This window comes from Bacillus sp. JJ1122 (genome assembly GCF_036964885.1).
Classification (GTDB): Bacteria; Bacillota; Bacilli; order Bacillales; family Cytobacillaceae; genus Mesobacillus.
This window is the reverse complement of sequence record NZ_JBALQL010000035.1, coordinates 1-57,193: the sequence shown is the minus strand read 5'-3', so window position 1 is coordinate 57,193 and position 57,193 is coordinate 1. Positions and strand designations below refer to the sequence as shown.

Annotated in this window: 60 protein-coding genes (1 of these 60 cut by a window edge); 21 read left to right on the top strand and 39 right to left on the bottom strand. The window is 41.3% G+C overall.

The genetic code is table 11. The features are described 5' to 3' along the window. On the bottom strand, positions 1 to 485 hold the 5' portion of the coding sequence (locus V7201_RS18980) for a competence protein ComK (protein ID WP_335378327.1). Its footprint begins 97 nt before the window's first position; only the first 485 of its 582 coding nucleotides appear in the window; the start codon lies at positions 483 to 485; its stop codon lies off the left edge, out of view. A 190-nt stretch (positions 486 to 675) separates the two neighbouring features. Here V7201_RS18980 and V7201_RS18975 point away from each other — a divergent pair, with 190 nt between their 5' ends. Next, positions 676 to 912, top strand: a complete 237-nt coding sequence (locus V7201_RS18975) for an IDEAL domain-containing protein (RefSeq protein WP_335378326.1) — start codon at positions 676 to 678, stop codon at positions 910 to 912. 175 nt (positions 913 to 1,087) lie between these two features. Here the strand turns inward: V7201_RS18975 and V7201_RS18970 are convergent, their stop codons facing one another. The 10 genes from V7201_RS18970 to V7201_RS18925 form a co-directional block, all read right to left on the bottom strand. After that, entirely contained in the window at positions 1,088 to 2,365 is a 1,278-nt protein-coding gene (locus V7201_RS18970) for a M48 family metallopeptidase (RefSeq protein WP_335378325.1), read from the bottom strand. Between the two features lie 178 nt (positions 2,366 to 2,543). Continuing rightward, on the bottom strand, positions 2,544 to 3,542 hold the full coding sequence (locus V7201_RS18965; RefSeq protein WP_335378324.1) for an ABC transporter substrate-binding protein: 999 nt from the start codon (positions 3,540 to 3,542) through the stop codon (positions 2,544 to 2,546). An 18-nt stretch (positions 3,543 to 3,560) separates the two neighbouring features. Continuing rightward, positions 3,561 to 4,316, bottom strand: a complete 756-nt coding sequence (locus V7201_RS18960) for an ABC transporter permease (protein WP_335378323.1) — start codon at positions 4,314 to 4,316, stop codon at positions 3,561 to 3,563. Further along, complete coding sequence (locus V7201_RS18955) at positions 4,300 to 5,088, bottom strand: ABC transporter ATP-binding protein (RefSeq protein ID WP_335378322.1); 789 nt, start codon at positions 5,086 to 5,088, stop codon at positions 4,300 to 4,302. The genes V7201_RS18960 and V7201_RS18955 overlap by 17 nt, the downstream gene beginning before the upstream one ends. Before the next feature lie 242 nt (positions 5,089 to 5,330). Beyond that, on the bottom strand, positions 5,331 to 5,636 hold the full coding sequence (locus V7201_RS18950) for an AzlD domain-containing protein (protein ID WP_335378321.1): 306 nt from the start codon (positions 5,634 to 5,636) through the stop codon (positions 5,331 to 5,333). Further along, the gene (locus V7201_RS18945) at positions 5,629 to 6,357 is read right to left on the bottom strand and encodes an AzlC family ABC transporter permease (protein ID WP_335378320.1); all 729 of its coding nucleotides are present in this window, start codon (positions 6,355 to 6,357) and stop codon (positions 5,629 to 5,631) included. The genes V7201_RS18950 and V7201_RS18945 overlap by 8 nt, the downstream gene beginning before the upstream one ends. Before the next feature lie 142 nt (positions 6,358 to 6,499). Beyond that, a complete protein-coding gene (locus tag V7201_RS18940) occupies positions 6,500 to 7,276 on the bottom strand; it encodes an enoyl-CoA hydratase-related protein (protein ID WP_335378319.1) in 777 nt (258 codons plus the stop codon). Between the two features lie 94 nt (positions 7,277 to 7,370). Continuing rightward, complete coding sequence (locus V7201_RS18935) at positions 7,371 to 8,927, bottom strand: fatty acid--CoA ligase family protein (protein ID WP_335378318.1); 1,557 nt, start codon at positions 8,925 to 8,927, stop codon at positions 7,371 to 7,373. A gap of 171 nt (positions 8,928 to 9,098) precedes the next feature. Further along, positions 9,099 to 10,088: a lipoate--protein ligase gene (locus tag V7201_RS18930; protein ID WP_335378317.1), complete on the bottom strand. Its 990-nt coding sequence runs from the start codon at positions 10,086 to 10,088 to the stop codon at positions 9,099 to 9,101. A gap of 14 nt (positions 10,089 to 10,102) precedes the next feature. Next, positions 10,103 to 10,837: an MBL fold metallo-hydrolase gene (locus tag V7201_RS18925; RefSeq protein ID WP_335378316.1), complete on the bottom strand. Its 735-nt coding sequence runs from the start codon at positions 10,835 to 10,837 to the stop codon at positions 10,103 to 10,105. Between the two features lie 173 nt (positions 10,838 to 11,010). Between V7201_RS18925 and yhfH the strand changes: the two genes are divergently transcribed. Next, positions 11,011 to 11,145 carry a protein YhfH gene (gene yhfH / locus V7201_RS18920; protein ID WP_335378315.1) on the top strand — a complete coding sequence of 45 codons (135 nt, stop codon included), beginning with the start codon at positions 11,011 to 11,013 and terminating at the stop codon, positions 11,143 to 11,145. Positions 11,146 to 11,260: 115 nt separating this feature from the next. Here the strand turns inward: yhfH and V7201_RS18915 are convergent, their stop codons facing one another. The 5 genes from V7201_RS18915 to hemE all read right to left on the bottom strand — a co-directional run bounded on the left by V7201_RS18915 (position 11,261) and on the right by hemE (position 17,823). Continuing rightward, a complete protein-coding gene (locus V7201_RS18915) occupies positions 11,261 to 13,462 on the bottom strand; it encodes a YhgE/Pip domain-containing protein (protein WP_335378314.1) in 2,202 nt (733 codons plus the stop codon). 73 nt (positions 13,463 to 13,535) lie between these two features. Continuing rightward, positions 13,536 to 14,108, bottom strand: coding sequence for a TetR/AcrR family transcriptional regulator (locus V7201_RS18910; protein ID WP_335378313.1), 573 nt, complete (start codon positions 14,106 to 14,108; stop codon positions 13,536 to 13,538). Positions 14,109 to 14,291: 183 nt separating this feature from the next. Continuing rightward, on the bottom strand, positions 14,292 to 15,713 hold the full coding sequence (gene hemY, locus V7201_RS18905; protein ID WP_335378393.1) for a protoporphyrinogen oxidase: 1,422 nt from the start codon (positions 15,711 to 15,713) through the stop codon (positions 14,292 to 14,294). A gap of 34 nt (positions 15,714 to 15,747) precedes the next feature. Continuing rightward, positions 15,748 to 16,686, bottom strand: coding sequence for a ferrochelatase (gene hemH, locus V7201_RS18900; protein WP_335378312.1), 939 nt, complete (start codon positions 16,684 to 16,686; stop codon positions 15,748 to 15,750). A gap of 90 nt (positions 16,687 to 16,776) precedes the next feature. Next, on the bottom strand, positions 16,777 to 17,823 hold the full coding sequence (hemE, locus tag V7201_RS18895) for a uroporphyrinogen decarboxylase (protein ID WP_335378311.1): 1,047 nt from the start codon (positions 17,821 to 17,823) through the stop codon (positions 16,777 to 16,779). A 390-nt stretch (positions 17,824 to 18,213) separates the two neighbouring features. Between hemE and V7201_RS18890 the strand changes: the two genes are divergently transcribed. Continuing rightward, positions 18,214 to 18,720, top strand: coding sequence for an antibiotic biosynthesis monooxygenase family protein (locus V7201_RS18890; protein WP_335378310.1), 507 nt, complete (start codon positions 18,214 to 18,216; stop codon positions 18,718 to 18,720). A gap of 31 nt (positions 18,721 to 18,751) precedes the next feature. Here the strand turns inward: V7201_RS18890 and V7201_RS18885 are convergent, their stop codons facing one another. From V7201_RS18885 to liaF, 3 genes are read right to left on the bottom strand one after another with little or no spacing between them, the layout of a single operon-like run. Then, the gene (locus V7201_RS18885) at positions 18,752 to 19,393 is read right to left on the bottom strand and encodes a response regulator transcription factor (protein WP_335378309.1); all 642 of its coding nucleotides are present in this window, start codon (positions 19,391 to 19,393) and stop codon (positions 18,752 to 18,754) included. After that, entirely contained in the window at positions 19,393 to 20,436 is a 1,044-nt protein-coding gene (locus V7201_RS18880; protein WP_335378308.1) for a sensor histidine kinase, read from the bottom strand. The genes V7201_RS18885 and V7201_RS18880 overlap by 1 nt, the downstream gene beginning before the upstream one ends. 10 nt (positions 20,437 to 20,446) lie before the next feature. Further along, on the bottom strand, positions 20,447 to 21,244 hold the full coding sequence (gene liaF, locus V7201_RS18875; protein WP_335378307.1) for a cell wall-active antibiotics response protein LiaF: 798 nt from the start codon (positions 21,242 to 21,244) through the stop codon (positions 20,447 to 20,449). 307 nt (positions 21,245 to 21,551) lie between these two features. Here liaF and V7201_RS18870 point away from each other — a divergent pair, with 307 nt between their 5' ends. Together V7201_RS18870 and V7201_RS18865 are read left to right on the top strand one after the other, a co-directional pair. Continuing rightward, positions 21,552 to 22,943 carry a hypothetical protein gene (locus V7201_RS18870; protein ID WP_335378306.1) on the top strand — a complete coding sequence of 464 codons (1,392 nt, stop codon included), beginning with the start codon at positions 21,552 to 21,554 and terminating at the stop codon, positions 22,941 to 22,943. 146 nt (positions 22,944 to 23,089) lie between these two features. Further along, positions 23,090 to 24,307: a M20 family metallopeptidase gene (locus V7201_RS18865; protein WP_438825081.1), complete on the top strand. Its 1,218-nt coding sequence runs from the start codon at positions 23,090 to 23,092 to the stop codon at positions 24,305 to 24,307. An 18-nt stretch (positions 24,308 to 24,325) separates the two neighbouring features. Here V7201_RS18865 and V7201_RS18860 read toward each other — a convergent pair whose 3' ends face one another. From V7201_RS18860 to V7201_RS18850, 3 genes are all read right to left on the bottom strand, one after another. Beyond that, complete coding sequence (locus tag V7201_RS18860) at positions 24,326 to 25,048, bottom strand: EcsC family protein (protein WP_335378305.1); 723 nt, start codon at positions 25,046 to 25,048, stop codon at positions 24,326 to 24,328. Between the two features lie 165 nt (positions 25,049 to 25,213). Then, a complete protein-coding gene (locus V7201_RS18855; RefSeq protein ID WP_335378304.1) occupies positions 25,214 to 26,428 on the bottom strand; it encodes an ABC transporter permease in 1,215 nt (404 codons plus the stop codon). Further along, a complete protein-coding gene (locus tag V7201_RS18850; RefSeq protein ID WP_335378303.1) occupies positions 26,421 to 27,161 on the bottom strand; it encodes an ABC transporter ATP-binding protein in 741 nt (246 codons plus the stop codon). Before V7201_RS18850 ends, V7201_RS18855 begins: the two co-directional genes overlap by 8 nt. An 881-nt stretch (positions 27,162 to 28,042) precedes the next feature. Here V7201_RS18850 and V7201_RS18845 point away from each other — a divergent pair. From V7201_RS18845 to V7201_RS18835, 3 genes are all read left to right on the top strand, one after another. Beyond that, entirely contained in the window at positions 28,043 to 28,462 is a 420-nt protein-coding gene (locus tag V7201_RS18845; protein ID WP_335378391.1) for an HIT family protein, read from the top strand. A gap of 402 nt (positions 28,463 to 28,864) precedes the next feature. After that, positions 28,865 to 29,947, top strand: a complete 1,083-nt coding sequence (gene serC / locus V7201_RS18840) for a 3-phosphoserine/phosphohydroxythreonine transaminase (RefSeq protein ID WP_335378302.1) — start codon at positions 28,865 to 28,867, stop codon at positions 29,945 to 29,947. Between the two features lie 195 nt (positions 29,948 to 30,142). Next, positions 30,143 to 30,661: a tryptophan transporter gene (locus V7201_RS18835; protein WP_335378301.1), complete on the top strand. Its 519-nt coding sequence runs from the start codon at positions 30,143 to 30,145 to the stop codon at positions 30,659 to 30,661. A gap of 150 nt (positions 30,662 to 30,811) precedes the next feature. Here the strand turns inward: V7201_RS18835 and V7201_RS18830 are convergent, their stop codons facing one another. After that, positions 30,812 to 31,003, bottom strand: a complete 192-nt coding sequence (locus V7201_RS18830) for a hypothetical protein (protein WP_335378300.1) — start codon at positions 31,001 to 31,003, stop codon at positions 30,812 to 30,814. Positions 31,004 to 31,187: 184 nt separating this feature from the next. On the opposite strand from V7201_RS18830, the gene V7201_RS18825 reads away from it, so the two are divergent. After that, positions 31,188 to 31,553, top strand: a complete 366-nt coding sequence (locus V7201_RS18825; RefSeq protein ID WP_335378299.1) for a YtxH domain-containing protein — start codon at positions 31,188 to 31,190, stop codon at positions 31,551 to 31,553. 243 nt (positions 31,554 to 31,796) lie between these two features. Then, a complete protein-coding gene (locus tag V7201_RS18820; RefSeq protein WP_335378298.1) occupies positions 31,797 to 32,372 on the top strand; it encodes an HTH-type transcriptional regulator Hpr in 576 nt (191 codons plus the stop codon). On the opposite strand, the gene V7201_RS18815 is transcribed toward V7201_RS18820, so the two are convergent. Further along, complete coding sequence (locus V7201_RS18815) at positions 32,369 to 32,710, bottom strand: DUF1878 family protein (protein WP_335378297.1); 342 nt, start codon at positions 32,708 to 32,710, stop codon at positions 32,369 to 32,371. The genes V7201_RS18820 and V7201_RS18815 overlap by 4 nt on opposite strands. A gap of 185 nt (positions 32,711 to 32,895) precedes the next feature. Here V7201_RS18815 and V7201_RS18810 point away from each other — a divergent pair, with 185 nt between their 5' ends. Further along, a complete protein-coding gene (locus V7201_RS18810) occupies positions 32,896 to 33,084 on the top strand; it encodes a hypothetical protein (protein ID WP_335378296.1) in 189 nt (62 codons plus the stop codon). 102 nt (positions 33,085 to 33,186) lie between these two features. On the opposite strand, the gene V7201_RS18805 is transcribed toward V7201_RS18810, so the two are convergent. From V7201_RS18805 to V7201_RS18795, 3 genes are all read right to left on the bottom strand, one after another. Continuing rightward, a complete protein-coding gene (locus V7201_RS18805; RefSeq protein WP_335378295.1) occupies positions 33,187 to 33,279 on the bottom strand; it encodes a YjcZ family sporulation protein in 93 nt (30 codons plus the stop codon). Positions 33,280 to 33,369: 90 nt separating this feature from the next. Beyond that, the gene (locus tag V7201_RS18800) at positions 33,370 to 33,456 is read right to left on the bottom strand and encodes a YjcZ family sporulation protein (RefSeq protein WP_335378390.1); all 87 of its coding nucleotides are present in this window, start codon (positions 33,454 to 33,456) and stop codon (positions 33,370 to 33,372) included. A 92-nt stretch (positions 33,457 to 33,548) separates the two neighbouring features. After that, positions 33,549 to 33,629, bottom strand: a complete 81-nt coding sequence (locus V7201_RS18795) for a YjcZ family sporulation protein (protein WP_207499173.1) — start codon at positions 33,627 to 33,629, stop codon at positions 33,549 to 33,551. A 196-nt stretch (positions 33,630 to 33,825) separates the two neighbouring features. On the opposite strand from V7201_RS18795, the gene V7201_RS18790 reads away from it, so the two are divergent. Continuing rightward, entirely contained in the window at positions 33,826 to 34,701 is an 876-nt protein-coding gene (locus tag V7201_RS18790; RefSeq protein WP_335378294.1) for a peptidylprolyl isomerase, read from the top strand. A 70-nt stretch (positions 34,702 to 34,771) separates the two neighbouring features. Here V7201_RS18790 and V7201_RS18785 read toward each other — a convergent pair whose 3' ends face one another. The 7 genes from V7201_RS18785 to V7201_RS18755 all read right to left on the bottom strand — a co-directional run bounded on the left by V7201_RS18785 (position 34,772) and on the right by V7201_RS18755 (position 43,689). Beyond that, complete coding sequence (locus V7201_RS18785; RefSeq protein ID WP_335378293.1) at positions 34,772 to 34,954, bottom strand: sporulation YhaL family protein; 183 nt, start codon at positions 34,952 to 34,954, stop codon at positions 34,772 to 34,774. A 318-nt stretch (positions 34,955 to 35,272) separates the two neighbouring features. After that, on the bottom strand, positions 35,273 to 36,217 hold the full coding sequence (gene yhaM, locus V7201_RS18780) for a 3'-5' exoribonuclease YhaM (protein WP_335378292.1): 945 nt from the start codon (positions 36,215 to 36,217) through the stop codon (positions 35,273 to 35,275). A 76-nt stretch (positions 36,218 to 36,293) separates the two neighbouring features. Further along, the gene (locus V7201_RS18775; RefSeq protein WP_335378291.1) at positions 36,294 to 39,293 is read right to left on the bottom strand and encodes an ATP-binding protein; all 3,000 of its coding nucleotides are present in this window, start codon (positions 39,291 to 39,293) and stop codon (positions 36,294 to 36,296) included. 17 nt (positions 39,294 to 39,310) lie between these two features. Next, entirely contained in the window at positions 39,311 to 40,534 is a 1,224-nt protein-coding gene (locus tag V7201_RS18770) for a metallophosphoesterase family protein (RefSeq protein ID WP_335378290.1), read from the bottom strand. Between the two features lie 206 nt (positions 40,535 to 40,740). After that, the gene (locus tag V7201_RS18765) at positions 40,741 to 41,436 is read right to left on the bottom strand and encodes a Type 1 glutamine amidotransferase-like domain-containing protein (RefSeq protein WP_335378289.1); all 696 of its coding nucleotides are present in this window, start codon (positions 41,434 to 41,436) and stop codon (positions 40,741 to 40,743) included. Between the two features lie 107 nt (positions 41,437 to 41,543). Then, the gene (locus tag V7201_RS18760) at positions 41,544 to 42,797 is read right to left on the bottom strand and encodes an ABC transporter permease (RefSeq protein WP_335378288.1); all 1,254 of its coding nucleotides are present in this window, start codon (positions 42,795 to 42,797) and stop codon (positions 41,544 to 41,546) included. After that, on the bottom strand, positions 42,790 to 43,689 hold the full coding sequence (locus V7201_RS18755; RefSeq protein WP_335378287.1) for an ABC transporter ATP-binding protein: 900 nt from the start codon (positions 43,687 to 43,689) through the stop codon (positions 42,790 to 42,792). Before V7201_RS18755 ends, V7201_RS18760 begins: the two co-directional genes overlap by 8 nt. A 148-nt stretch (positions 43,690 to 43,837) precedes the next feature. Here V7201_RS18755 and V7201_RS18750 point away from each other — a divergent pair, with 148 nt between their 5' ends. Next, positions 43,838 to 44,023 (top strand): YhzD family protein, encoded by a 186-nt coding sequence (locus tag V7201_RS18750; protein WP_207499016.1) that lies wholly within the window; start codon positions 43,838 to 43,840, stop codon positions 44,021 to 44,023. Between the two features lie 95 nt (positions 44,024 to 44,118). Here the strand turns inward: V7201_RS18750 and V7201_RS18745 are convergent, their stop codons facing one another. The 4 genes from V7201_RS18745 to V7201_RS18730 form a co-directional block, all read right to left on the bottom strand. Beyond that, positions 44,119 to 44,910 (bottom strand): enoyl-CoA hydratase, encoded by a 792-nt coding sequence (locus tag V7201_RS18745; protein ID WP_335378286.1) that lies wholly within the window; start codon positions 44,908 to 44,910, stop codon positions 44,119 to 44,121. 340 nt (positions 44,911 to 45,250) lie between these two features. Next, a complete protein-coding gene (locus tag V7201_RS18740) occupies positions 45,251 to 46,759 on the bottom strand; it encodes a coproporphyrinogen III oxidase (protein ID WP_335378285.1) in 1,509 nt (502 codons plus the stop codon). 185 nt (positions 46,760 to 46,944) lie between these two features. Further along, positions 46,945 to 47,817 carry a Cof-type HAD-IIB family hydrolase gene (locus V7201_RS18735; protein WP_335378284.1) on the bottom strand — a complete coding sequence of 291 codons (873 nt, stop codon included), beginning with the start codon at positions 47,815 to 47,817 and terminating at the stop codon, positions 46,945 to 46,947. Positions 47,818 to 48,236: 419 nt separating this feature from the next. Then, on the bottom strand, positions 48,237 to 48,593 hold the full coding sequence (locus V7201_RS18730) for a YlbF family regulator (protein WP_335378283.1): 357 nt from the start codon (positions 48,591 to 48,593) through the stop codon (positions 48,237 to 48,239). 257 nt (positions 48,594 to 48,850) lie between these two features. Between V7201_RS18730 and V7201_RS18725 the strand changes: the two genes are divergently transcribed. The 6 genes from V7201_RS18725 (at position 48,851) to V7201_RS18700 (ending at position 54,238) form a co-directional block, all read left to right on the top strand. After that, the gene (locus V7201_RS18725) at positions 48,851 to 49,954 is read left to right on the top strand and encodes a YheC/YheD family endospore coat-associated protein (protein ID WP_335378282.1); all 1,104 of its coding nucleotides are present in this window, start codon (positions 48,851 to 48,853) and stop codon (positions 49,952 to 49,954) included. A 20-nt stretch (positions 49,955 to 49,974) separates the two neighbouring features. After that, entirely contained in the window at positions 49,975 to 51,060 is a 1,086-nt protein-coding gene (locus V7201_RS18720; protein ID WP_335378281.1) for a YheC/YheD family endospore coat-associated protein, read from the top strand. Beyond that, entirely contained in the window at positions 51,057 to 52,424 is a 1,368-nt protein-coding gene (locus tag V7201_RS18715) for a YheC/YheD family endospore coat-associated protein (RefSeq protein WP_335378280.1), read from the top strand. The genes V7201_RS18720 and V7201_RS18715 overlap by 4 nt, the downstream gene beginning before the upstream one ends. Beyond that, positions 52,421 to 53,620 carry a YheC/YheD family protein gene (locus V7201_RS18710; RefSeq protein ID WP_335378279.1) on the top strand — a complete coding sequence of 400 codons (1,200 nt, stop codon included), beginning with the start codon at positions 52,421 to 52,423 and terminating at the stop codon, positions 53,618 to 53,620. Before V7201_RS18715 ends, V7201_RS18710 begins: the two co-directional genes overlap by 4 nt. Positions 53,621 to 53,768: 148 nt before the next feature. Beyond that, positions 53,769 to 53,981 (top strand): YheE family protein, encoded by a 213-nt coding sequence (locus V7201_RS18705; RefSeq protein WP_335378278.1) that lies wholly within the window; start codon positions 53,769 to 53,771, stop codon positions 53,979 to 53,981. Between the two features lie 71 nt (positions 53,982 to 54,052). Further along, positions 54,053 to 54,238 (top strand): hypothetical protein, encoded by a 186-nt coding sequence (locus tag V7201_RS18700; RefSeq protein ID WP_335378277.1) that lies wholly within the window; start codon positions 54,053 to 54,055, stop codon positions 54,236 to 54,238. A gap of 143 nt (positions 54,239 to 54,381) precedes the next feature. Here the strand turns inward: V7201_RS18700 and V7201_RS18695 are convergent, their stop codons facing one another. Next, entirely contained in the window at positions 54,382 to 54,642 is a 261-nt protein-coding gene (locus V7201_RS18695) for a metal-sensitive transcriptional regulator (protein WP_335378276.1), read from the bottom strand. 168 nt (positions 54,643 to 54,810) lie between these two features. Between V7201_RS18695 and V7201_RS18690 the strand changes: the two genes are divergently transcribed. Together V7201_RS18690 and V7201_RS18685 are read left to right on the top strand one after the other, a co-directional pair. Beyond that, a complete protein-coding gene (locus tag V7201_RS18690) occupies positions 54,811 to 55,710 on the top strand; it encodes a PucR family transcriptional regulator (RefSeq protein WP_335378275.1) in 900 nt (299 codons plus the stop codon). A 218-nt stretch (positions 55,711 to 55,928) separates the two neighbouring features. Next, positions 55,929 to 57,029 carry an ABC transporter ATP-binding protein gene (locus V7201_RS18685; RefSeq protein ID WP_335378274.1) on the top strand — a complete coding sequence of 367 codons (1,101 nt, stop codon included), beginning with the start codon at positions 55,929 to 55,931 and terminating at the stop codon, positions 57,027 to 57,029. Positions 57,030 to 57,193: the final 164 nt, after the last annotated feature.

Sequence of the window (57,193 nt, the reverse complement as noted above, 5' to 3'; positions counted from 1 at the left end):
TCAGTTTCTTTCATCCGCTGCATAAATTTTGTGCGGAGCAAGGATGTCCGCAGAAGCTGGTTTTCAAATGAATGGTGAGATACTGGCAAGGTAATGGATTTTTTATTTCTGAAGATAACCTGTGTGCTATGGGAATCCACCTTTTTATGGAATAAAACATGCTCATGTGACACCCATATACAGTCAGGATTTGCAGGTGAATTTGTGGGCATAAAATAAATGGAGCTAATGGGGTCAATAATGATGGGAATTTTATGGGTAATCCCTGTCAGCTGCCGGGTTCCTTCTTTTCTCCCTTCATAGCTGGAACCAAAATATTTACAGCTTTTTTTCACGATTTCAATCGGCCTGAATGGAGATAAATACTCCTCTTCCAATTCTATTACCTTGCTGTATGTCTTGCTTCCGTATTCTTCAGGGAGAATGATCATTGTAAAAGGATTTATTTCGTACTCTTCTACTAAATTCTTTTGGTTGATTGTCATTCCTTCATCTCCTAAAATACCATATACCCTATTGTAACATAACGGCTAAAATTTTCTTCCCTCTCAGGAAAAATTCCTATTTTAGCCACATTTAATGACACGTGAAAAATTTTCTAAAAATTATAAAAATTTAGTTGATTATCTTTTCTTTCCTCCATATAATATAAAAAAGGTCTAAGAGGTGAGGTCAGTGAAAGAAAAATCGTATTCTGAAATCATGAAGGCCAGTGTCATGAAACGCATAAAAGCCAAGGAATCTTTTGTTCTGGACCTGTATGTTGACATGCTAATTTCTGAAATCCAATTAAACACGAAAAAAGAAAAATTGCTGTCTAAAATCGATAAAGCAATAGATGAACGTGACCAAATTTTATTTCTAACCTTGACAGAAGAGTTGAAGGATCTTAACAAACAATTTGGAACGTAAATGAGTGAAATCCCCCATAAAGGGGGTTTTTATTATTTTACAATAAGGCTGTGTTAAACTTTGCTGTTGATTTTCCGTTCCATCAATAGGTGCTATAAACAACTCTGTCCTTTAACACAGACTTAAATAAAAAACAGCCCCTGAAAATTTCTTTCAGGGGCATATTGTTTCATCTTCACTCTTGTTCATTCCGCTTTTGCACTTCATAATCCTCAAGACGGGATATTCTTTCAAGCATAGTCGGGTGTCCGTACCTAAAAATCTTCACCATAAATGGAGGATTAACCTGGCTAAGCCCTGCTTTTGTAAGCTCTTGGAAGGATGAAATCGCTGCGTCTGTATTATCAGTCATTTCAATCGCATATTTATCAGCGCGAGTTTCCTGATAGCGTGAAACAAGGTTTGAAACCGGGCTTGCTGCAAACATCATCATCGACAGGAACATAAGGAAGAGTGGCAGCGATCTGAGATCACCAGGATGGGTAATTTTAAATTCTCGCCCCCAGCGCTCGATTGCCCATTTCATCAATCGTGAAACAGCATACAGGCCGAAGAGAGATAAGAGCAGATATCCGCCAATACCGATATATATATGTTTTTCTACATAGTGGGCCATTTCATGGGCCATGATGAACAGAATTTGGTCATCGTTCAGCCGATTCAGGGTCGTATCCCACAGGACGATGCGGGAATTAGAACCGATACCAGTAACATATGCATTAAGAGCATTCGTTTTTTCAGCCATATTCACTTCAAACACATGCTGCGCCGGGATGTTCGCCTGCTCTGCAAGATCAAGGATTTTCGTTTCGAGCTCCTTGTTTTTTAGCGGGTAGAAGTCGTTATAAAGCGGATCAATCACGACCGGCTGGAGGAACATAATGAAAAGTGTGAACGGCACTGACAGCAGCCATGCGAACAGCCACCAGAACCTTTTGCTTTTATTCATCAGCCAGTACAGGACCACAACGATCACGAACATCATTGCATAATTGATCCAGAAATCGATCAATTCATCCTTCATCCACGAAGCAAAAGTCTGGGTTGAAATATTATAGGTCTTTGAAAGTGTAAAGCTAATATAGCTAAGCGGGAATGTTGCCACGAACGCAAAGAACGAAAGCCAGATCAAGTAGATGGCCGTTTGGCCGTATTTATTCTTGGATGTTTGTTCTCCCCATTTTTTAAAGGCCTTGGAGAGACCTAATAGCAAAATCAAAAAGTAAAACAGCCATTCAAATGGTGTAGAAAGAAAGAATAATAAGTTCCTGATTTTTGAATATTCCTCGCTGAGCATCAACTCCCTGCCATTCAGAAAAGTCGCCGGATCTGCCCTGGAGCCTTCAAATTCAAATGGAAGATTTGTATCTGCAAAATAAAAAAGGTACCAATATACCGCAAATCCGTAGAGCACATAGGCGATTACTCCATAAAAGCCCATTTTTCTCGCCATAGCTATTCCCCCTTTACGTACAACCCTTCAATAACTATTTTAGTCTGCTGCTTAAAAAATAGAACAAGTTATTGTCATGTTAAAGCACATACAGAAAAAGGGTACCAAGATGATTTCTTGGTACCCTGCATAACTTGTTTATTTTTATTGATGGCTCTAACAAGGGTGTTAACAGAGCCTAATTAATAAAAGTTTTATCGATCAATGCCTTAAAGTCTGGTTTATCCTTTAAGAATTTTAAGGCATATGAGGAATCTGAGAATTCCTGGATTGTTTTCTCATCTACTTCATAAGTGAAGCCAATTCGCTCCCAGGCTAGCTTTACTACGTCCTTTTCAAGCTCCTGCTTTGTTGTTTCTTTGATGTCTTTAATTGTGATTTGCTGTGCTTCCTCGGGATTTTCATTAATGAATTGGACGGCTTGCTTATGAGCATCAATAATTTTTTGAACCATTTCAGGATTCTCTTTAATCATTTTACCTGAAGTGACCATGACAGAAGCTGGCAATGTTTCGCCATAGGCTACCTCATCCCAGCCTATAACAACTTCTGCTCCGGTTTGTTTTTCAATAACAGCTGCCCATGGTTCAGGAGCTACAGCAATGTCGATTTTTCCTGATTTCAGCATCGCAGCATATTGTGCCGGCTGTCCTGTAAGATGCTTCATCGTTCCGCCGATGCGTTCTGATGTAATGCCTGCTTCCTCAAGATATGTTTCATATTGGACATCATGTGTGCAGCCAACGCCTGGAGTAATGAAGGTTTTGCCCGCAAAGTCTTCAACAGAGTCGATGCTGACTCCTTTTCTTGCTAAAACGACCGTGCCGCCAGTCGACGCCCCGGCGATGATTTTCACATCAGCGCCTGTTGTATAATTGTTCATCGCAGGAGCAGGACCTACAAGTCCCGCATCAATTTCGCCGGTTTTAAGCGCCGTCATGAACGAGCCGCCTTCAGCGAAGGTTTTATATTCGATTGTTGTGCCGTCGCCAAGCTGCTGCTGGTAAAACCCTTTATCCTTTGCAACCATCGCAGGCACATGATTGATGTTCGGAAAGTAGCCAATGACGATTTTTTCTTTGCCAGCCGATGTTTTCGATGCCCCGCCTGAACCGCATCCTGAAAGCAGCACCGCAAAAGTGAACAAGAAGGTTACTGCTAAAATAGCTTTTTTCATAAGATTTCCCCCTTAGTTTTATGATTCTAGTCCCCAGCGTTGAAGCACCGATTTTTCGATACGCTGGAAAATAATCTGGTCAACAATTGTTCCAATAACCCCAATGATAATCATGACACCAATTACCAGAGCCATGTTTCCGAAATCCGAAGCATAGCGCAGCGTGTAGCCAAGCCCCGGTCCCGTGCTCAACAGTTCACCTGCCATCAGCGCACGCCAGGCAAAAGCCCATGCAAGCCTTGCACCTGTCACGGCATACGGAATCGATGCTGGAAATATAACTCTTCGAAATAAATCCCAGCCGGTGGACCCCATTGTCCTGGCTGCCTTTATATAAAGTGGTGAAACATTCTTGATGCCCATCCTGAGATTGAGAGTCATCACAAATGTTCCTCCAAGTACAACAACGAATATGACGGCTTTTTCATTCATGCCAAACCACATGATGGCCAGTGGCAGCCAGACGATACTTGGTACGCTTTGAAGTGCAAGCACGACTGTACCTATCGTCTCATCGGCTGATTTCGACCTCGCTAGCAGGACTCCCAGTGCCGATCCAATCACAAGAGATATCCCTAGCCCAATTGCCAGACGTTTAAAGCTGGCAACCAAATCGTATACCAATGTTTTATCCTGGAACCCAGTCACTAACGCGTCAAGCACTTTTTCAGGAGACGGCAAGATAATTGGCAGCCACCACTCCATTTTCGAACCGGTATACCAAAATGAAATGATTACTGCAAAAAATATGATTCTTTTAATGGTTGGATTCATGTGCAAGTTCCTCTCTGACCACTTTGTCGATTTCCTTCTTCAGGAATCCCATGATGTATTCTTCCAGCTCCACCATTGCTTTTTTGTGCTGATGACGAGGCCTTGGGATGTCCACCTTAATATCCTGAAGGATGATACCAGGCTTCGTCCCCATCACAATGATCCGGTCTGATAGTTTAATGGATTCAGAGATGCTATGGGTTACAAATAAAATCGTCTTTTTCGTTTCTGTCCAGATTGTCTCCAACTGGTCATGGAGCCGAGTGCGCGTCTGTTCATCAAGCGCGCCAAACGGTTCATCCATCAAAAGAATATCCGGATTCATCGCAAGTGCTCTGGCGATTGCGACACGCTGCTGCATTCCGCCAGACAGCTCGTGTGGATAATGCCCTGTATAGTTTCCTAGCTGGACCATTTGCAGATATTTTTTTGCTTGTGCTTCTGCCTGTTTTTTTGGAAGTTCTCTTTTAAATGGAAAAATGACATTCTCAAGCACATTCAGCCATGGAAACAAAGCCGCCTGCTGAAAAACCATTCCCCGGTCCTTCCCTGGCTTTTCTACCTGCTTTCCATCGATAAGAATTTCTCCGCTGGTTGCTGGGGTCAGCCCGGCAACAATCGAAAGAAGTGTAGATTTCCCGCAGCCAGAAGGACCAAGAATAGAAACAAATTCACCTTTATTTACTCCAAGATCAATACCTTTCAAAATATCAATCTGGTGATTATCTTTATCTGCGTATTGTTTATGAACATTATTAATAGAAATGAACAATTAAATCACCCCATTCAAATAAAACAAATAAGTCTAGTCGGAATTAATAAAGTTAATTATAATGTATTCTCTGACCTTGTCAACATTTCGTTTTTTCCGCGTGTTTTTTTCAGGTTTAACCTTAATCGGTAATTTCTTCCCAGATTTTCATGTTCACAAAATTTTATTCCACTAGGTGTTAAAATCAACATTCAACTTTAACAGAGCTAAAAACAAAAAAATAGACCTGCAACAAAGCAGATCTAGAAAAAATAAGAATATAGAGTCAAAACGGAAATAGAGCCTATAACTACGACGATTACATTTGCACCCAGGTAAGCGGCAATGAACGCAGATGCTGCTCCGATGACACCGTACCAGATATCTTCCTGGATAAAAAGTATTGCCGGGAAAATCAAGGCACCTAGCGTGGCATAGGGAACATTTTTCAATACTCCCTGTAAAAATGGCGGAAGTTCCTTCCCTTTAAACATGACAAACGGCAGCATTCTTGGAAGGTAGGTTACGACCGCCATGCCGATAATCATGATCATCATCTCTCTACTCATCTGCATCTGCCCTCCTGCCAAGCTTAACTGTTTCCACTATTTCTACTAGAATTGCAGACAGCAGGGTAGCCAATACAATTGCCCAGCCTGTGGACATCAATTCAGTCAAGGTGAAAATAGAGTTGAAGCACGCCGCCAGAACGGCTAGAAAAACAACCTTCGCATTTTTCTTCATCGACGGCACTAAAAGTCCGACAAACATTGCATAAAGAGCAACCGACATGCTTTCCTGCAAGGTTTGCGGCAGCCCTGTACCTATAAGGAAACCTAATCCTGAAAAGATTACCCAGCTTGAATATGCGGTAAGGTTCAAACCGAACATGTATCCTGCATTTACAGTCCCTTCGCGAGTCGCAGCCACCGAAAAGGTTTCATCGGTAATACCGAATGAATAGGCCATTCTCGCAGGGATACTGTCTTCGTCTGCCTTTTCGTTCAGTGAGGCAGACATAAGAAAATGACGGATATTTACAATAAAAGTAGTAAGGACAATTTCGAAAATCCCAATTCCCTGCGCCAGAAGGCTTAATGATATGTATTGAGCTGCACCTGCAAACACTAGAAGACTCATCATCACTGTTTCACCCAATGATAGTCCTGTCGTCTTGGCAATCAAACCGAAGGTAAGCGCAATCGGCATATAGCCTATCGCAATGCTGATGCCAGATTGGATTCCTTTTTTAAACTCCGTTGCCTGCTTAACTGCTAATGTGCTTTCCACGCGCTCCCCTCCCTCAGAAACTATTATACTTTTATTCAATTTAAAATCCTTTACTCCATTAAAATATATTATACATACTTCCATTAGCATGGAAAAGTATTTCTTTACCCGAAACAAAAAACACGACCAAAGCCGTGTTTCATCACTTTCCTTTAAAAACTGGCTTCCTCTTCTCACTAAAAGCAGCTAAAGCCTCAAGGCGGTCTTCAGTTGGAATCGTCACTTCATACGCTTTTCGTTCAATTTGCAATCCAGTCTGCAGATCAGCATTCATCCCTTGCTTGATAGCGAATTTTGCCTGCTGTAATGCAACCGGCCCATTTGCATGCATCATATCTGCCCAGTTAAAGCATTCATCCAGCAAGTTTTCCTTTTCTGCTACAGAAGTGACAAGTCCAGATTGCAATGCCTCCTCCGCGCTAATTCGGCGGGCAGTCAAAATCAATTCTAAGGCTTTTGCCTGACCGACTAGCCTTGGCAGACGCTGTGTTCCGCCTGCGCCTGGAATGATACCTAGACTTGTTTCTGTCAAACCCATGAGCGTCCCTGCTGCGGCAATACGAAAATCACAGGCAATGGCTAACTCCATCCCTCCTCCAAACGCAAATCCATTGATTGCTGCGATGGTAGGCTGCGGCAGCTGGTCAATGGCAGTGAATACTTCACCAATTTTAAAAATATTCCGCTTAACGTCTTCCTGAGCCAAAGTCCTGCGCTCTTTTAGATCCGCTCCCACACTGAATGCTTTCTCGCCGGCACCGGTAAAAATAATCACTCTTGCTTCAAGGCTTGTCCTGATTTTTTCAACGATCTTTTGAAGTTCTTCAAGCATCTCATAATTAAATGCGTTGAGTGCATCAGGGCGATTTAAAGTAACAATCGCTGTATATCCTTTTAATTCAAAATGGATATTTTTCAAATTACACCACTCCTTTCTTAATTCTCATTCTTGATAAATATAAAAAAATCCTCTTTAAAAAAGAGGCCAGCTAGGAAGCCTGCCTCTTTCAAATTTATTTACCCTGTAAAACTTGATTTTTCAATGCTCTTCTTAAAATTTTGCCGGTTGTATTCTTAGGGAGCTCTTCCAGGAACTCGATTGCACTTGGCACTTTGTATTTAGCCATATGCTCACGGCAATATTCGAGCAGCTGGCCTTCTGTCAGGTCTGGATTCTTGCTGACAACGTAGCATCTGACTGCTTCGCCCAAATTAGGGTCAGGTACCCCAAGAACGGCAACCTCGACAACATCAGGATGGTTATACAATGCTTCTTCGACTTCACGAGGATACACATTATACCCACCGACAATGATCATATCTTTTTTGCGGTCGACGATATAAAAATAGCCTTCGTCGTCCATGCGTGCAAGGTCGCCAGTATAAAGCCAGCCATCCTTGATTGTTGCAGCCGTCTCTTCAGGCATTTTGTAGTAGCCTGCCATAACATTAGGTCCACGAACAATCAATTCGCCAACTTCTCCAGGAGCAACTTCTTCCCCTAGTTCATTTACTACCTTGTTTTCTACATTAATAATCGAAGTGCCAATCGAACCAGCCTTGCGAGGGCGGTCAAGAGGATTGAAACATGTCACTGGTGAAGCTTCAGACAGTCCATACCCTTCGGAAACCATCACGTTGAATTTTCTTTCGAAGTTATGCAGCAATGCTACCGGAAGTGATGCTCCCCCAGAAATGCACAGTCTCAAAGATTTTAAATCATCCGGGTTTCCTTCTGGATACTGGAATAGGAAATTGTACATCGTTGGTACACCAGCAAATACACTTGCCTCATATTTCTTTGCGATTCTAAAAACCTCTGCAGGACTGAAGCGAGGAACGATTAACAAGGTTCCTCCATTCATTAATGGTGCATTCAAGGCAACTGTCAAACAAAATACATGGAACATTGGCAACGCAGTAATGACACGATCATCTTCATTCATTTTCAGGTAATCGCTTACATCTTTCGCGTTGCTGTAAAGGTTCTTGTGTGTAAGCATGGCACCCTTTGGTTTTCCTGTTGTTCCAGAGGTATAAAGAATGATGGCGACATCGTCTTCATTAAGCTCTGGCCCTTTATATCCATGATCACCAGAAGCAACGACGTGTGTAAACGGTTTCATTTTTGACCCTAATGACAAATTGGAAATTTCCTCTTCGGACATTTGACTCTGGCCTGTTTCGCAAATAATGAAATTCTCTACCTTTGGCAGGTGCTGATGCATTTTTTCAGCCAAAGGCAGCATCAGATCCAGTCCAACAACGGCTTTAACATCCCCGTTATTCAGTATATAACCAATTTCATCTGCAGTATAAATAGGATTAATGGGAATAACTGTTGCACCAAGCCGAAGAGCTCCGTACAAGCTGATGACAAAGTGTGGAGAGTTTCCTAGCAGCAGTGCGATATGATCGCCTTTTTTCACCCCTAATTTTTCAAGGCCCGAAGCAAACTTGGTAACAGTGGCATCGAGTTCAGCATATGTACTTGCTTTATCCATGAAAAAATATGCCGGCTTTTCGCCAAGCACAGAGGCAGTGTGATGAAGCTGTGATGAAAGATTCATTAACTCCCTTCCCCCTTCGTGGTGATGTAATTTCACCAAACTCGTAAAAAGTTTTCTAAATTTATTATATTGAAAGAAAATTATGTATTCAAGAAAAATGTACTGACATTTTCAGCAATTTAACAAAAAATAATAAAAAACGCGATGTCCAAGACATCGCGCTACTCCCTGCTAATAAATTAAATTAATAAAATCTTCCTTAGAAATATTTCCGAAATAATGTTTTATATCGATTTCTTCTAAAGCTGCCGCTATTTGTGATTTCTCATATTTTTGGCCTATGAGCTTATCCTCAATTTCGCCCACATCGCCGACACCAAAGAAATCTCCATATATTTTGCAGTTTTCAATGATTCCTTTGTTCACCTCAAAGCGCACATCGATTTGGCCGACAGGGAAACGATGAGAATGCTGAAGATTAAATTTTGGTGACTTTCCATAATTCCAGTCCCAGTTCTGATATCTTTCTTTTGAAAGTTCATGGATATTCTCCCAGTCCTCTTCTGTTAGGACATACTCCGGGATTTCCTCCATCCCTTCAAAAATATTTTTTAATAGAAGACTGCGGAACTCTTCAATTGTCACAGTTTCAGAAAGAAACTCAGAAATGTTTGCCACACGGCTCCGTATGGATTTAATGCCTTTTGATTCGATTTTATCTTTTTTCACGTTAAGGGCTGAAACAACACTTTCGATTTCTGAATCGAATAATAATGTTCCGTGGCTGAACATTCGGCCCCTTGTAGAGAACTGGGCATTTCCTGAAATTTTTCTTCCTTCGGCGAGAAGGTCATTCCTGCCGCTTAATTCAGCGTCCACACCTAATTTTCTCAAAGCATTGACGACTGGCTCTGTGAACTTTCTGAAGTTATGAAAGCTCTCACCGTCATCCTTCGTAATGAAGCTGAAATTCAGGTTACCTAAATCATGATACACAGCGCCACCGCCTGATAGCCGGCGGACAACGTGAATTCCATTCTTCTCGACATACTCTGTATTGATTTCTTCGATCGTGTTCTGGTTTTTGCCGATGATGATGGACGGCTCGTTTATATAAAATAAAAGATATGTTTGGTTTATATCGAGATTCTTTAAGGCGTATTCTTCTATCGCCAAATTAATTCTTGGATCTGTGATCCCCTTATTATCGATAAATAGCATCGCTGATTCTCCTTTTATAATGTAAACTCCAGTCCTTCTTTTGCCAGTGATATCGGTCCTTGATATATGGTCAATGCTTCAGTAACAAGCTGTTCCAGTTCACCATAATGAGGAAGATGAGTCAGAATGAGCTGTTTAACCCCTGCTTCCTGAGCGAGCCTTCCATTATCATAACTGTTCATATGACCTGCTCCCTTGCCATCCTGGCTGCCATAAAAATTGCACTCGGAAAGCAGTAAATCTGCACCTGACGCAAAAGAAATGAATTCTTCCTTGTAAGAGGTGTCGGCTGTGTAAACCATGACTTTTCCTCCTGCTTCCACTCTCATTGCATAGCATGGAACAGGGTGAACCGCGGTCATGAAAGTAATTGTAAATGGACCGATTTCAAGCTTTTTTTTAGGATCAAAAGCAATACCCTTTGTGATGTTTTTATATGTAAGCTTTGCAAATTCCTGCTTGTCCTTTGCATGACCGTAAATAGGAAGCTGTGGTGACTTTTTACCTAAAAACCCCTGGATAAGTCTTGCGTGCTGCAGCACACCGATATCCGCTACATGATCAGGATGGTAATGCGACAAGACCAGAGCGTCCAGTTCTTCAGGCTGGACAAAGTTTGGAAGCTTCGCCAGCACCCCGCTGCCGAAATCTATCATAAGCTTGAAGCCGTCATGCTCGAGCAAATACCCGGTGCTAGCCTCGTTAACCTTAGGATATCCGCCCCAACACCCAACAATTGTAAGCTTCATTGGTATTCCTCCTTTAAACCAGTGTTTGCTTTCACTATACTTCATTTTACCCATTTTTTCATTTAAACGGTATTTTTCAGAAAACAATCGTTGACGATTCCATACTGTTATAATACAATTTAAACAACAACATAACTGTATCAAAACACTTTTAAAAATTGGGGGCGAACAGCATGATTGAAAATATTGTTGAATTCTTTCGTAATTTACCTCAGAAACAATGCATGGAGTGTGGAGAACCAATAAAAGAACAGCACGAATGTTATGGAAACAAGTGCGATGGATGCATGCATCCTGGGAAACTATAAAACTTCCATTAATTTCCCGCCTTTGTTTATACGGTTGTAATAAACTTTCTTTCAACAAGAAAGGCCAGCTCGTTCATTTTGAACGGCTGGCCTTTTTTAATTGCTATAAAAACGTCTACTTTTCTGCAGAAACGGCAAAGCGCCTCTTATGCATAAGTTGGAAGTATATCCACGTTCCAATCGATAATGCTACAATATATGCTCCGAGGATTTCAGCATTTTGCCACATAAAGCTTAGATCCCCGCTTGAAATGACGGATTTGAAACCTTGTACTGAATACGTCATTGGCAAGAATGCATTAAACTTCTGCAAGAATCCTGGTATCAATTCCAAAGGGAATGTACCCGCACTTGTTGTAAGCTGAAGTATTAAGATGACAATTGCCACAAATCGTCCAGGATCCCCCAATATAGTAACAAGGAATTGAACAAGGGTGATAAATGTCAAACTTGTTATTATGGAGAACAGAAGGAAGAGCGGAAGGCTCTTAACCTGCAAACCTAATCCTCCGAGCAATATGGCATCAGCGATCAATGCCTGAATAACCCCGATTCCAGCTAAAATCACAAACTTACTCCTGAACCAGCTGAAGCCGCTTGATGGCACCCCTGCAGGTTCTCTTAACGGAAAGACAATAGACAGAAGCAATGCACCGACGAAAAGACCTAAAGATAAAAAGTATGGTGCGAAGCCCGTTCCATAGTTTGGAACTTTGTTGATTTTCTCATTATCCAATTTAACAGGAGCAGCAAGCATATTATACGTATCATCAGAAGGATTGACCTTCGCTTTTTCTGCACCTTCTTTAAGTTTATCAGCGAGTTCCGTTGTACCAGCTGCTACTTTCCCGTTCCCTTCAGCAAGTCTCTCGGCACCAGATGACAGCTTGCCAGCTCCATCTGCCATTGCAGATGATCCTGTTGCAAGCTGATCCATTCCCCCAGCAAGTTTGGTCGAACCAGCTGCAAGTTTTTCTGAACCAGCTTTAGCCTCGGCAAGCTTTTCACCAAACATGCTCATTCCAGAATTAAACTGTTCCTGTCCAGCAGCTAGTTTATTCGCTCCATTTTCAAGCTGGGCTCCTCCTGATGAAAGTTCTTCAAAACCTTTACGCAACTGTGATTGCCCCAGAGATAATTGACCCAGACCGCCATTTAGCTGCTGTGCTCCACCTGCAAGGGCACCAGCTGATTCTGAAAGAGTACCTGTGCCTTGAGCAAGCTGGGCACTTCCTGCTTCCAATTTTTGCAATGCTTCTGCAAGCTGTTTCTGCTTATCTGGATATTCAGCTAAAAGCGGCTGCATCATTTGCATTTGTTTCTGCAGCTCCTGAATGCCAGAGTGCAGCTCATTTGCTCCTGCAGCAGCATTATCTGAGCCCTTTTTCCAGGCTTGCATATTTTGCGACAGCTGCTCAGAACCCTGTTTAAGCTTAGATGTACCGTCTTCCATCGCAGGAAGCTTGCTGTTTGCTTGCTGCAAACCGGCAGCTAACTTTGATGCACCTGCAGACAATTCTTTTTCACCCGAAAGGATTTCTCCAGATGCGGCTTCTAGCTTCTTATGCCCATCTTCCAGCTGTCCCAGTCCGGATGCAAGGGAGTTTGCTCCATTAGCAACCTCTTTTACACCTGACTTCGCTGAAAGCATGCCGTTGTTGAACTCAACAGATTTCCCGGCAAGAAGTGATAGATTTTCATAGAGCTCATTTGAACCATTCTTTAATTCCCCTGCACCATCCTTTAATTCTGATGCGCCTTCACTTGCTTTGTCCAATCCGTCAGCCAGATCACCTATTTTATCAAACATTGTTTCTGCATAGGTTTCAGACACCTTCTCAGATACAGAGGCCTTAATTCTTTCTGCTGCCGTTTCACCAATTTGAGCAGAAAGAAAGTTAAAGCTTTCATTCGGCATGTAAATGAGTTCAAGTTTTTTTGGCGTGTCGTCCAGCAATGTAGTAGCATTTTCGGAGAAATTTTCCGGAATTTTAATGAGCATATAATACTCTTGCTCTTTTAACCCTTTTTCCCCGTCTGCTTTATCTACAAAATCAAAACTAAAGTCTTTGCTTTCCTGCAGTTTCTCAACTAAATTATCCCCAAGCTCCAATTTTTCTCCTTCGATCATTGCACCTGAATCCTCATTGACAATAGCAACTGGCAAATCAGAAAGATGTTCATAAGGATCCCAAAACGCCCACAGGAACATTCCGCTGTATAGAACCGGGATAAAAATCACAGCTAAAATTGGGATCAGCAGCTTCTTATTGCGAAGTATCGCTAAAAATTCCTGTTTTAATAGTTTGTTTTTCATAGTTGTCCTCCCTTTTGTAATAAATGACCATTTTGTTCATTTGGTCAATCGACTCCATAAAACAAGGACTATCCTATATAGACAATCCTTTGAAAATGTAAAACTCAAACAGCTGTGAGATGTCTTCCTTTTCCAGCGGTGTGTGTTTTTTCTCCCAGTCAAATATTAAGGCAATATAGAGTTTCATCATGATAAACGCCGTCATTTCGGGATCGCACTCTTTAATCTCCTTTTTTTGAACAGCGAGAACGACCTTATCCTTAATATAGTTGATAATGGCTGTTTCCATTTTTGCCATCACTTCCAATACTGCAGGTGTCCCTAAGTCTCTCGCTTCCTGAGAAAGTTTGATCGTCAGCTGGTGTTCTTTACGGAACTCAAGGAGCTTATACAGAGCCCGATGAACGTTTTCGTAAAATGAATGAGACGGATCTACGGATTCATCTGCAACCCGCTTCATTTCCTTGATGAGCCTGTTCACGATCTCATCGAAAAGTTCCTCCTTGTTCTTGAAAAAGGTATATATCGTCCCTTTTCCAACATTGGCCATTTTGGCAACCTGGTCAATGGTTGTAGCCTTATAGCCATAGAGAGAAAATGAATTGGATGCTGAATCAATGATTTGCTGTTTTCGGTCGATTGCCATGATTACACCTCTCTACGAATAAAAAATGACCAAATGAGAGAATTGGTCAATTCGTTCAATAGATACTTTATCACAAATGATTTTGCTTTACAACATAAATATAGTGTTTTGTTTCTTAGCTTATGGAGTTTTATGATTTCTAATTTTTTTATCTAAATAAAAGAAAAAACCCTAAAAGGGTTTTTAAGATCCGAGTTTTAAAAATTTCAGGATTTTTTCTACAGCTGCTTCACCCTGGTCAATGCAGTCTGGAAGACCAACACCTTCATAGGAGCTGCCTCCTATAAAAACACCTGGAAGCTCATTTGCAAGATCGTCTTTCAGCTTTTCGACTCTTTCTTTGTGGCCAACTGTATACTGCGGCATCGCTTCTTTCCAGCGGGATACGACCGCAAAATCAGGTTGTGTCTGAATATCCATGGTTTTGTTCAAATCTTCAAGGGCGATTTTGATGATTTCATCATCGGATAGTTCAACGACTGCTTCGTCTCCCGGTCTCCCGACATAAAGCCGGAGCAAAACTTTACCTTCCGGCGTCGTATGCGGCCACTTTTTATGTGTCCAAGTACAAGCAGTAATCGTGTAATCACTGTTTCGCGAAACAACAAACCCAGTACCATCGATATCTTCTTTTATGACACTTTCCGGGAAAGCCATTGCGACAGTTGCAACAGATGTCGAAGGAATATCACGAAACGGCTCAAAAATGTGATCATGATCAGAAAACATATGCAGGGCCGCTTCGTGCGGAGCCGAAACAAGAATGCTGTCCGCATCGAGTGTTTCGCCGCTGCTCAATCTCAAACGATAGCCATTATCCTGTTGCTTGCTGACTTTATCAACCCTGATGCCCTTTAAAACTGAACCTGATTCAAGTTTCGATTCTATTGCGTCTACGAAGGATTGAAGCCCTGTTTTCACTGTCAGAAACATTCCTTTTTTCTTTTCATGGCCGTCTCCAGCTGTTTTCTTTTTCGGGACAGGAGTGGTTTTCTTTGTACCAAGAATCAGACTGCCGTATTTTTGCTCTACTTGGTAAAATTGAGGGAATGTTGATAAAAGACTCATGTTATCAATATCTCCTGCGTAAATACCTGAAAGTAAAGGCTCAATCAGATTTTCTACAACTTCATCACCAAGCCTGCGCCGGAAAAACTCGCCTAATGACTGGTCACCTTTAACCTTGGAAGGAGGCATAAAAAAGTCTCCCGCTGCTCTGAACTTTCCTGGCCATGAAAATAGGCCCGTTGTAATGAAAGGAGCGATTTGAGTCGGAATTCCCATAACAGCGCCGCCAGGCATAGGGTGAAGCTTGTCCTTAACCAAAACATAGGATTTCCCTGTGCTGTTGTTAACCAGCTGATCGCCAAGTCCAACTTCGCGAACCAGCCGACCTGCACTCGCCTTCCTTTCAAGAAAAGAATCAGGGCCCCTTTCAATGACAAAGCCATCTTTAAGATAGGTCTGCATTTTTCCGCCGACTCGGTGCGAGGCTTCGACTAACTTTACATCAAGGGGAAGCTGGCTTTCCCGGGCATATTTCTGCAAATAATACGCAGCAGTCAGACCAGTTATGCCGCCTCCGACAATTACGACTTTTTTCATTTCTGTCACGGTAAATCGCCTTCTTTTTATAGTTTTAGCGTGAAGTAGACAGCTTCTTTAATATCACATCTGCCATCGCGTCAATAAATTCAGGCTCTGCGTTCGGCATTGGAGGCCTGTAATAGCTTGCTCCGATTTCGTCCGTGACTTTTTTACATTCATAATCGTTGTCATAAAGGACTTCCAGATGGTCGGATACAAATCCCGCAGGCACATAAACAAATGCTTTATAATCATGTGCTTCGAACAGGTCCCGGGTAAGATCCTGCACATCAGGCCCAAGCCAGGGTTCAGGAGTATTCCCAGCACTCTGCCAGCCTACCTCGTAGTTCTTAACATTTGCTTTTTGGGCAATCATGTCTGCAGTCTTTTGCAGCTGATCCGGGTATGGATCGCCCATCTGAAGGATTTTCTCCGGAAGACTGTGGGCAGAAACAATCAATACTGCATTTTCACGCTCCTCTGCAGGCATGTCGACGAATGTTTTCTCCACACGGTCAGACCAGTATTTAATAAATTTAGGCTCGTCATACCAGCTCTCGACTGATACGATTTCCGGTCCACCAAGCTTTGAAGCTTCTTCCTTGGCTCGTCCATTGTAGGATTTCACGCTGAATGTCGAAAAGTGCGGAGCCAACACGATGCTTACAGCCTCTTCTATGCCATCTTCATGCATTTGCTTGACTGCGTCCTCGATAAAAGGCTCGATATGCTTGAGACCAAGATACATCTTAAATTCAATCTCATCCTGTAAACTGTTTAAGTGCTGCTCAAGCTTCTCACCTTGCTCAATCGTAATTTTCGCAAGAGGTGAAATGCCCCCGATTGCTTCATAGCGCTGACGCAAATCTTCAAGCATCTCAGGCGACGGCGTCCTGCCGTGGCGAATATGTGTATAGTATCGTTCAATATCTTCTTCTTGGTAGGGTGTTCCATATGCCATAACTAGCAAACCCATCTTTTTCTTTGTCATGATTGCACCTCTTTTACTGTCTCTAAGCTTTTATTCTGCCAAAAACAAGACTATTTTACCAATTGTAATGCTCTGCAGCAGACATGAGGCCTATCTGCTAAGCTTTGAGGCAGAATACTCATGTACAAAAGCGGTCAACTTTTTCAACGTCTCTGGGTTCACTGAAGGGAAAACCCCATGTCCAAGGTTAAAAATATAGCCAGGCTGTGTCATTCCCTGATCAAGGATTGCTTTTGCTCTTTCTTCAATTACTTCCCATGGAGCAAGCAGAATTGCAGGATCAAGATTTCCCATGACTGTTTTCTGGATTCCAAGCTCACGAGCTTCGCTAATTTGCAAACGCCAATCAAGTCCTACAACATCAAGCGGAAGGTCATTCCACTCCAAGGCAAGATGACTTGCACCTACACCAAACATGATAAGAGGTACATTTTCTTCCTTTAAAGATGAGAAAATCCTGTTCATTACTGGTTTGATAAATGTGCGATAATCTTGGACGTTAAGCGCACCTACCCATGAATCAAAGATCTGGATTGCTTTTACCCCTGCTTTGATTTGGGATTTCACATATGTAATCACCATATCGCCTAACTTGTCCATTAGAGCGAACCAAGCTTCAGGCTGTGCGTACATGAAAGCTTTTGTCTTGTTATAATTCTTCGAAGGACCGCCTTCAATCATATAGCTTGCTAATGTAAACGGAGCTCCTGAGAAACCAATCAAAGGTACAGATAGTTGTTCCTGTGTTAGCAGCTTGATAGTATCGAGAACGTAAGGAATATCTGATTCTGGATTGATATTGCCTAATTTTTCAACATCAGCAAGAGATGTGACCGGATTAGCAATAACTGGACCTATTCCTGTTTTAATTTCTACATCTACTCCCATAGCAGGAAGAGGTGTCATGATATCCTTATAAAGGATCGCCGCGTCCACGCCATATTGCTCAACTGGCAGCCGCGTAACATAAGCACAAAGCTCAGGCTGGTGTGTGATTTCAAATAATGAATACTTTTCCTTGATTGCTCTATATTCAGGCTGTGATCTGCCAGCCTGCCTCATATACCAGACAGGAACATAATCTGTTTGCTCTCCTCTGGCTGCTTTTAGAAATGTATCGTTGATTGTTTTGCTCATTAGGGGAAGTCCACCTTTCAGTAATGTCTGTCTTCCATTGTAATATAAATAGATTAAAATAAAAAACACCATTTTTTCGCTATATACACTATATCCTTTTTAATAACCAATTTCATAGAAGACGCTCGAAAATGTCGAAAAATTGACGAATTTACTTTTTTTACGTTATTTAAATGATGGATATGGTTAAATTCCACTGTAGGTTTCAATCATCAACATTGCTCAATACCACAGTCAATATGGTAAATTGCCTTTATCACCAGCTGCTTCCATTCGAAATGGACCATAAACGCAGCTCTAAATTTAAAAAAGCATTCATGATTAGGTTTAGTTCCTTCAAATTAGTATAATTACAGTATTGAATGTATTTTATTAATGAGGTGAAAAAAGATGAATTTGTATATAGCTTCTGGCACAGCAGATTATTTGACGAAACTGAAAGAGCAGCATCCTGAAGAGACTCTTGTTTTAATGAACAATAGTGAATCAGCAATCCTTGTTCACGAGACAATTGGAGCAAGCTTGTTCAATGAGCCAAGAAAATATGAAGTGATTGATACCGCAGGTTCACTTAACCAGCCTGGTTTCTCCGTTTTCAACAATATACCAGTCACAGATGAAGGACGCCCTCTTTTCGAGAATCGCTTTTTAAACAGGCCGAGGCTAATAGAGAATGAACGCGGTTTTAAAGCCATTCGTGTTCTTCGCCCACTGTCATCTAATACTTATATTATTTTGACTGTATGGGAAAATGAAGGAGCATTCGAAAATTGGCAAAAATCGAAGGCATATGATCATGCTCACAAAAACCGCGGAACAGAAGCCGGCATCGATAACGCAAAACCGCACATTTTCGAAAGCGCTTCGTATGTCTCGAAGTATTATATTGGAGAATAGTAAATGGGAGGCGTAAGCTGCCTCCCATTTTTTATGGATTCTTCACTAACCCATTCCTATTCGCATATACGGCAGCCTGTGTTCTGTCTGAAATCCCTAGTTTGTCAAGTATATTTGAGACATGAGTCTTTACGGTTTTTACTCCTATATAAAGTTCTTCACTGATTTGCTGGTTTGTCATCCCTTCTCCAATACACTTCAGCACATCAAGCTCGCGTTCTGTCAGTTCACTGTGTGGTTTTCGATCCTGGCTTCTGAGCCTGTTCATCATCCGATTCGCTACCTTTGGCTCAATCACTGGTTCACCTTTTGCCGCTTTCTCAATCGCATTGATAATTTCAGAAGCCGTCGCTGTTTTCAGCATGTAACTGAAAGCCCCTGCCTCAATAGCCGGGAAGACCTGTTCATCGTCATAAAAGCTTGTGATGATGATGACTTTGCATTCAGGGCAGAAGCTCAAGATTTCCCTGGTCGCATCGATTCCAGTGCCACTTTCCATTAATAGATCCATTAATACTACATCCGGCAATGTTTCTTTTACAAGTGCTACGGCTTTTTTGCCGCTATCTGCTTCACCGACAATTTCAATTTCCGGTTCTGTGGCTAAATAGGACAATATGCCTTTGCGCACCATCTCGTGATCATCAACTACAGCAACTCTGATTTTCTCCACTACTCTTCCCTCCTCAAAGCAGGTATCCGAATATCAATATATGTTCCTTCTTTTTCTTTCGACCTGATGTTATATGTACCGCCGATTTGTTCACATCGTTCCCGCATTGTCTTTAACCCATAAGACGCCATCCGTTCGTTATGGATGTTAAAACCTTTCCCATTGTCGCCAATGAATAAATGAATATAGCGATCTTCTTCAGACAGTACCAGCTTTACCTTAGAGGCATCTGCATGCCTAAGAATATTTGAAAGGGCTTCCTGCACAATCCGGAAAATATGCTCTTCTCCAGCTTTGGATAGATTTTCAATTTCATCGACGCTTGCTTCAAAATTCAGGCTTGTTTTTTGCTTAAGCTCCTGTATCAGCTTGACAATGCCATCGCAAAGACTCTCACCACTCAATTGGACTGGCCGTAAATGGAGGAGCAAAGCACGCATTTCTCCTTGAGCTTTAACCGCAATCTCTGATATTTGCTCCAATTGCTGCTTTGCCTTCTCCGGATTTTGTTCAAATAATCGCAGTGAGGCTGAAGACATCATACTCAGCGCAAACAGCTGCTGGCTTACTACATCATGAAGATCTCTTGCAAGACGCTGCCTTTCTTCCATAATTGCAGCCGCCCTAGCTGTTTGTGAAAGCTCTGTTTTTTCCTCGGCAAGCCTCTGCAGAGATTGAACCTGTTCTTGAAAATGTTCCGATAGCTGATTGAGCTCTTCAGAGATTAACCCTATTTCATCCTTTTCATAGGTAATAATTCTTTCACTGAATTTCCCTCTGCGAAGTGTCGTGACGAATAATAAGATATCTCCAAGCCTACCTTTAATTAAATAACTTCCCCTAAGTCCGAAGTACAGACCGCCAGAAGCCAATATAATGAAACTATATAGCCACAGCAAAAAAGTCATTTTGGTTGTCAGTCCACTATGTGGTTCTATATATAAGTAGATTTGCATTCCTATAAAAAGAACGAGTGAAGAGATGAAAGCCATCATCAAAAAGGTCTGGATAAACCAAAACCGGATACTGGACATTTGCTTCATTTCCTTCCCCCTATACCCGGTCAATTCGAATCGAGCCTACCTTGAGCTCTACGGTTATTTTCAGTTTCCTTACAGCTTCTTCATAGTTATCGGACTTATATGTGATCACATGTTTTATTTGATCTGGTGCATAATCAAAAACCTTGCATTCTCCAACGTTCACAGCAGCATTGATCATGACCGGGACATCCTCTGGAATGATCATTTTTACATCACCGATCCAGCCCTTCACTTTGACTGGTGTTTCCTTTTCAGGAATGAATCCCTTGCTGAAATCCATAAAATAATCGCCGACCATATTGAACAAATCAATTGGCTCGACTGCCCAGTTTTGCTTCTTGAAATTTACATCCCCGACCGATATTCCCTTGATTCTTTTTATAGAAGCAGAATCATGATACCCCGAAGTATCTTCATCCTCCTTTTCTAAAGGAAAATCTGTATTAAAACTGACTTTCATTTTGTTCTTATTAAAAAGCATACTAATTCCAAAATAGGTCAACAATACCGGCCACAGCTTCCAAACATCCAGAAATTGGAATGCTAACATGCCTAGTCGATCGAGAATCAGCAGCCCAGAAAAAATAAGAATAAATGAACTCCAGCCAAAATGCCGTTTTTTACGCATCAAGGAATTTATTAATTCCACACAGCCGTAAACAAGCAATACGAAAGGATAGGAAACGACAAATAGCTCTTTTATTTCCAAGGAAATGACACCAATATTAACCAATAAAAGAATAATACCTAGACCAGATAATAATAAGGCAAACGCCACCTGATTCATTGAACGATTTCGCAACTGCATACCCTTCTTTCTTCCTATCCTAATCTCTTATTCTTTTCCGAAGGAAAAAATCCCTCTTTTCCTTTTAATTTTGGCTCCTTGTTAAATTTCATTAATCATATCTCATTCTTTATTTTAAAGGATGAATGGCTGTTTTTCGCCCCGCCTAAGACAGTGTTGTCCTCCGTCTAGAGACTGAAAAAAATAATATTCATTCCTTCTCACAACTTTAATTGTTCATCATATCCTGTAGTACTCAATTAGGGAATTTGCCCATTAAGAAGAGAGGCAAATCCAATTACTTATACTGAGAAAGGAGAATGGTTTTATGGCTATAGAGTTAACTGCACTTCATTGGATATATGTTTTATTTATTTTCTTGATCATCGGATTCATGGTCATGAAAAGAGATACATCATTCATATCCATCATCGGCATTTTTTTATTAGCTGTAGTTGCGACAGGATCCTTAAGTGGATCGGTCAGCAGTATTTTCAATAGCTTCATATATGCAATAACCGAGCTATTGCCCACTATTCTTGTCATTTCGATTATTGTGGCCATGAGCCGCACATTGACGGTGACAGGAATAAACGATGCGATGATTTCACCTTTCGCCAAACTGATTCGGACACCGGCACTTGCTTATTGGACGATCGGTATTTTAATGATGGTGATTTCCTGGTTTTTCTGGCCATCACCCGCTGTTGCGTTAATGGGTGCTGTCCTGCTGCCAGTAGCAGTCAGGGTTGGCCTGCCCGCACTCGGTGTAGCCGTTGCAATGAACCTATTCGGCCATGGCATAGCGCTTTCCGGTGATTTCGTCATCCAGGCTGCACCAAAATTGACTGCCGATGCAGCTGGCATTCCGGTCGGTTCTGTCGTGCAAGCAAGTATCCCGCTCGTTATTGTAATGGGTGTGGTGACCACCATTACAGCTTTCTATTTATTAAAAAGAGATATGAAGAACGGCAAACTTAAGGGTGGAGAAGGAATAGAATCAGAGATTGTAAAAACAAGTGATCCGAATCTGCTGTCTGCTGGCGCCAAAAAGTTTTTCGCATTGCTGATTCCCATCCTGTTTGCTGCAGATGTTGCAGCCATGTCCATCCTCGACCTTCAAGGAGGTGACGCCACTGCACTTATTGGAGGTACGTCCATTTTCATCCTGCTGCTCATTTCGCTTGCAGCCCACAAAAACAATGGCCTTGAAAAAACCACTAGCTATCTTATTGAGGGATTCCAATTTGGCTTCAAGGTTTTTGGACCCGTCATCCCGATTGCTGCCTTCTTCTATCTTGGAGATTCCGGATTCACCAAAATCATTGGAGAATTTCTCCCTAAAACTTCACAAGGGATTGTAAATGATTTAGGGGTTGCTTTAGCTCACATCGTTCCATTGAACGCTGAAGTGGGGGCTGTTACACTGACTGCTGTCGGTGCGATCACGGGGCTTGATGGTTCTGGTTTTTCCGGGATTTCACTCGCCGGATCTGTTGCATCCATTTTCTCGACTGCAATTGGTGCAGGAGCAGCAACCTTAACAGCTCTAGGCCAGATTGCTGCCATATGGGTCGGCGGAGGCACCCTCGTCCCATGGGCCCTGATTCCTGCTGCCGCTATTTGCGGGGTCGATCCATTTGAATTAGCCAGAAGGAACCTGCTGCCGGTTACCATTGGCCTGGTCGTCACCACCATTGTTGCGATGTTCCTCATTTAAAATACTGGAGTCAAGTGACTCTGTTTATATATGAAGCTTCCAATCTGGAAGCTTCTTTTTGCTGAATGAGTGAATAGCTTTATATTGAGATTATATAAATGCTATAATTATTTAAATTATCAAATTACTTTTTTTACGTGGAGGAGATGGATCAAGTGCAGGATCAGCTGTTTAGCCAAATCGAGAATTTATATCCTGAAATGGTGGAAATCCGCCGCTTTATGCACCAGCATCCTGAATTGTCATTTCAGGAAGTGAACACAGCAAACTATATTCAATCTTACTACGAAAAAATGGGCGTTGAAGTACGCGGAAATGTCGGAGGCAATGGAGTTGTTGCTAAGATTCATGGCTCAAAGCCTGGGAAAACTGTAGCACTAAGAGCTGACTTTGATGCATTGCCAATTCAAGACGAAAAGGATGTCCCATACAAGTCACTCGTTCCAGGAGTGATGCATGCATGTGGCCATGATGGACATACTGCCGCATTGTTGGTGCTCGCCAAAGTTCTGCACGAGTCCAGGGAAAACCTGCATGGTACATATGTAATGATTCATCAGCATGCCGAGGAATATGCTCCTGGAGGGGCTATTTCAATGATCGAAGATGGCTGCCTGGAAGGTGTAGATGTTATTTTTGGCACACATTTATGGGCTACAGAAACGACTGGAACAATTCAATATCGAATTGGGCCAATCATGGCTGCAGCTGACCGATTCGAAATCGCGATCCAGGGCAAAGGCGGACATGGTGCCCAGCCGCATAAAACGAAAGATGCTATTCTTGCAGGTTCGCAACTGGTGACAAATCTTCAGCAAATCGTGAGCAGACGGGTAAATCCTGTTGATTCTGCAGTCGTAAGCGTTGGCTCCTTCATGGCTGACAATGCTTTTAACGTGATTGCCGATAAAGCAAAGCTCATTGGTACAGTCAGGAGTTTTAATGAAAGTACCAGAGAGTTCATCGCGACTGAAATAGAAAAAATCATCCACGGAACGTGCCTCGCAATGGACTGTTCCTATGATTACGTCTTTCACAGAGGCTACCCTCCAGTTGTAAACCATGCTGCGGAAACAGAATTCCTGATCGATTGTGCTTCCAAGGTGCCTGAGGTGAAAAAAATAGAAGAAACGGAACCGCAAATGGGCGGTGAAGACTTTGCCTACTATTTGCAGCATGTAAAAGGCACCTTCTTCTTCACCGGAGCAAAACCGCATACAGATGAAGCATACCCTCATCATCACCCAATGTTCGATTTTGATGAAAAAGCCATGTTGATTGCAGCAAAGACATTATGCTCTGCTGCGATTCACTATCAAGCATATGAAAAAGCTCGCCAGGAAAAGCACGAAACTTTGGCCTAATGCAAACACCCCTGCAGGTTACATCTGCGGGGGTGTTTTTAATATCCTCAATCGATATGCATTCATCGCGGTTTCTCCAAGTTGATCAAGAAGATTATAATTGGCATAGGCACCTACAACAGCCCCAATGCCAGGAATCATTTGCAGCATTTTTACCAAGTCAATATAATCTCTGTATTCCTGCTGGAACTCCTGCCAATTGACTTCAACGAACTGGGCTTTCTTTTCCTCCCAGCTTTCAATCCTCTCGAGTGTTTCCTTCCGTTTTTCATCACTTGAGAAGGCTAGCTGGAATACAGAGAGAATGAACAGTCTTTCTTCATATTTTGATGGATCATAACCATATATGGATGCTCCATCAAACAAAAATTTCATTTTAATCGATAAAAGCAGAGGAAAGTCCGCCATTCCCAGCAAAATACCGCCTGCCCCCGTACCAGCCCCTTCAACAGCCGCCGTTTTTCGAAATCCAGCCAGCCTTTTCTGAAGAAGTCCATCCTTTTCTGCCAGTGTCAGACCTGCCCCCTGCTGTTTTTTTGTGGTGATGTTTGAGCCTGCAAGCGTTGCCTTCACCATATTTTTAATGCTTTCTGTGAGGATTTGATGGACTTTTTCCGGAATCATCTGGTTGACTTTGGTTTGTGCTTTCTTTGAAGCACGGGCTAAAAAACCTGAGCGTTTTTTTAACTTCCTTTTCCACTCGAGTACATCTTCGTACACCTTCAGCTCATATTCATTCAACGTTACTACCCCCTAGTTGATTCTACGCCTGAAATAATAAATAGTTTCAAAAAAAATCCATTTCATAAGTGCCGATGCATGAATGAAATGGATTTTGAGTTAGTATGTTATTTAATATTGTCCCTAAAAAAATCTACCTAATTTTGAAAAAAAATCTCAGGGAGGCTAAGCCTTAATCAGCTTGCTTTGAATGTAAACAAAAACAAAGAATATCGAAAAAGCAATGCCAGCAGCTAATATTATAGCCCCAAACAGCCATTCACCTTTAAGCAGAACAATTCCTGCAAAAACGGCAGATTGAAAAATCATTATTTTAATCAACAAACTTGTAAATGATTTTTTCCTGGCTGCTTCCGGTACGGGATACAAATTAATCCATAGCTTATTTTGATGATGACTCCATAATGGAAGAAGCTGAAAACCTGTTAAGTATAGGAATAGGATGGCAATTAATATTTGACCCGGACCGTATGTGAAAAAGTAAAGCGCCGCCACGCCAATTGCAGTCAGCCGAACGAGCAAACCAAAATAATCCCCTGCCCTTGCAAAGGTCCTTAAATAAAGATGGCTGAAGGTCAAATCCTGTCGATATGGAATTGTCTTGAACAGCCAGTCCAGCCATCTGCGTCGTTTGGTACGATCTCTTAATTTAGGGACATCTGTAAATAAATTCGCAAGCCGGTAAAAGGAATTCATCCGTCTTTCTTCATCTTCTATCAGCTGTTCCCACTTCAGCCCCTTGCTGCTCGTCTGTTTTTTGTAGTAAACATATAGCAAGATCAGCATAATGGCAGGAATGGCTGCGAAAATCAACTGTGCACCTGAAAAGATGAAGTACAAGAGAACAGCATTGATACAAAAGCGTACCAGGCTATCTGTGATTTTTACGCTTTTCTCAATATAATATTGCACTCGCCATCGAATCAGTAAATTGATCCATTTTAGAAGTACAAGTATGCCTAACAGAACGAAAAAGGATTTAAAGTTGGCTCCATGGACTTTTACATGCAGCGGCATTAGTACAGCCAGAACATTCAGTAATAGATAGGACTGTAGACTGAGGCTAAACACGATCGATTTTTTAAAATAATCCGCAAGCCGTGTTTCAAGCGGCAGCAAGAAAATCTTATCGGCCTCTGTCAAGAAAGTCTGAATTGGACTGTAAGTGAGTACGCCAGCAAGCACAATAGCCATAATCCAAGCTGCCGGAAAGTCTGGCTCTAGCGTCTTTATCCACTCTTGATAATAAAATGCTGCCGATCCAATCAGAAACAGAAGGACCACTACAAGATGTCCATTAAAAATATACCGTAGATAACTTCCTGTTTCTTTTGTGAATGAGGTGAAGCGTTCCTTCCATAATGTCTGTGGATTAAACATAGTCTTCTTCCTTCGTCAGCTGGATATACAAGTCGTCCAACGTGGCACCTGGCATAGAAAATTGTTCGCGCAGCTCGTCGAGTGTTCCCAGCGCCCTTACCTCACCATTATGGAGGATGACAAAACGGTCACAATATCTTTCAGCAGTTGCCAGGATATGGGTGGACATCAAAATGCCTGCACCGCTTTCTTTCATTCGATTCATTAAATCAAGCAGAGACTGAATTCCCAGCGGATCAAGGCCTACAAAAGGTTCATCTACTATATAAAGGGATGGCTGAACAAGGAATGCGCACATGATCATTACCTTTTGTTTCATGCCTTTTGAGAAATGAGCAGGAAACCATTTAAGCCTCTTGCTCATTCTAAATTCTTTCAAAAGTACTTCGATTCGCTGTTTGTATATTCTTTCTTCTAGACCGTACGCCATAGCAGTCATTTTAAGATGTTCTTCTAAAGTCAATTCATCGTATAGAATGGGCGTCTCTGGAACGAAGGTAAATTGTCTCCTGTATTCCTCTCGATTTTCGATGAATGTTTTTCCATTTATCTTAATGTCACCCTGGTGCGGCTCCATAAGACCGATTACATGTTTAATCGTTGTACTTTTTCCCGCTCCGTTCAGTCCGATCAATCCCACAATTTCGTTTGGATTCACCGTAAAGCTTACATTTTTTAAAACCGGATTCCTTGTATATCCCCCGGTTACCTGATTGATTTCCAATAATGACATCGCAAACGCCCTTCCAATCGTATTTCCTGTACATATAGTTTAACAAATCCAAAAGGTTTAGGAAAACCTGCAACATTTCTTAAATTCTTTTTGCATATTCCCTGTTTAACCGGGCATCATAATCTTTGAAGGGGCAACAAGTAATCAATCGAAATGAGGTGTCTGTAAAAGACATATTGTTCGATTTATAAAACACACTGATTTCAACGTTCAAATAAGGGGATGGTTGCATTGCGCTACGTAAATGTTAACCCAGCCGTTCAGTAACATCACTCCACATTTTGAAATGAGGTGTGTGTCGCAGATCACTTCTCCGCTTTATAAGTTGTGAAACCTACTAAAGCAGACAGGGGATGGTCCGATTGAACCAGGTATTGAATAACCCATCATTTATCTAAATTCAAATTGAATTTAAAATGAGGTGTTTATCAAAGGTATGCCTGCTGAGAACGTAAATGAACAGTAGTTAGTTCCCCTTCAGGGACAGGATTCCATGCGGATCCTGTCCTTCTTATTTTTTTGCTCTGTTAAACAATGCTGTTGATTTTCGTTCCAGGCGCTGAGCCTCCTCGTCGCAGGCTCCTGCGGGGTCTCACCTGTCCAGCTGCGCCCACAGGACACTGAATAGCTTCCTCGAATCCGTCCACGCACGATGGAAATGCGTTAGCATTTTCGGAGGAGTCTACGCGCCTTCCACAACAATCAACAGGTTTTATAACAATATTGAGCTTTTACAGCGCCGTTTCTTTAAAATCATTGGCAAAATATGATAAAATACCATAAACATGTCCGAAAAACTTGAGAACCTTAATAGTTTGGACTGACATAAGTGGCTAAGTGCTTGAGCAGGAACCATTTATTATTTAGGAAGGGTGAATATGATGGGTGATTGTATTTTTTGCAAAATTATCAATGGAGAAATTCCTTCGGCTAAGGTATATGAGGATGAAAATGTCCTCGCCTTCCTTGATATCAGTCAGGTAACAAAGGGACATACACTAGTCATTCCAAAGGTACATAAAGAAAACGTATTTACCTTAACTGATGAAATTGCTGCTAATGTATTCTCCGCTGTACCGAAAGTCGCAAATGCTATCAAAGCTGCATACGATCCAATCGGATTGAATGTACTGCAAAATAATGGTGAAGCTGCTGGGCAATCTGTCTTTCACTTCCACATGCATTTGATTCCACGCTATGGAAAAGGCGATGGTTTTGGGGCTGTCTGGAAGACTCACCAGGAAGAATATACTTCTGACGATTACAAGAAAATCGCTGCTGAAATTAACAGCAAAATCTAAACTTCCGCTTTGCGGGAGTTTTTTCTATGTGAACTCTGGTGTAACCTCTTACAAATCCCCTTTTTGTTCTAACCCCCTTCTTTAGATACTTTTACCTTTTGTTCGTCCGAATTGAGTCATCAAAATTCACCTTTGATGGTCATTTTCCTTTTACCTAGCCTTCAAGAAACTTCGTTGATGATTAATTTCCCCTAGGATGAAACCAATTTTTGCTTCAACAGCTTTCCTTGCTGCTAATTTCCTTAGCCATGCTTATTTTGAGCTGCAATAGCCAAAATCAGCATTCACGTGTTTTATTTTAATTTTTCTGAAAACATTAGAAATCCCAATCTATTTCTGGTAGCATGAGTATAACTTTAACTCTTTAGTGAAGTACCGTAATTTAAATTTGGGGGGATTAAGTTGAAACGTGCATTTAACTTTAATGCGGGACCAGCAGCATTGCCTGAAGCTGTATTGTCTAAAGCAGAAAAAGAGATGATGAATTACCAGGGCAGCGGCATGGCAGTCATGGAATTAAGCCACCGCAGCAAAGAATTTGAAGAGATCAATGACCGCACAAAAAAATTGCTTAGCAAGCTTTTAGACATTCCTGCTGATTATGAAATCCTTTTTTTACAGGGAGGTGCCAGCCTGCAGTTTTCCATGATTCCGATGAATCTTCTTGAAAGCGGGAGTACGGCGGACTATGTTCTTACGGGGACATGGTCAGAAAAAGCATACGAAGAAGCACTGAAAATTGGAAAAGCTGAAGTGGCAGCCTCTTCAAAGGAAAAAAGCTACAAATTAATCCCCACTATTAACGAAACCAACTTAACAGACGGTGCTGCTTATTTGCACATTACTACGAACAATACAATTTTTGGAACACAGTGGCATGCCATTCCAGAAGGTTTGTCAGTACCGCTTATCGCGGATATGTCCAGTGATATCCTGAGCAGGCCACTGACGATTTCATCCTATGGGCTGATTTACGCCGGTGCACAGAAAAATCTTGGTCCATCAGGTGTCACTGTCGTCATTATCCATAAAGATCTGCTGAAGCGTTCCGGCAAGAACCTGCCTGCCATGCTGAATTATCAGGTTCACGCTACTTCAAAATCACTTTACAACACTCCGCCTACTCTATCTGTTTACTTTCTGATGCTTGTCCTTGAATGGGCGGAATCTTTAGGAGGAGTGACCGAGCTTGAAAAGCTGAACAAGAAGAAAGCCGGCCTGCTATATGATGCCATAGACAATAGTGATGGATTTTATAAAGGGCATGCTGAAAAAGACAGCCGTTCTCTTATGAATGTCACTTTCACTTTAGAAAACGACGATTTAACAACTTCCTTCCTGCATGAAGCGGCCGAAATAGGATTTGTCGGTCTCGCCGGACACCGGTCTGTAGGCGGCTGCCGCGCGTCGATTTATAACGCTGTCCCACTCGACCATGTAGAAAAATTGGCAAACTTCATGAACAGTTTCAGACAAAGAAAGTAGCCTATCAACCACTTATCCCACATTAACGCTTTACCTCACTGGGGGTCTGACCCCCAGTGATTTAAAGTGGTAAATTATCTTTTTTCTTTACTGTATTTGCATTTGTGTTATAATTGTACCAAGCTTTTCGCTGCAGGCACGAGAGCACTGCAGGAGAAGTACTAGTTAGCTAGAATAGCAGAGGAGAGATGAGAATTGAATACGAAGAATCTTGTAGCATTGTCACTTTTAGTGGGAATGGGGGCAGTTTTGCACGCGATTGTGCCTGGTTTTTTCCTAGGAATGAAGCCGGATATGATGCTCACCATGATGTTCCTGGGAATTATTTTATTCCCTGACAAAAAAAGTGTTTTATTAGTTGGAGTTGTGACTGGACTTATATCTGGATTGACAACTACTTTCCCTGGTGGCATGGTTCCAAACATTATCGATAAACCTGTAACAGCGTTTGTCTTTTTCGGAATCCTGTTATTGATGAAACGTTATCAAACTTCTATTTATACTGTAGCTGCCTTAACAGCCGTAGGCACGATTGTTTCCGGAATCGTTTTCCTTGGTTCTGCCTACTATCTGGTTGGACTTCCTGGACCGTTCACCGCATTATTTGCAGCGGTAGTGCTTCCAGCAGCGGCATTCAATACAGTTTTCATGGCGATCCTTTATCCAGTTGCCACAAGCATTTTCAAGAGAGCTAAACTTGCAGAAGTAAATTAATATGAAAAGCCCCTGTTCCCAACAGAACAGGGGCTTTATTTATGTTTACTGTTATTAGCTTAAATTGTTTTAAGATCCTTTCCCATTGATTTGTGATAATTGGTTCTTTTACGAAGGTTTTTTATGGATGGATAAGCACAGCTAAACAATCTAATGAAATGAATAAAAGATAATCCCTATTAATAATAAGATTGCTCCTCCGCCTGCAAGTGAACGTGCTCTTTTTCGCAACAGCACCTTTGGAGGATACATTCTCGGTTTATTTAATGCAAGGAGATTATGGATTGACCCGGCAAACATAGCAAAGCTGACGAGAAATACCACACTGATAAAAATCCCCATTCCTCTCCTCTCCTTCCTGTACCGCATTCCCTTATTTATCTTTATGCCTGTTAATTTAAGGCTATGAGACACAAAACGTTTAATTAATCAATTTTAGGAAATTAAATAAACAAGAAGAGAAGAAAAAAGGAATCTCCATCCTTTTGAAGAACATATACAAGAAAGAATGACGAGGTGTAAAAAAATGAATACAAAATCATTATTAATGGGATTCTTGGTTGGCGGAGTTGCAGCCGGAGTAGCTACCCTTCTTTCAGCGCCAAATCCCGGATATCAAACAAGGGGAATCCTTAAGGCTAACAAAGATGAATTTATCGGCTCAATTAAAGATGTGAAGGATGCCGCTATAGAGCTGAAGGATACGGTAGCTTACGCTTCTAAGGAAGGGAAAACAGTTATCCAATCATTCGTAACAGATGTTAAAACTGCAATTTATAAATGGCAGCTTCATACTGAAGCAAATAAAAATGAGCTTCAGAAAGATGTCATGGAGCTTGAAGAAACAATCAAGGAGCTTGAAACAGAACTAGCTGCTTCAAATACAAAATAAATCCTGAAAATCCTTCCCAATTTTTTATTTTTTCCAACTGGGAAGGATTTTCCTTTTACATACAGAAAGATATATTATGCAAATGGCGTTTTTATTATGACAAATAAAAAATTCCTCTAAAACAACCCGACTTTAGATGGAATTTAACAAATTCAAAAAATTTTGTAAATTTATATCTTTATTAATTTTTGTTTTATTGGCATAATGAAAATAGAAAGAATAATAAAGTAGGTGAATATGAGAATGGCAGATAAAAACTATTCAATGAAAGAAGCAATGATGTTTAGCCAGAGAATTGCACAGTTAAGCAAAGCGCTTTGGAAGTCGGTTGAAAAAGATTGGCAGCAATGGATCAAACCATTCGACCTTAATATTAATGAGCACCATATATTATGGATTGCTTATCACTTGAATGGAGCATCGATATCAGATGTGGCTAAATTTGGGGTTATGCATGTTTCAACAGCCTTCAATTTCTCGAAAAAGCTTGAGGAACGGGGATATTTAAAGTTCTCGAAGAAGGAAAGCGATAAGAGGAACACTTACATCCAGTTAACAGAACAGGGTGAATCTATTTTACTGGCCTTAATGGAAAACTATGAACCTGATAAAAACGCTGTCTTTTCAGGCGCCATGCCTTTGAAAGAGCTCTACGGGAAATTTCCGGATATCATCGAAATTATGGCTATCGTCAGAAATATCTACGGAGATGATTTTATGGAAATCTTCGAAAAGTCTTTTTCAAATATAGACAACAAATTCACTGATGCAGACGGTACACTCAAGAAAATAGATCCAGCCGAAAAGGAGTACGCTTAATTTCCAATATACTTTCTTAACTCCGTCATAAGAGGAAGGAATAACCCCTGTGACTCACAAGCCTTGATTACTTCCTCTGGCTGCAGTTTCGGCTGAACGACAGTTGAAAACTTCTTATAAAGCGGATGAAAATACATAAATCCCTCCGCTTTTTGTTCTTCCAGGTGCATGCTCATTTTCTCACAAGCCTCAAGAATATTTGCTACTTCCTGCTGGGTTAATCCTCTTTCAATAATTAGCGAATAAAAATGTTCCTTCGATCCTTTTACCATTTTTAATAGCAATTTTTGATGGAATTCGAGCATATTTAGTTTTTCTATGATTTTTCCGTAATCCATTTTGCCTTCCCCTTCAATCCTCTTTTAACTTTATACTACCCGAGTGCACCTTGATGTTGCAATTACAAGACAGCGATTTGAAGAATATTGAATTTGCTGACTCAAGCATGATAAAAAACTATCTTTTTCTTAAAATATTTGTTATTGTATTTAAGATAAAAAGATTGATAAGGGGGGATTCTTCGATGATCTCCATTATATTCGTGTTTGTTCTTTTTGCATTTTCCATTCTTTTCTTTATTAATAAATTAACCGATTCCCTCTGTATCCAAAAGGAAATTCCAGAAGACAAACATGCTAAAATTTTCAGGACGATCAATATTTTAGTTACAATCTTGTTAATTTCTTCTTTTATTGAAGTTTTGTATGCGTGAAAACATAAATTAAGCGGTGAGGCTGCCCTCACCGCTTTTTATTTATGGCTGAGATTCGTTGCCGAGTACCAGCCTCCATTATTTTATAAGATTGCATCAAGCTTACAGCCAAGAGCAACCGATGATAATCAAAAGAATGAACAAGACAACAACTAGTGCGAAGCCGCTGCCAAAGCCACTGTGTCCTCCTGACATAGGGATTCCTCCTTCCTCTTTACAAACCTGGGCTAAACTTAGCTTTTTCAAAATATGGGAGCCGAATGTCCCACATATTCTACTTACGAGTTAACACCAGCAAGCTGCACCTACAATGATTAACAGAATGAATAACACGACAACTAATGCGAAACCACTACCGTGACCTGCACCCATATTAACACCTCCTTCCAAAGTGTCTAGAATATCTTATTCACTAAGTTCATTTCCGCTTAGGCATTTATCCTGCATTATAAGCATTTTGTTGATTAACAGAAGGAAGCACCGACGATAATCAACAAAATGAACAAGACAACGATTAAAGCAAATCCCGAATTACATTGGCCCATAAAAAATTACCTCCTTTATTTCTCTTCCCTACATCCTATGCACAAGTGCGGAGACGGTCTGGATGTTTGCCCATGTTTCTGGACGCAGTAAAAAAAATCCCGGATATAATTTTTGTAGAAAATTGAAATTATGTTATAGTAGAGTTTGTGGATTAAGATATGCCCACTAGAAATTTCTCTTTAGGAGTTGTTCACCATGAAAAAATTGTTACTTACCCTCACGGTTGCAGCCGGAGTAATAGGATTAAGCGCATGCAGCGGCGATAATGAAAGTTCTTCTGAAGTACTCGTTGAAACAAAAGCTGGAAATATCACAAAAGATGAGCTTTATGAATCAATGAAGGATAAGTACGGAGAACAGGCACTACAGGAATTGTTGTACCAAAAAGTACTTGCTAAAAACTATAAAGTAACTGATAAAGAGGTAGACGCAAAGGTTGCTGAATTGAAAAAAGAGCTTGGAGATAACTTTGAATTAGTTCTTCAACAGAACCAGCTTAAAGATGAGAATGAATTAAAGAAAGTTCTTAAAGACCAAATGCTCATGGAAAAAGCTGCACTAAAAGACGTTAAAGTATCTGAAAAAGACGTAAAAAAGAGTTACGAAAACTACAAACCTGAAATCAAAGCTAGCCACATTCTAGTTAAAGATGAAAAGACTGCACAGGAAGTAAAGAAAAAGCTTGATGGCGGAGCGAAGTTTGAAGATCTTGCTAAAGAATATTCACAAGATCCTGGTTCTGCTGCTAATGGCGGCGACCTTGGTTTCTTCGGCCCTGGAAAAATGGATCCTGCATTTGAAGAAGCAGCTTACAAACTTGAAGCTGGCCAGGTCAGCGAGCCTGTAAAATCACAGTTTGGCTACCACATCATTAAAGTAACAGAGAAGAAAGAAAAAGAATCGTACGATAAAATGAAGGACAAGTTGGAATATGATCTTAAGCTTGCCCAGGTAGACGCTAATAAAATTCAAGAAGTCATGAAGCGTGAGCTTAAAGCTGCTGATGTTGAAATAAAAGATAAAGATCTTAAAGGTGCCGCTGAATTCCCAGAAGCACCAACTCAGCAATAACCACAAGTCAGAACGTCATATTTGTTCAATTAAAAAGAACGCTGGCTCCAAATATGGAGCCAGCGTTCTTTTATGCTTCAAGCGATTTTTCACGCTGTTCTCTTTCTTGTTCAAGCCTCTTCATATAAAGCTCGCCTTCACGTTCAATGCTTTCCAATTCTTTTTCCCTTTCTTCCTTCCCTGTTTTCACCGCCATAAAAGCACTAAATACGATACCTGCTGCGACCGCTATTACCCAAATTGGAATTGACATTTTTTATACCCTCCATAGTTTACAGGTTGTCCAAATTGACTCTTACTGTATAGATATGTATCAGGTTATGAAATATGCCATTTTAAGAAAAAATTAATCGATTCAATATTGCATACAAAAAGGCTCCATTAACAAGGCTATTGATTATCGTTCAATGCGCTTCGCTTCGAATTTACACGCACCCGATGAAAAAAAGTTAGCATTTCCGGAAGAGTCTACGACCCTTCCACTAGAATCAACAGGGTATTAAAAATCAACATTCACCTTTAACAGAGCATACAAAAAAAGCCATTCCAATGGAAGGCTCTTTTGATTTGCTTATTTATGGAAAACTGGCTTGTAAAATGAACGGTTATCGAGCGCGAATACTCTTTCTGAAAATTCTCCAGGCTTAACTCGTGCAAGTGCACGGTCAAGCATGTTCATTTTTGCATCCAGATTATCAATATAATGCAGAATTTCTGCTTCTTTGATCAACGGTGGTTTTGGGCTTCCCCATTCAGCTTTGCCGTGATGTGATAAAACCATATGCTGCAGGATAACGACTTCTTCCCCAGCAATACCCAACTCGTCAGCTGCTTTGCCTATCTCATTGACCATGATGGAAATATGCCCAAGCAGATTTCCTTCCACGGTATAAGTTGTTGAAATCGGCCCAGAGAGCTCGAAAACTTTTCCTAAATCATGAAGGATGACTCCTGCATATAAAAGGTCTTTATCCAGGCTTGGATACAGGGACGCTATCGACTTAGCAAGGTCCAGCATCGAAACTACATGGTACGCCAGCCCTGAAACAAATTCATGATGATTTTTAGTGGCAGCCGGGTATTCCATGAAGGCTTGATGATGCTTTTTTAACAAATGTCTTGTGATGCGCTGGATATTGGGATTTTTCATGTCAAAAATATATTGTGTAAGCTTACTGGACATTTCATCCTGGCTGACTGGGGCTGTTTCAAGGAAATCAGAAAGTTTAACAGAGTCAGCTGCAGAAGCAGGCCGGATTTGCCTTATTTTTAATTGGTTACGGCCTCGGTAATTCTGAATATCTCCTAATACTTTCACGATATTTTCGGCGGAGTAGATGCTTTCATCTCCGTCGGACACATCCCAAAGCTTTGCTTCAATCTCCCCGCTTTGATCCTGCAGGATGAGTGTCAAAAATGGTTTTCCATTGCTGGCAATTCCCTTTGACGAGTGCTTTATGAGCAAAAACAACTCTACCTGGTCACCTGTTTCATGATTTAATATACCTTTATTCATCTCTAACCGACCTCTCCTCTCTGCAACAGTATAACATACAGAGTCTATAGTCTCTGATACTCAAAACATGGCATTTCTAAACTATGTTTGGACTTTTTTCTTCCAAATTCAGAATCTCATCATTGTTAAAATAATCAAGCAAGTGACGATGGCACGTGAAGAACAGGATTTGATTATTGGGCATTTCCCTAAGTAAACCAATAATACGCTCAGTTCTTTTGTGATCGAAATTAACAAAGCTGTCGTCAATAATAATCGGAAACGGATATCGATCATAATGGACTGAGGCCAGGGCAAGCCTGACCGCTACATAAACTTGTTCTGCAGTTGCTTGACTGAGTTCATTCGCTTCAAAAAGGATATGGTCATTTCTCTCAATTAAAAAACCGCTCCCTGATAACTGAGGAATGATCCTTACATAGATTCCGTCTGTCAAAACAGAAAGGAAGCTTTCAGCTTGCGCGAGCATTCTAGGCATCCGCTCGTCTTTAAAGCGATTGATTGTCCTCGAAAGCAAATCCCTGGCAATCGCATACTTTGCCCATTCTTTTGCATCCTCTACAAAATCATGCTTCATTTGTTTGTATTTATGTAGCAATTCACTGTAAAGTCCGCCTTCCTCCAGTACATTCATGCTATGTTTGACATTGGCAAGACTGTCAAATTGAGAGGATAACTCTTTCTTGCGCTGTTCAGTCAGCTGAACATTTTCAGTAATCTGGTCCTCAAGTGCATTGCCAGTTAATATCTGTTCCCTATCTTGAGAAGTTATGCCAGATACCGCCAGCTGGTGATTCACATCAGCCAGTCTTACTGACCAACTTTTCATTTGTTCATGCTTTTTAGCCTGGATGCGGAATTCATCCTCATCATCGGCTTTAGCCTGGGCAAACAAACTCAGCTTCTCTTCTGTAAGTATCTGCTGATCCTTTTCAAGCACAGCAACTTCCTCTTTAAGCTCATCCAATTTCACGATAAGTTCATGATATTTCGCTTTTAGGTCGATGGCTTCCCGCAATTTCTTTTTCACTAAAGCTGCCGTCTCGATAGTAGACAGATTAGCACTCTGCAGGAAACGTTCTCCCAACATTTTAAGGGCTTTTTCAAACTCCTCTAAAGTCCCTGATATAGATTGCAGCTTTTCCTCTGTTCTCTTTCTTTCGCGGAAATTTTGTTTTTGCTTCTCGACTAATTGATATGCATCGAATAACTTTCCGTGTCCGGAGGCTGAACTTAATCCAAGCTGTGAGATTAATGCTGCTTTTTTTAATTTAACTTCAGCTTCTTCCATTTCCCATCTTTCAAATTGCTCGATGACTTTTTCATATCTTATCTGCTGCTGCTCGATCTTCACAAGCAATTCACGGTGGCGGTGTCTCAGTTCCTCATCCTTGTGAAGCTGGCTTTTTATAGAAAAATGATGACCATCGGGCTGCTTGTTCAGCATCTCTGTCAAAGTTCGCTCCCGGTTTAAAAGCTCGGTAAGGATTTTATCTCCAGGTGCTTTGACCTTATGGGCGTCAGGTTTGATATGAATGATAAGCAGGAATAACAATCCCGTGATTCCAACTGCTGACAGCAGCCATTGGCCGTTGATAGCTCCCCATAACAATATGATGAGAAAAATAGCCCCAAACAGCAGAAGCTGGTAGAGATCTTTTTTCTTTTGGCTTGTCATTCTGATCTCTTCTTTTTTCACTCTGTCTTTATGGGCCAGTATCTGATCTTTCACCTGACTTAATTCAAGCTGGATCTGCTGCTTGTTCTCGAGAACAGTCAAATCTTCTGTTAACTGAACTCTCTTCGCTTCTGGCAGCAGTTCATTCTCCACCGTTGAAAGATTACCCTCCAATTGGACAAGCGCTGTTTTTTCTTCTTCAAACCCAGATTCAAGCTCCAACCTTTTGTCTGTTAATCTTTGCTGTGTTCGCTGAATATTCTCGGATTCTTCTTTTATAAAAACACTTGTATTTATTCGTTGGATCGTTTCTTCATTGAAATCAGTATGTAAATTATCATTTATTTGGCTGATCTCTTCCGTAAGCTCCTCAATCTTCCATTCAAGAAGCCGTTTTTCCTGCTTTAACTGGTCAAGCAAAGGCAGATTATCTAGTATGGATTCAATTTCGGTTTCCCGCTCAAGCAATTCAGAATCAGGTTTTGTTGACTCAGCTTCCTTCATAAGAGTCATCATTTTTTCCTTAATCCATAACATTCTTGCCTGGATTGGCTTAAGCTGCTGATCAATCTTCTCAAAACGGAGCAGCCCGTCCTGCGGAAAATTAACTGGCCCATACTCTTCAAGCTTTCTTTGCAAAGCAGCTTCCTCGATCACCATTTGCTCATTTCGTTTGTATTCTTTCAGCTTAGCGTTTCTTTGCTCGCATTCTATTATATTTGTCTCAAGCTGAGCTATTTTCCGTTCAATCGCTTCTTTCTCGCTTAATAGCTCAGAATAGTGCTCATTCTGATATTCAGCCTGTTTCAAGGCTGACTGCACTTCCTTTAATTCTTTCAGCTTTTCATTAATTAAAGGTTTCTTCCCACTGGGTTTGAATCGGATCTCCATTTCTTTTAGCAATGCGGTTTCAGCATTAAACAGCTTATCTGTACCCAGTGTACCTGCGGAAAACAAATACTTTCCAAGCTCTTCTCCCTTTATAGCCTGGATATTCTGCAGTCCATGGACATTGAAGGAGAAGATTGCCTGGTAAATGCTTTTATCCATTCTTTGCATCAGATCTTTCAGCAGCTCTTCACCACCTACCGTCCCATCCTCGAGCGACACTGTAACATCACCTGCCGCTCTGCCCTTTACTCTCTCGATTACTGCGATTCCCTTCCCAGGAAAAAAAGCTTTTATTTTTCCGCCATATTTGGAATGGTTTTTTGGTTCATAGCGCAATTCAGTGCTTTGTCTGGCCGGAAAGCCAAAAAGGATACTATGTATAAACGACATAATCGTGGACTTGCCTGCTTCATTTTCGCCATAGAATACATGAAATCGATCCATTGAGGTAATTTGATAATTTTCCAGCTTGCCATACCCATAGATATGTAAATCGATGATTCGCATCTCGCTTCCTCCTTCCATTAATTCTTCATCAGCAATTGAAGCAGAATTTTTTCTGCATCCAGCACAAGCTGCTCCTTTTCACTTTCTTCCAGTCCTGAAAGATGTCTTCGCGCCTGGCTGTGCTGGAATAAAGGAGAGAGCGCATCACTCATGTCCTCATACTTTTCAATCGTATCGAACAGATCCTGGTAAAAATCACTTTGCTTTAAAAGCTCACCACGATTGGCAGCGATTTGTTCTTTATAGGCAAGCCTGTGAACCCAGACAAAGGATTCCTCCTCTTTTTCTTCATCCTGTAAAAGTTCGAGCAGTTCGCCGCTATCAATCTTGTCCTTCACTTCCATTAAGCCCGGATCAAGATGTTCAATGTGGATTGCCAGCAGAACGCCTTTCCCTTCTTTTCTTTTTTCATCCAGTGAAGAAAGACATTGCTGATAAACATCATTGAAGCTTTCCGCATTCTTTCCATCTATCATGATTTCTTCCCATATGACGTCAGCCGTTTCAACAAATGACACTTCTGAACCGCTTTCAGTCATGCTTACTATGTATGCACCTTTGTCTCCCTGTTCTTTCCTGTTACGTCCTTGCGGATTGCCAGGATACACAACATGCGGTTGTTCAGCTATTATTGCTCTTTTATGGATATGACCGAGTGCCCAGTAATCGTAGCCCTTGTCCAAAAGTTCGGATAAGCGGAAAGGAGCATAATTTCCATGCTCACTTGCGCCCTCATTGTGGCCGTGCAGCAATCCGATATGAAAATCCGCACCAGCAATCCTTTCATACTTCTCTATCCATCTCTCCATGACGTGCCTTTCAGGATAACTGAAGCCATACAAATGGACCCGCGTGCCATCCTTTTTACTAAACGGCGACATTGAAACCTGGTCTTTAAAAAAGAAAACATTATCAGGAAATTCAATTTCAACCGAATGGCCCCCAAGGTGATCATGATTTCCATGGATGGCATATACTTTTACACCTTTTTGCGCTAATCTGTTCATTTCATTCCTTAATACAGCCTGTGCACGGATGCTTCTGTCTTCACCGTCATACAGATCGCCAGCTATCACTACAAAATCCACCTCATGTTTGATAGCAGCATCCGTTATATTTTTTAATGCTTTAAAGGTACTTTCCTGAAGCCGATGAAAAATGGCTTTCGGCAGATGCCTCAGTCCCACCATCGGACTATCAAGATGAAGATCAGCAGTATGTAAAAACTTGATCTGTTTCATATGAAATTTCCTTTCCAGTCCTTTTTTCGTCTAAGCATTTTACTTTTTCTTGTAAACTATGTCTATAAAATAAAACGATTAAATTTACACAAACAATCTTTACCTATTTATTTTAACACTCTGAAAATACGAATGCACGTTCTTATCTCTTTTATTAGAAAAATAGCTGCAGCTCCGTTATTCGGGCTGCAGCCATTCTCTGTAAGCTATCCAAGATACTCTGTAAACAATGCCTCTTCTTTTATACTTCCCTCTTTTAGTTGGACCTGATAAGCTCTTGCATCTCGCCTTGAACTTACGGCCTTGGAAAGTTCACCGTCGATAAAATGTAAAGCCGCTCCGTCATCTGCAGCAAAACCCCCAGGAAGCTGTCCAGCAGAAACCAATTGCTGGTAGGTTGGCCGGCGGTCTGCCTCACCATCATAATGAGGACAATTGCTTCCTTTTAAGAATCCTAGGCTTTTTAGAGGTTCAAGCCCTTCGCCAAAGGAATCAGTAACTCCTGCTTCAAACCAGCAGATCGAGCCCGCACTAATTCCCGCCATCACAATCCCGTCCTGCCATGCTTTTTTGAGGATGATGTCAAGGCTCCAATCCTTCCAGAGGGCAATCAGGTTTTTGGTATTGCCGCCACCAACGTAAATGACATCTTTATCCATGACAAAGTCTTCTAAATCCCGTGAAGGCGGACTGAATAATGACAAATGGGATGGTACACAATTATGTGACTCAAAGGAATTATAAAACCTCGAAATATAATTTTCAGAATCCCCGCTGGCAGTTGGAACAAAACACACTTTCGGACTTTGTTTTTTTGTTTGAGCTAAAATATACAAATCCAGCAAGGGGTTGTCTGGCTCCATCGAAAAACCTCCACCGCCAAGGGCAATGATCTGCCTCATCACAATCACACTCCTTCATTTATATAGAGTTTCTATTCAACAATCTATATGTAAGTTCCTCCTGATAAAAATTCCGCAATTCATGGAATTGCGGAATTTCTATTGCTCTATTCATTTTTTGTCAGCTGAAGAGCCTTTCTAATGTCTTTAAAGGAATTGGATTTCCCATACATGAGAACCCCTCCGCGGTAAACCCTTGCACCGAATATGGCCAAGAAGAGAATTGTTGCGATAAGGATCGCAATCGACAAGGCAACTTCCCAGAATGGGATATTCAGCATTCCTACACGCAAGAACATAAGCATTGGTGAGAAGAACGGTATGAAGGAAGTATATTTTATGAACGGAGCCTCCGGCTGGCCCAAGCCAAACATAGCCATCATGAAACCGGCCACAACCAGCATGGTCATCGGCGTGATCATTTGCTGAACATCCTCAATCCGGCTGACAAGGGACCCAAGGAATGCCGCCATTGTAGCATAAAGGAAATACCCTAAGATAAAAAAGATGACGGCATATGCGATGGTGCTGGCAGGAACATTTCCAAAACCAAAGAAATCAAAGAAGCCGCCTTTCATTGTTTTGAGATTTTGTTTGATTGAAAAATACCCAACAAGCAGGAGAACCGCCAATTGAGTTAAGCTTAAGAGACCGACTCCTATAATCTTCGCGAACATTTGCTTGATTGGCGAAACACTGGAAATAAGGATTTCCATCACCCGGGAGGACTTTTCGGTTGCAACTTCCATTGCAATCATATTCGCATACAAAATGACAGCAAAATAAATGATGAACAACAGGACATAAACAAGGCCCCTGGCCTGGTTCAGTTCCTCTTCTGTCTTCGCACCTTTTTCTATGGCTGATTTTTCAAAATCGACTGGTGCATACAATTTTTCAAGCTGCTCTGGAGCAATGTTAATCTGTGTTGAGGCCATCATCGTTTTAATTTGCTGCAGAGATGACTGAAGATCTGCCGGAATAGTAGAATCCGCAATGCTCATTGCTTTATAAGAAGCGGCTGGGAGGCCTTCCTTGTTAAGCGCTACCTCCAGCAACCCTTTATAGCTGCCATCCTCGACTGCTTTTTTTGCCTGATTTGCATTTCCTTTATATTCTTCAAGGACAATATCATTATCTGCTGCCTTCATCTGCTCTTTCAGCGGCACAAAGAGCTGCCCAGATTCATCGATTACTGCGATTTTTTCGACTGATCCATCTTTATTGAAAAAATCTATAATGTTCGTCATATTGGTTAAAGCCAGCATGATGACTGCCGTAATAATTGTCGTCACAAGAAAAGATTTCGTTTTCAATTTGCTCAAATAGGTATGGAATAATATGATGAAAAAGTTATTCATAAGAATCACCTACTTTCTCTATAAAAATATCATTCAAGCTAGGTTCCTCTAGGACGAATTTGCGAATAAACCCCTTGCCGACGATTTCCTGTAAAATTCCTTCAGCAATTTGCTCTCCCTCAATTTGCAGATGGATTCCCTCCGTAGTCTTCTTCGCTTTCGTCACGCCTGGAAAATCTTTAAGGAAAGCTGTATCAAAATCAGCATGAATCACTAAATTCTTCTTCCCAAAGGAGCGTTTAATTTCCTTTAAGGAACCATGTACCACAGGGCTGCCTTTATGCATGATACATATATGCTCACACATTTCCTCTACATGCTCCATCCTGTGGCTTGCAAACACGATAGTGGTTCCTGCATTTTTCAGTCCAACCACCGCCTCTTTTAACAGTTCCACATTCACAGGGTCCAGGCCGCTGAACGGTTCATCAAGAATCAAGAGTTTTGGTTTATGAATGACGGCTGCAATGAATTGGATTTTTTGCTGGTTCCCTTTGGACAGTTCTTCTACCTTTTTATCCGCGTACTCAGGCACCTTGAAACGATTCAGCCAATAATCCAGCTCTTTTAATGCCGCTTGCTTTTGCATTCCTCTCAACCTTGCAAGATAGACGATTTGGTCGCGCACTTTTAGCTTCGGATATAATCCTCTTTCTTCCGGTAAATAACCGATTATGCTGCTCGTGCTATAATTTATCGGGTTTCCGTCCCACGTAATCTTGCCTTCAGATGCATCAAGCAGCCCAAGGATCATCCTGAAAGTTGTTGTCTTCCCTGCCCCGTTTGCACCAAGGAATCCGAACATTTCTTTTTCGGGTATAGTAAGTGAAAGACTGTTTACTGCAGTGAATCCGCCGAATCTCTTTGTAACATGATCGAGTTTCAAAACCATTTTGATTCTCCTCCTTTTCCCATAACTTATTACGTCAATTGAAAGGAAATAGTTTCATATTTTCAGATGTATTTTATTTTGCATAATTAAAAAAATTATGCAAAAATAATAGTAATCATCTGAATCTTTTAACAAAGGGGAATTTGTTATGGAAACTTACAAGCTGACAGCCTTTGAACCAAATGGAGAAAAATTGATCGATGAGTCCTTCCAGGCCGGAAACGACGACGAAGCAAAAGAAATAGGCGCAAGAATGCTTGAGGAAAAAAATCTGAGCGAAAAAACACACCGCTGCACATCCCCAAGAGGAAAATTGATTTTATTCCGTCCTTAAGTTCAGCTAAAAAAGGCAAAGAGGTATCATTCCTCTTTGCTTTTTTGGTCATTTGCTATTTTATTTTAAGTAATTCCACTTAATCTGAGAACCTCTTATTTTCCCTTGAAGTCCGGTTTCCTTTTTTCCAAAAATGCTTTGATTCCTTCCTGGTGGTCCTCGGTTTGACGCATTTTATACTGTCCATATTTCTCAAGTTCAAGAATTTTCAATAATGATGGTCTGTTTTTCTCGGCAAGAATTTTTTTCGTTTTGATCATTGCCTGAATCGGTTTACCAAGCCATTCCTGTACCTTGGCTTCGACGGCCCCGGTAAAATCTCCATCCGGAACTTCATCAACTAAGCCAAGACGATATGCTTCATTCGCGGAAAGTGTCTTTCCGTCCCATATCAGCTGCTTTGCCTTGGATTCCCCGAGACGTTCTTCCATGAAAAAGTGTCCTCCGCCGTCAGGTATCAATCCAATCCCAATGAAATTCATTGCGATTTTACTAGATGGCTCGGCAATTATGTAATCCGCAGCTAGTGCGAGACTGAAACCAAGTCCGGCAGCAGCACCAGTAATTGCGCTAACAGTCACTTTTGGCATGCTGTACAAGGTTACAATCAAGTCATGAATATAATCCATTACATGGTAGAAATCGCTTTCATTTGTATTCGAAAGCATCGTCTTAATATCCCCGCCAGCAGAAAACGCACGCCCGGCTCCCTTTATCACGACGATGTCAACTTCATCTGATTTACAGATTTCTTTTAAATTGGCGCTGACTCCCCTAATCATTTCAACATCAAGTGCATTCAATGCCTCCGGTCTGTTTAGCTCCAGAACCGCTACCCGGCCATCAATCCTCAGCTTGACAGTTTCAGTGGAAGATTCAATCGTCACCCTGCAACCCCTCCTAAAATTACTTCAATCAATTCTATTATATAGGGTAAAGTTATATTTAAAAACTATTTTTCTAATTATTTTGATTTTTTAATTTTAATGAATCTAAATACTTGTACGAGGAGGGATAGAAGCATAGCCATATTTTGTCCGTTTTACATGTATCGACACATTATTGCTGAATAGTAGTATTTCTGTAGTATTTCTGACCGAATGAAAGTTCCCGCTTAATCTTTTTCCATTCATTCGATAACTAACTTTATGCGAAAATAAAAATGCTCCCGATTATGGCGGGAGCATGGGTATTCTTATCACTGATTATTTCTGAAGAATGTGTAGTCTATATCAAAGCCTTATTAAACAATGAATCAAGGATCTCAATTTTTTTATCTGCGTATTCTGCGAAGCTGTCATTATAGGACTTCGGATCTTTTGGATTTGAAAATTGGGTGATGACACCGGTCTCTGGATCGATGAATTTGCTTGACGCACCGCAGCCAAGGCCGATGATCGTCTGTTGCTCTTCCATGATGATGATGTTGTACAGGCTTTCCTGCTCAGGCAAGGAGTATCCAACATTCTCAAGGTTGCCCAGGATATTTTTCTGGCGGTATAGATAATATGGTACATAGTTATGCTGTTTTGTCCAAGCTTCGGCCATTCCCATCATCTTTTCAATTTCACTTCGGTCTGCTACTTTATATTTGTTCTTATTTTTTGTCATTTCAGAAGCTCTTTTAAATGATAGAGTGTGGACTGTCAATGACTCTGGCATCAACTTTTCTGATTCAGCCAGGGTATGGGCAAACTCTTTCGTCTCTTCGCCTGGCAGGCCGATGATCAAGTCCATATTGATATTGTTCATGCCCATTTCGCGTGCCAGGTGAAACTTCTCGATTGTTTCCTCCACGGTGTGGTGGCGTCCAATGGCCTTTAAAGTTTCCTGGATGTATGACTGCGGATTGATGCTGATGCGGTCAATGTTCCATTTCTTCAGCACTTCCAATTTCTCAGGTGTGATCGTGTCAGGGCGCCCCGCTTCTACGGTAACTTCCCTGATTTTTTCCACATCAGGGAAGGATGCGTGGACCTCTTCATAAAGCATATCCATTTCTTCTGCGGTAATTGAAGTAGGAGTACCGCCTCCATAGTATACTGTCGTAATTTTGATATTATTTCTCTTGAGCCAGTCCCCTATCTTTCTTATTTCATAGTGAAGTCCGCCCAGGAATGAATCAACCGATCCCTGCCTTCCATTAATTGCATATGCCGGGAATGTGCAATATGCACATTTCGTTGGGCAGAATGGGATGCCGATATAAATGCTGACCTCATTTTTCAAATCATAAAAATCAGGAATAACGGAGAGCTGGCGATCTACGATTTGCTGCATGAGTTCGATTTTTTCATCAGAAATAAGAAATTGTTCTTTTAGCTCGTGGTGGGCAGCTTGCTGTTCTATCCCTTCACGCAGCTTCTTATGCAAAAGCTTTGTTGGTCTTACCCCAGTGAGGATACCCCATTTTTGAACGATTCCAGTCCAATCCTGAAGAACTGTCAAATAAGCTCTGGACACTACATTTTTCAGCAGCTTGAATATTTCCTTTTCACTTAGCCCCTCAGGGATTTCTTTTTGAGCATCCGCTGAAAGTACTGTCCCTTCCCGCGTTGTCAAAGAAGCATTAACTGATGTCAGATTACCGTATGTTACTGCAAACTCGATTTTAGCGTCCGCGTCTGTTTCAGCTTCTGCTAAAGTCACATCAGATTCTTCAAAGAATAAATTAGCAATCAAGGATAAGGGGCGGTGAAACCTGTCATCCTCAATTCCTGTTATATAAATTTTCATTTATGATCACCTTTTCATTAAACATGCTTCACTTAGTGTAATAGAATCTTGTTCAATAGGTCAAGACAGTACAAAAGCTACCAATTTCTTTGAATTGGAATTCCAATGTGGTTATTCTATTAATTAAGGTTTTGAATATAAAAACAAGCATGCCCTATGCTCAAACCAAGGCATGCTTTCCTATGTTACATCTTTATGATGTTCATTTTACGAAGAAATTCAATCGGCTGCTGTTTGCGGAAATGTTCCTTCACCATGTAGCTTACACCATGCTGATTGTTGGAGCGCGTTACCCAATCTGCCGCTTTCTTCACCTCGACAGGTGCATTATTCATGGCAACCCCAAGTCCGCATGCCTCGATCATTTCCATATCATCCTCACCATCACCGATTGCCACCATTTCTTTTAACGGGATGCCAAGGTGTTCGCCGAGATGGGTTAGGCCGCTCAATTTAGAAACGCCCTCAGGCATTACATCAAGTCTATAGTCGTTCAATTTTGTCAGCGAAACTTCAGAGAACATTCCTTTTATCGCCTGCTTGGCATCGGTCAAGTCCTCTCCATACTCGAAATAGACTTCGATTTTCGGAGGAGAGATTGGTTCGCTAACTAATGTTTCACTGATTGAATCCGTGAATTGCTGAGAATAAAAAATTGGGTCACCAGTAGTGAATACCGTTTTTGCCAGCAAATTATGATTCAGTTTATATTTGTTTGCCAGCGAAAATTTTTCGTGCACAATGCGGATTTGACATGGAAAGCTTTCCAGGAATCTGACTAGCTGGAAGGTAACATCCTCCGGGATTCGTTTTGCTAGAAGCGGTTCACTTCGCAGATCAGCAGAAATGTAGGATCCTAAATGTGTTACAAGCAGGGAATTTATTTTCAGCGCTTTTGCCACCTTTTTAGCAGATGGAAAACTCCTGGAAGTCACTAGAGTCACATAGACTCCCTTTTGCTGAACGTATTCGATTGCATCTCTGGTGGATTTATGGAGCCTTCCATTTGATTGAAGAATCGTGCCATCTACGTTAAGCGCAAGAAGACGGTATAACATTTGTATGCCCCCATTTCTTCGGTGTTTTTGTCCTTATTTAACTTGTATGATAGAAACCGAAGGAATAGAACAAACGCAAGATGCATGATTTTCTTGCTGGTTTAAATAAGAAAAGCGCAAGCGCCTTGGTCAGCCCCGACAAGCGCTGGTGGGCCTGACAGTGAAGTCGCTTTTTGACTTCATTGGCAGGACCGAAACCGAAATGTGTAGCCGACTGCCCAGAAACGCAGAAACTGGAGACTCCGACAAAGAAGCGCTTTTTGCTTCTGCCGGCGGAGTTGAAGTTTCGGAGTTTCTAGGAGGCGAAACTAGACAAGCGACTCGAGGGGCTAGGCGCTGGAGCTGGACAAATTCCGAAGTGAATATCTTATCCTGCACAAAAACTCCCGGCACTTGTGCCGGGAGCCTGTTCATTCTATTTATTGCTGGTTTGGATTGCCATAAAGCTCTTCCAAAGGCTTCATGATGATCTGGTTTAGTTCAGCAATAACCATGCTCATCCTTTGTTCCGCTTCCATCAGCTGAGAAATTTTTTCGTGCTGCTGCACTAATGCAACTGTCTTTTGAGCCTGTTCCACTTCTTCTTGTGTAATTTCCTGACCCATCATTTGTTTTTCCTGCAGCTGCATTTGAATATTGCGGAAGCTTTCAAACATTTTTCTTGCTGATTCATCGCTGTTCACTGCATCATAAAGATTTTTCAAGTTCGTATATTCAGCACTGTTCCTGATTGCCTTTTCTAAATCATAGGCTGCATCGTAAGTATTCACTGCCATTTAAATCACTCCTTCTACGTTTAAAGCTCCACTCCACTATAACAAACTATGCATTCAAATGCGAGAAGTTCGAAATCCAGGGAATCTTGCTTATTCACCCTTAAAAATCACCATTAACTGACCATATTCATAATATGCATTATGTGTGTTTGCCTATTTTAAAGGAGGCTGTTTTCGCAATGCTGATCATGATGAAGCAGCGGAAAGCAAGGCTGCATTTTTTATGAAAAGAGCCTCACAGAAATTGAGGAGAATCTATGACGCCAGCAAAAACCCATGGCCAAAAAATGAGCCCTGTCATCGCTTTGCTGACTGAAATAAAAGAAGAACATGGACCAGACTTCGGCAAAGTCCACTCTTTCTGCGAAGAGCTTCATCAGGGGGTATCTGAGCTGGGAGGAAGCTTTTATGTCTTTTCACTTAAAGGCTTTTCTGACGAAGGAGTTGAAGGATTTTATTATGATGACGATGAGGATGATTGGAAAAAAGGATCTCTTCCCTTCCCCAATGTGATCTACAATCGGATTTCTTCACGCCGTACGGAATATAGCAAGGGATTTAAGGGATTTTTAAATAAATTGGACTCACTGGGAATAAGTATATTTAATCACCGTTTTCTTTCAAAATGGGAAATTCATGAATTTTTAATGAGGGAAGAGCATTTGCATCCTTATATTCCCGAAACACAACTGTTTACGGTACCTGTGCTAGAAAGCATGCTAGACCAACATGATGAGCTATATATTAAACCGGTGCATGGAAGCCAGGGCCGCCAAATAATCCGGCTTGTAAAAGATGAGGTCCTTATCCATGCTTCTTTTTCCACTGTGCAGCCAAAAGAACTCCCAGCATTCACAAATGTTAAAAGTTTAGCTCGAGCTTTAACCAACAAAGTGGAAAAGCAGCAGTACATCATCCAGCAGGGAATTCAGCTATCTGAACTAAATGGGAGAAGAATGGATTTCCGGGTCCTATGCCATAAAAATGACCAGCATTTCTGGAAGGTCACATCAATCGTGGCTAGGGTATCAGCTGAACATTATTTTGTATCAAATATCGCGAGGGGCGGAGAGGTAATGCGTCCAGCCCACACGCTATCTTTGATATTTGGCAAGGAACAGGCAAGACAGCAGCTTGCGCTGATGAAAGAATTGGCTCTTGAAACTGCTGAAGCCATCAGTCAGCATGCCGAAGGGTTGACCGCAGAGCTCGGGATTGATATTGGAATCGATGTTAAAGGAAACCTATGGCTGATCGAAGCCAATTCCAAGCCTTCTAAAAATTTTGAAGAGCGCGGAACGAAAATCCGGCCCTCGACGAAAGCCATAATTGAACATTGCTATGGACTTTTTGAATCGTAACGGCCAAGAGGAGTATGAGTATGATTTCATTTGGAATGATGTCACTGAACTTAAATAGTGAGCTTTCTTATTTTACAGAGATTGCCCGGCAAGCGAACCCTTCTCTTTTCACCTGCTACAGGTTTGCACCCACGAGCATCCAACCCATAAGTCAATTGGCCATAGGAGAACGCTTTGACAATAAACAAGATAAATGGGTCAAGGAAGAGTTCCCTATTCCCGAAATTTTATATGACCGTTGTTTTTATTCCGATGACCTTCTTTCCAAACAATCAATGGCTATTGTCAGGTGGCTGAAGAGTCGGTCGGATAAAACCTTCCTCGGAAGCGGCCTTCCAAATAAGTGGGCGATTTATGAGGCATTGTCGACATCCAGCCTCTCTCCGTATATTCCTGAAACCTTTAAAGCGACAGACGGAAAAATGGTGGTCAGCCAGCTGAAAAAATGGAAAAAATCCATTCTTAAGCCCGTATTTGGTTCCGGCGGCTCAGGGATTTACAGCATAAAAAAAGATGGCCGCGAATTCATTGCCGCAGCCGATTTTAGTGGGAAAATGGTACAGAAATATTTTCAAACCGAGAGTGAAACAGAGGATTGGCTGAACCGTCTTTTCAACAAGAAGGAATATCTTATGCAGCCTTATCTTGCATTGACAGATTCGCAAAACTGCCCATTCGACATCAGGATCCTCTTGCAAAAGGATATGACAGGTACATGGACAGTAAGAGGAAAAGGGATTCGCCGTGGAAGCGAAGCCGGCATTATCTCAAACTTGAGCGCTGGCGGTGAGATTTTAGCTTTCGACGACTTTGCAGAATCCCTAAGCATCAAGACAAAAAAATTCATTTTACATGAGCTTGATGACATCCTATCCAAACTTCCCGAAATCCTTGAAGCATCTTTCCCAAAACTTTTTGAGCTTGGAGTAGATATTGGCCTTTCGCAAGATCATGCCCTATGGGTGCTTGATACAAATTCAAAGCCTGGAAGAAAAGTAATAGCAGCAACAAATCCAGACATGAAGGAAATTCTATATAAAGCTCCGTTAGATTATGCCTATTTCCTTAATAAAAATCTGACAGAAAGAGAGGAACAGCACTCATGAGAAAACGATATCCAATCGAGATCATCCATCATTCCAAGCAAATTGTTTTTATCCCGGATGATCTTCCTAACGGTAAAAACATCAGTAAGGTCGCATTCGGAAATAAGGTGCTTGATGTTACGTGCGCTCCTCACCCAAAGGGCCGAAATGTTATCGTACTGAGCAATGATATCCAGAAGGAATTATCCATGCCAGACCTTACTTCTCCCCTGCATGTGTTTATCGACCAGCAAACCCTGTTCATCGGGCCGTTAATCGGAATCCTTACATCGGGTTTCACACCATATCCCTTACGGCCAATTGGTGAAAGATCGATGTTCTTTGCAAAGCTCCTTTCCGTCAACAAAATGGTTGGAGCCCTTCCATTTGTCTTTGGTGAAGAGCATATTGATTGGGATAATGGATTGATTAATGGCTATTTTTTTGTAGATGATGGATGGAAGACAATGAAGATTCCCTTCCCTAACGTTGTATACGACCGTTTGCCAAACCGGAGGACTGAAAGAATGTCTGAGCTTCGCAGCTTGAAGGCGAGAATGCAGACTGATTATTTGATTCCCTGGTATAATCCAGGCTTCTTCAGCAAGCTTGATGTGTTCGAGCGATTGCAGCAGGATGAAAGAGCGGCTGAATATCTGCCTGAAACCCATCAATTCTCTTCTTTTTCTATCATTGAACGCATGCTCTCAAACTATGGCAATGTATATGTGAAACCTGCAAATGGCAGTCTTGGCCTAGGAATCCATCAAATTCTGTTTGATAAACTGACTGGAGACTACTATTGCCGGTATCGCGATCAGGAAGGCACCAACAAATTAACGAAATTTGACAGCCTTGAAAAGTTGATGAAAAAGGTTTTCCATAAACGAAATCTTTCTCACATGATTGTTCAGCAGGGAATAAGCCTGCTCAGATTTGAGAAACGGCTGATTGATTTCCGGGTCCATACTAATAAGGATGAATATGGACAGTGGCAGGTAGCCGCCATCGCCGCAAAAATTGCCGGACAAGGAAGCGTCACTACACATGTAAACAATGGCGGGGTCGTAAAATCTCTTGATGAACTATTTGAGAATAAAGACGAACGAGAGCTATATGAAAAGAGGCTGTCGGATGCTTCCCTGCTTCTTAGTTCGATTTTGGAAAAGAATATGGAAGGAATCATCGGGGAAATCGGCTTTGACCTCGGAATTGATAAATCCGGTAGGGTATGGCTCTTTGAGGCGAATTCAAAGCCTGGCCGATCCATTTTTAAGCATCCAAAGCTAAAGAACTTTGATTTGCTGACACGCAAGCTGTCTCTTTCATTCGGCATTTTCCTGGCTGAAAAAGCAATAACGGCCCCAGAGGAAATTTTCAAATGATTCTCCGCTTTAATTCAGAATCAAAAGAGTGGACACATGAAGCCAGAGCTGAAGAGAATATCAGCTTTGGCTTTAATAAAATCAAGGTTCCTGCTGCATCAGGCACCCTGCCGGAAAATAGCCACCGATTTCTGTTAAATAACTTGAATGGGAGCGCCGGGCCATTAATTGGCATTATGACTGCCATGAGCAAGAAGCTGGCTCTGTCAGGCAATGGCCACTTATTTCACGCCCTCCAGGCTGAAGTTTCAAGAAGGAATGGAATGGTTGTTATCTTTCCTTCTGAAACACTGGCAAAGGATGCAATCACAGGCGTCACTTATTTACCTGATCAGCAGAAGTGGATCCCTATCAAGACTCCCCTGCCCCACCTTGTTTTCAACCGGATCCCTTTCCGTCATGCAGAGCAGCAGCCTGCATTCACTGATGCCGTTAAATATCTTTCAGCCCTGGGAATTCCTTTTTTCAATCCAGCTTTTATTAATAAGAATAAATTGTATTCATTATTTTCAAGGCATTCGCAATTACGCGATTTAATGCCTGAAAGCATCGCTATTAAATCAATGATCCAATTAGCAGCATTTCTTGAAAAGCATCGTGGACTCTATTTGAAGCCAGTCTCATCCTCAAAAGGCATTGGCATCTTTCGTATCCGGGATTGCAGTGGCGGAAAAATTGAATTTTTAAGCCACTCTTTCCAGCATATTTATCCAAGCATGAAGGAATTCTGGAAAGTGAAAGGCCGGCAGCTTATCAAGCATGAATATATCGCCCAAAAGGAAATTTTCCCTGCCGCAATTGATGGCAAAAGGTTTGATTTCAGGGTTCATGCCCATGATGGACCGGATGGCTATGAAGTAACCGGGATTGGAATCCGTCAGTCCCAGAAGCAGGACTTAACGACTCACCTGCCAAATGGAGGAATTATACTGCCCTATGTGAATCTCAGAAATGAAAAACATGATCAATTCTTTTCATGGGCAGTTAAACAAATAGGGCAGCTGCTAACAGATGAACTCGGCTACTTCGGGGAATTCTCCCTTGACGCTGGAATTTCCGAAAATGGTGAATACGTAATCTATGAAGTAAACTCCAAACCGATGAGCTTCGACGAACCCCACATAGAACAAAAACGCATCACCGCACTCGTTAACCTCTTCTTCCGCAAAACAAGCTTCAACTCCCCTCCGCAGTAACGCGGTAAACCAGCGGGGGTCTGACCCCCGGCACTGTAACGCGGTGAATCAGTGGGGTCTGCCCCCCGGTGCGGTGATGCTTTTGTGCGCTATTGTATTGCTGATATTATATAATGGAGCTACAAGGAATTTTTCAGGGGGATTATTTGTGATTACACACTTTCAGTTCAAACCATTGTTTGAGAATAAGGAGATGCCTGGCTGGCATTTTTCATTTTATTTCAAGAAGCAGAAATACACAGGCATTTACCATCCAAATGGTGATATTGAATGGACTTCCAGTATTCCACTGGAGGAGTCTGCGGACGTCTTAAAGGCCCAAATCCATGAGCTTATGCTGTTTCATGTATATGATAAATAAGTTGCTGCAGATGATGTATGTTTATCCTGTCTTTTCGGAATTCTAACCGTAAAAGCTAGAAGGAGGACATTATGAAAGACCCACGTGATAAACAGTTCGCAGATGATTTAAAACATGAAGGACGGGACAAGGCATATGTCGATGTCGACCGGATGATCAATGAAGGGATGGCGGGAGGACACGTTTTCCGTGTGGAGAGTGCGGCGAATATCGAGGAAAGCTGTGACTTGTATCCTGAACACCCTCCAAATGAATAATGTATGCTCTTTTCATTATTCTGGTTTTCCTACCAAAAATAAAAATCGTCTTTACGATCTATATCGTACTTCTTGTTAGATTAGCATTCGAAAATCATCCAAACAAAAAAAGACACCGCATCCTCAGGATGGATGCTGGTGTCTTATCTGCTTTTTACAATCATGTTTACTGCTTCTTTTATAGCTTCATCGGCATCTTTGCCTTCGTTTGCTGCTTCAGTAATACAAGATTCAAGATTCTTTGCAACGATAAATCCAATTGCACGGTCAACTGCAGATCGAACTGCTGACAGTTGAGTTACAACGTCCTTACAATGGTTTTCTTCTTCCATCATTCGGATAACTCCGCGCACCTGGCCTTCTAAACGCTTTAAGCGATTTTTCATTTCTGCTGTGTATTCCATTTTTGTACACCTCTTCCTCTTACGGTACCCCGTATTGTATCTATTATACCAACATTTTTTCCTTTTTTCTACCAGTAACAGCTCTATGGCTATTTAACAATTGATGACTACTCCTGTTATAATAAAAGAAAACTTGTCTTTTATCAATTTAAACATGAGGATAGTTATATGATTAATAAAATATTAGCCTATTTCCCGAATTCTGTCACGCAGGATTTTCCCCCAGCTGATGATTCATCAAATTACTATTGGTTTAAGGAAACTCTGCATGACACACTATGGTTCGGCATCCCTAAAGCAGATTTGTCCGTCAGTCAGCACGAGCTTCTAAGCATTCTTTTTCATTTTGTTGAAGAGAAAAATACATCCGGTCTATCCGGGGCTGCTCGTAATTGGCACCAGTTCCTTTTTCACGAGGGAAATCTCCCTTTAACTAACTCCGATGAAGTAAGGTTCATCCAGTTCCAATTTCACACAAAGGAGATGGACTATGAGGAAATCTCCGAAGCATTGCATGGCTTTTTTCCCGATCATATCATCATCTGGCTGCAGGATTCATATGGATTTCTGGTAGAAGAAAAAAAAGAAGTTTCAGAAACAGCGGATGAGCTTGAATCCATATCTTCCACATTTGAAAGTGACTTTTTTATTAAATTGTCTTTTTATATGGGTAAGTTCAATAAACTCACTGGACAGCTTCGAGAATTTTTCACGATTGAAAAGCAGCTATTCACGCAAGCTATGAATCACAATACCAGGGCTCATGTATATACTTTTGAAAAAATATTCCCTATCTTGCTTGCTTCAACTATGCCGGCAGAGCTTAAAGCAATCCTTGAGACTTCTGTACTTGAAGCCTTTGAAGAAGACAGAGAATTGTTGTCCACCATCAAAGTATTTCTGGAAAGCAATTCAAATGCTTCCCTTGCTGCAAAAAAACTTTATGTCCACCGCAATACATTGCAATATAGGATGGACAAGTTTATGGAAAAAACCGGCGTTCAATTAAAAGATTTCGACACTGCCGTAATGGTCTACCTTGCCTGCCTTTATGAAGAAATGCGGTAGATTATGATTTTAACATAAGATACTTTTCATTTCAGTCTGAAAATGAAACATACCACCATAATATCTGATTTAACAGATTGCCTAATTTGTTTACTTTCCCATTTGAACACATTGCATAAAAGGGCTTACATTATTTTTGTGCACCCTGCCGATGATTGTTTGCATGCCTTTCCGCTAAACTGTGTATTGTAGACAAACACTCAGGGAGGCTTTAAAAAATGGCCGAGTTAAAATTAGATCACATTTATAAAATTTATGATAACAAAGTAACAGCAGTAGAAGATTTCAACCTTCATATCCAGGACAAAGAATTCATCGTTTTCGTTGGACCATCTGGCTGCGGTAAATCCACGACTCTTCGTATGATTGCCGGACTAGAAGAAATTTCTAAAGGCGATTTCTATATTGATGGAAAGCGCGTGAATGACGTTCCTCCTAAAGACCGCGATATCGCGATGGTTTTCCAAAACTATGCGCTTTATCCTCATATGACTGTATATGATAACATGGCTTTCGGATTGAAGCTCCGCAAGTTCCCTAAGGAAGAGATCGAACGCCGAGTTAAAGAGGCAGCTAAAATCCTTGGTCTTGAGCCATACTTAGACCGTAAGCCAAAGGCACTTTCTGGTGGACAGCGCCAGCGTGTTGCTTTGGGCCGCGCTATCGTTCGTGATGCTAAGGTGTTCTTGATGGACGAACCTTTATCAAACCTTGATGCAAAGCTTCGTGTACAAATGCGTGCTGAAATTGCAAAGCTTCACCGCCGTTTGAACACAACTACGATTTATGTTACGCATGACCAGACTGAAGCTATGACAATGGCGACACGTCTAGTGGTCATGAAAGATGGAATAATCCAGCAGGTTGGAGCTCCGAAAGAAGTTTACGAAAACCCAGAAAACGTCTTCGTTGGCGGATTCATCGGATCACCTTCTATGAACTTCTTTACTGGGAAACTTGAAGAAGGCAAATTCACCGTTAATAAATCATCAATCGCAATTCCTGAAGGAAAAATGAAAGTTCTTCGCTCTCAAGGTTATGTCGGAAAAGATATCATCATGGGTGTAAGACCAGAAGACCTTCATGATGAGCCAGTTTTCATTGATGCATCTCAAGGCGCAACTGTAAAAGCAACTGTAGAAGTATCTGAACTTACAGGTGCTGAAACAATGATTTATTCACAATTCGAAGGCCAGGACTTCGTGGCACGTGTTGATTCCCGCACTGATGTTACTCCAGGCCAGGTCATTGAACTAGCATTTGACATGAACAAGGTTCACTTCTTTGATGCAGATACAGAATCTAGAATTCGTCCATAATAGGACATTTATAAAAGCAACCCCAACTTTTGAACTATACCCCGGATAACGGACACTTATAAAAAAGTGCCCCTTATCCGGGGTTTTTTGTGTTTCAATAGAACTAATCAGAATGGACGGAGGATTTACAATGAGTAAGAAGCTTCTTTATAATGAATCTCAAA

What these genes read in the sequence shown, in the direction of transcription:
- V7201_RS18930 (WP_335378317.1), bottom strand. Translation starts at nt 10,088, where the DNA reads ATGCTATTTATCGATAATAAGGGGATCACAGATCCAAGAATTAATTTG.
- V7201_RS18750 (WP_207499016.1), top strand. Translation starts at nt 43,838, where the DNA reads ATGGAAACTTACAAGCTGACAGCCTTTGAACCAAATGGAGAAAAATTG.
- V7201_RS18800 (WP_335378390.1), bottom strand. Translation starts at nt 33,456, where the DNA reads ATGGGTGCAGGTCACGGTAGTGGTTTCGCATTAGTTGTCGTGTTATTC.
- V7201_RS18785 (WP_335378293.1), bottom strand. Translation starts at nt 34,954, where the DNA reads ATGTCAATTCCAATTTGGGTAATAGCGGTCGCAGCAGGTATCGTATTT.
- V7201_RS18775 (WP_335378291.1), bottom strand. Translation starts at nt 39,293, where the DNA reads ATGCGAATCATCGATTTACATATCTATGGGTATGGCAAGCTGGAAAAT.
- V7201_RS18730 (WP_335378283.1), bottom strand. Translation starts at nt 48,593, where the DNA reads ATGGCAGTGAATACTTACGATGCAGCCTATGATTTAGAAAAGGCAATC.
- V7201_RS18765 (WP_335378289.1), bottom strand. Translation starts at nt 41,436, where the DNA reads ATGAGGCAGATCATTGCCCTTGGCGGTGGAGGTTTTTCGATGGAGCCA.
- V7201_RS18855 (WP_335378304.1), bottom strand. Translation starts at nt 26,428, where the DNA reads ATGTTTAATCCACAGACATTATGGAAGGAACGCTTCACCTCATTCACA.
- V7201_RS18935 (WP_335378318.1), bottom strand. Translation starts at nt 8,927, where the DNA reads ATGAATCTTTCATCACAGCTTCATCACACTGCCTCTGTGCTTGGCGAA.
- V7201_RS18870 (WP_335378306.1), top strand. Translation starts at nt 21,552, where the DNA reads ATGGCTATAGAGTTAACTGCACTTCATTGGATATATGTTTTATTTATT.
- V7201_RS18810 (WP_335378296.1), top strand. Translation starts at nt 32,896, where the DNA reads ATGATCTCCATTATATTCGTGTTTGTTCTTTTTGCATTTTCCATTCTT.
- V7201_RS18970 (WP_335378325.1), bottom strand. Translation starts at nt 2,365, where the DNA reads ATGGCGAGAAAAATGGGCTTTTATGGAGTAATCGCCTATGTGCTCTAC.
- V7201_RS18815 (WP_335378297.1), bottom strand. Translation starts at nt 32,710, where the DNA reads ATGGATTACGGAAAAATCATAGAAAAACTAAATATGCTCGAATTCCAT.
- V7201_RS18735 (WP_335378284.1), bottom strand. Translation starts at nt 47,817, where the DNA reads ATGTTATACCGTCTTCTTGCGCTTAACGTAGATGGCACGATTCTTCAA.
- V7201_RS18850 (WP_335378303.1), bottom strand. Translation starts at nt 27,161, where the DNA reads ATGTCATTATTGGAAATCAATCAGGTAACCGGGGGATATACAAGGAAT.
- hemY (WP_335378393.1), bottom strand. Translation starts at nt 15,713, where the DNA reads ATGAAAAAAGTCGTAATTGTCGGAGGCGGCATAACTGGTCTGACTGCT.
- V7201_RS18725 (WP_335378282.1), top strand. Translation starts at nt 48,851, where the DNA reads ATGACGCCAGCAAAAACCCATGGCCAAAAAATGAGCCCTGTCATCGCT.
- V7201_RS18740 (WP_335378285.1), bottom strand. Translation starts at nt 46,759, where the DNA reads ATGAAAATTTATATAACAGGAATTGAGGATGACAGGTTTCACCGCCCC.
- V7201_RS18760 (WP_335378288.1), bottom strand. Translation starts at nt 42,797, where the DNA reads ATGAATAACTTTTTCATCATATTATTCCATACCTATTTGAGCAAATTG.
- V7201_RS18755 (WP_335378287.1), bottom strand. Translation starts at nt 43,689, where the DNA reads ATGGTTTTGAAACTCGATCATGTTACAAAGAGATTCGGCGGATTCACT.
- V7201_RS18710 (WP_335378279.1), top strand. Translation starts at nt 52,421, where the DNA reads ATGATTCTCCGCTTTAATTCAGAATCAAAAGAGTGGACACATGAAGCC.
- V7201_RS18925 (WP_335378316.1), bottom strand. Translation starts at nt 10,837, where the DNA reads ATGAAGCTTACAATTGTTGGGTGTTGGGGCGGATATCCTAAGGTTAAC.
- V7201_RS18865 (WP_438825081.1), top strand. Translation starts at nt 23,090, where the DNA reads ATGGATCAAGTGCAGGATCAGCTGTTTAGCCAAATCGAGAATTTATAT.
- yhaM (WP_335378292.1), bottom strand. Translation starts at nt 36,217, where the DNA reads ATGAATAAAGGTATATTAAATCATGAAACAGGTGACCAGGTAGAGTTG.
- V7201_RS18960 (WP_335378323.1), bottom strand. Translation starts at nt 4,316, where the DNA reads ATGAATCCAACCATTAAAAGAATCATATTTTTTGCAGTAATCATTTCA.
- V7201_RS18910 (WP_335378313.1), bottom strand. Translation starts at nt 14,108, where the DNA reads ATGGCAATCGACCGAAAACAGCAAATCATTGATTCAGCATCCAATTCA.
- V7201_RS18790 (WP_335378294.1), top strand. Translation starts at nt 33,826, where the DNA reads ATGAAAAAATTGTTACTTACCCTCACGGTTGCAGCCGGAGTAATAGGA.
- V7201_RS18950 (WP_335378321.1), bottom strand. Translation starts at nt 5,636, where the DNA reads ATGAGTAGAGAGATGATGATCATGATTATCGGCATGGCGGTCGTAACC.
- V7201_RS18720 (WP_335378281.1), top strand. Translation starts at nt 49,975, where the DNA reads ATGATTTCATTTGGAATGATGTCACTGAACTTAAATAGTGAGCTTTCT.
- liaF (WP_335378307.1), bottom strand. Translation starts at nt 21,244, where the DNA reads ATGCAGTTGCGAAATCGTTCAATGAATCAGGTGGCGTTTGCCTTATTA.
- V7201_RS18770 (WP_335378290.1), bottom strand. Translation starts at nt 40,534, where the DNA reads ATGAAACAGATCAAGTTTTTACATACTGCTGATCTTCATCTTGATAGT.
- V7201_RS18965 (WP_335378324.1), bottom strand. Translation starts at nt 3,542, where the DNA reads ATGAAAAAAGCTATTTTAGCAGTAACCTTCTTGTTCACTTTTGCGGTG.
- V7201_RS18795 (WP_207499173.1), bottom strand. Translation starts at nt 33,629, where the DNA reads ATGGGCCAATGTAATTCGGGATTTGCTTTAATCGTTGTCTTGTTCATT.
- V7201_RS18700 (WP_335378277.1), top strand. Translation starts at nt 54,053, where the DNA reads ATGAAAGACCCACGTGATAAACAGTTCGCAGATGATTTAAAACATGAA.
- V7201_RS18845 (WP_335378391.1), top strand. Translation starts at nt 28,043, where the DNA reads ATGGGTGATTGTATTTTTTGCAAAATTATCAATGGAGAAATTCCTTCG.
- V7201_RS18890 (WP_335378310.1), top strand. Translation starts at nt 18,214, where the DNA reads ATGAATTTGTATATAGCTTCTGGCACAGCAGATTATTTGACGAAACTG.
- V7201_RS18915 (WP_335378314.1), bottom strand. Translation starts at nt 13,462, where the DNA reads ATGAAAAACAAACTATTAAAACAGGAATTTTTAGCGATACTTCGCAAT.
- V7201_RS18880 (WP_335378308.1), bottom strand. Translation starts at nt 20,436, where the DNA reads ATGAAGCAAATGTCCAGTATCCGGTTTTGGTTTATCCAGACCTTTTTG.
- V7201_RS18820 (WP_335378298.1), top strand. Translation starts at nt 31,797, where the DNA reads ATGGCAGATAAAAACTATTCAATGAAAGAAGCAATGATGTTTAGCCAG.
- hemH (WP_335378312.1), bottom strand. Translation starts at nt 16,686, where the DNA reads ATGACAAAGAAAAAGATGGGTTTGCTAGTTATGGCATATGGAACACCC.
- yhfH (WP_335378315.1), top strand. Translation starts at nt 11,011, where the DNA reads ATGATTGAAAATATTGTTGAATTCTTTCGTAATTTACCTCAGAAACAA.
- V7201_RS18695 (WP_335378276.1), bottom strand. Translation starts at nt 54,642, where the DNA reads ATGGAATACACAGCAGAAATGAAAAATCGCTTAAAGCGTTTAGAAGGC.
- hemE (WP_335378311.1), bottom strand. Translation starts at nt 17,823, where the DNA reads ATGAGCAAAACAATCAACGATACATTTCTAAAAGCAGCCAGAGGAGAG.
- V7201_RS18715 (WP_335378280.1), top strand. Translation starts at nt 51,057, where the DNA reads ATGAGAAAACGATATCCAATCGAGATCATCCATCATTCCAAGCAAATT.
- V7201_RS18825 (WP_335378299.1), top strand. Translation starts at nt 31,188, where the DNA reads ATGAATACAAAATCATTATTAATGGGATTCTTGGTTGGCGGAGTTGCA.
- V7201_RS18805 (WP_335378295.1), bottom strand. Translation starts at nt 33,279, where the DNA reads ATGTCAGGAGGACACAGTGGCTTTGGCAGCGGCTTCGCACTAGTTGTT.
- V7201_RS18685 (WP_335378274.1), top strand. Translation starts at nt 55,929, where the DNA reads ATGGCCGAGTTAAAATTAGATCACATTTATAAAATTTATGATAACAAA.
- V7201_RS18690 (WP_335378275.1), top strand. Translation starts at nt 54,811, where the DNA reads ATGATTAATAAAATATTAGCCTATTTCCCGAATTCTGTCACGCAGGAT.
- V7201_RS18830 (WP_335378300.1), bottom strand. Translation starts at nt 31,003, where the DNA reads ATGGGGATTTTTATCAGTGTGGTATTTCTCGTCAGCTTTGCTATGTTT.